Origin of the sequence: Amycolatopsis nalaikhensis (assembly GCF_030264295.1) — a bacterium.
In the GTDB taxonomy this organism is placed as follows: domain Bacteria; phylum Actinomycetota; class Actinomycetes; order Mycobacteriales; family Pseudonocardiaceae; genus Amycolatopsis; species Amycolatopsis nalaikhensis.
Genome location: NZ_CP127173.1, coordinates 9,196,244 through 9,250,968, shown reverse-complemented (window position 1 = coordinate 9,250,968; position 54,725 = coordinate 9,196,244). Strand labels below are relative to the sequence as shown.

Annotated in this window: 59 protein-coding genes and 1 pseudogene (2 of these 60 running past the window's edge); 25 read left to right on the top strand and 35 right to left on the bottom strand. The window is 72.2% G+C overall.

Translation table 11 applies throughout. The annotated features are described in order from the left end of the window. Positions 1-260, bottom strand: the 5' portion of a protein-coding gene (locus QP939_RS44915) for a TetR/AcrR family transcriptional regulator (protein ID WP_285452937.1). Its footprint begins 298 nt before the window's first position; only the first 260 of its 558 coding nucleotides appear in the window; it begins with the start codon at positions 258-260; its stop codon lies off the left edge, out of view. 122 nt (positions 261-382) lie between these two features. Between QP939_RS44915 and QP939_RS44910 the strand changes: the two genes are divergently transcribed. Then, entirely contained in the window at positions 383-1,087 is a 705-nt protein-coding gene (locus tag QP939_RS44910) for an alpha/beta fold hydrolase (RefSeq protein ID WP_285452936.1), read from the top strand. Between the two features lie 3 nt (positions 1,088-1,090). Here QP939_RS44910 and QP939_RS44905 read toward each other — a convergent pair whose 3' ends face one another. The 7 genes from QP939_RS44905 to QP939_RS44875 are packed head-to-tail and all read right to left on the bottom strand — an operon-like array spanning position 1,091 to position 7,737. After that, a complete protein-coding gene (locus QP939_RS44905; RefSeq protein WP_285452935.1) occupies positions 1,091-2,050 on the bottom strand; it encodes an NAD(P)H-dependent flavin oxidoreductase in 960 nt (319 codons plus the stop codon). Next, positions 2,047-3,624 (bottom strand): AMP-binding protein, encoded by a 1,578-nt coding sequence (locus QP939_RS44900; protein ID WP_285452934.1) that lies wholly within the window; start codon positions 3,622-3,624, stop codon positions 2,047-2,049. The genes QP939_RS44905 and QP939_RS44900 overlap by 4 nt, the downstream gene beginning before the upstream one ends. After that, the gene (locus QP939_RS44895; RefSeq protein ID WP_285452933.1) at positions 3,624-4,373 is read right to left on the bottom strand and encodes an enoyl-CoA hydratase/isomerase family protein; all 750 of its coding nucleotides are present in this window, start codon (positions 4,371-4,373) and stop codon (positions 3,624-3,626) included. The genes QP939_RS44900 and QP939_RS44895 overlap by 1 nt, the downstream gene beginning before the upstream one ends. Further along, positions 4,370-5,560 carry a CaiB/BaiF CoA transferase family protein gene (locus tag QP939_RS44890; RefSeq protein WP_285452932.1) on the bottom strand — a complete coding sequence of 397 codons (1,191 nt, stop codon included), beginning with the start codon at positions 5,558-5,560 and terminating at the stop codon, positions 4,370-4,372. The genes QP939_RS44895 and QP939_RS44890 overlap by 4 nt, the downstream gene beginning before the upstream one ends. After that, complete coding sequence (locus QP939_RS44885; protein ID WP_285452931.1) at positions 5,557-6,276, bottom strand: enoyl-CoA hydratase/isomerase family protein; 720 nt, start codon at positions 6,274-6,276, stop codon at positions 5,557-5,559. The genes QP939_RS44890 and QP939_RS44885 overlap by 4 nt, the downstream gene beginning before the upstream one ends. Next, positions 6,273-7,202: a hydroxymethylglutaryl-CoA lyase gene (locus tag QP939_RS44880; RefSeq protein WP_285452930.1), complete on the bottom strand. Its 930-nt coding sequence runs from the start codon at positions 7,200-7,202 to the stop codon at positions 6,273-6,275. Before QP939_RS44880 ends, QP939_RS44885 begins: the two co-directional genes overlap by 4 nt. 52 nt (positions 7,203-7,254) lie before the next feature. Further along, entirely contained in the window at positions 7,255-7,737 is a 483-nt protein-coding gene (locus tag QP939_RS44875; protein WP_285452929.1) for a MarR family winged helix-turn-helix transcriptional regulator, read from the bottom strand. Positions 7,738-7,837: 100 nt separating this feature from the next. On the opposite strand from QP939_RS44875, the gene QP939_RS44870 reads away from it, so the two are divergent. Beyond that, complete coding sequence (locus tag QP939_RS44870; protein ID WP_285452928.1) at positions 7,838-9,172, top strand: MFS transporter; 1,335 nt, start codon at positions 7,838-7,840, stop codon at positions 9,170-9,172. Positions 9,173-9,304: 132 nt separating this feature from the next. On the opposite strand, the gene QP939_RS44865 is transcribed toward QP939_RS44870, so the two are convergent. Next, complete coding sequence (locus tag QP939_RS44865) at positions 9,305-10,186, bottom strand: RNA polymerase sigma-70 factor (RefSeq protein WP_285452927.1); 882 nt, start codon at positions 10,184-10,186, stop codon at positions 9,305-9,307. A 138-nt stretch (positions 10,187-10,324) separates the two neighbouring features. Between QP939_RS44865 and QP939_RS44860 the strand changes: the two genes are divergently transcribed. Both QP939_RS44860 and QP939_RS44855 read left to right on the top strand, forming a co-directional pair. After that, on the top strand, positions 10,325-10,798 hold the full coding sequence (locus QP939_RS44860; protein WP_285452926.1) for a carboxymuconolactone decarboxylase family protein: 474 nt from the start codon (positions 10,325-10,327) through the stop codon (positions 10,796-10,798). A 57-nt stretch (positions 10,799-10,855) separates the two neighbouring features. Further along, positions 10,856-11,473, top strand: a complete 618-nt coding sequence (locus tag QP939_RS44855; RefSeq protein WP_285452925.1) for a class I SAM-dependent methyltransferase — start codon at positions 10,856-10,858, stop codon at positions 11,471-11,473. On the opposite strand, the gene QP939_RS44850 is transcribed toward QP939_RS44855, so the two are convergent. From QP939_RS44850 to QP939_RS44820, 7 genes are all read right to left on the bottom strand, one after another. After that, positions 11,466-12,155: an HAD family hydrolase gene (locus QP939_RS44850; protein ID WP_285452924.1), complete on the bottom strand. Its 690-nt coding sequence runs from the start codon at positions 12,153-12,155 to the stop codon at positions 11,466-11,468. The genes QP939_RS44855 and QP939_RS44850 overlap by 8 nt on opposite strands. Positions 12,156-12,328: 173 nt before the next feature. Continuing rightward, positions 12,329-12,541 (bottom strand): DUF2188 domain-containing protein, encoded by a 213-nt coding sequence (locus QP939_RS44845; RefSeq protein ID WP_285452923.1) that lies wholly within the window; start codon positions 12,539-12,541, stop codon positions 12,329-12,331. A 66-nt stretch (positions 12,542-12,607) separates the two neighbouring features. Next, positions 12,608-13,474 carry a 4-hydroxyphenyl-beta-ketoacyl-CoA hydrolase gene (couO, locus tag QP939_RS44840; RefSeq protein ID WP_285452922.1) on the bottom strand — a complete coding sequence of 289 codons (867 nt, stop codon included), beginning with the start codon at positions 13,472-13,474 and terminating at the stop codon, positions 12,608-12,610. A 13-nt stretch (positions 13,475-13,487) separates the two neighbouring features. Continuing rightward, complete coding sequence (locus tag QP939_RS44835; RefSeq protein ID WP_285452921.1) at positions 13,488-14,381, bottom strand: 3-hydroxyacyl-CoA dehydrogenase NAD-binding domain-containing protein; 894 nt, start codon at positions 14,379-14,381, stop codon at positions 13,488-13,490. Beyond that, positions 14,378-16,276 carry an acetoacetate--CoA ligase gene (locus tag QP939_RS44830; RefSeq protein ID WP_285452920.1) on the bottom strand — a complete coding sequence of 633 codons (1,899 nt, stop codon included), beginning with the start codon at positions 16,274-16,276 and terminating at the stop codon, positions 14,378-14,380. Before QP939_RS44830 ends, QP939_RS44835 begins: the two co-directional genes overlap by 4 nt. After that, positions 16,273-17,049: a crotonase/enoyl-CoA hydratase family protein gene (locus QP939_RS44825; RefSeq protein ID WP_285452919.1), complete on the bottom strand. Its 777-nt coding sequence runs from the start codon at positions 17,047-17,049 to the stop codon at positions 16,273-16,275. The genes QP939_RS44830 and QP939_RS44825 overlap by 4 nt, the downstream gene beginning before the upstream one ends. Continuing rightward, positions 17,046-18,614, bottom strand: coding sequence for an acyl-CoA synthetase (locus QP939_RS44820; RefSeq protein WP_285452918.1), 1,569 nt, complete (start codon positions 18,612-18,614; stop codon positions 17,046-17,048). The genes QP939_RS44825 and QP939_RS44820 overlap by 4 nt, the downstream gene beginning before the upstream one ends. A 309-nt stretch (positions 18,615-18,923) precedes the next feature. Here QP939_RS44820 and QP939_RS44815 point away from each other — a divergent pair, with 309 nt between their 5' ends. Beyond that, on the top strand, positions 18,924-19,349 hold the full coding sequence (locus QP939_RS44815; RefSeq protein ID WP_285452917.1) for an STAS domain-containing protein: 426 nt from the start codon (positions 18,924-18,926) through the stop codon (positions 19,347-19,349). 18 nt (positions 19,350-19,367) lie between these two features. Here QP939_RS44815 and QP939_RS44810 read toward each other — a convergent pair whose 3' ends face one another. Further along, entirely contained in the window at positions 19,368-20,288 is a 921-nt protein-coding gene (locus QP939_RS44810) for a sensor histidine kinase (RefSeq protein ID WP_285452916.1), read from the bottom strand. 84 nt (positions 20,289-20,372) lie between these two features. Between QP939_RS44810 and QP939_RS44805 the strand changes: the two genes are divergently transcribed. After that, positions 20,373-20,834: a DUF6098 family protein gene (locus QP939_RS44805; protein ID WP_285452915.1), complete on the top strand. Its 462-nt coding sequence runs from the start codon at positions 20,373-20,375 to the stop codon at positions 20,832-20,834. 169 nt (positions 20,835-21,003) lie between these two features. On the opposite strand, the gene QP939_RS44800 is transcribed toward QP939_RS44805, so the two are convergent. The 9 genes from QP939_RS44800 to QP939_RS44760 all read right to left on the bottom strand — a co-directional run bounded on the left by QP939_RS44800 (position 21,004) and on the right by QP939_RS44760 (position 31,819). Beyond that, complete coding sequence (locus QP939_RS44800) at positions 21,004-22,227, bottom strand: low temperature requirement protein A (RefSeq protein WP_285452914.1); 1,224 nt, start codon at positions 22,225-22,227, stop codon at positions 21,004-21,006. Positions 22,228-22,290: 63 nt separating this feature from the next. Then, a complete protein-coding gene (locus QP939_RS44795) occupies positions 22,291-24,675 on the bottom strand; it encodes a DUF7617 domain-containing protein (protein WP_285452913.1) in 2,385 nt (794 codons plus the stop codon). A 275-nt stretch (positions 24,676-24,950) separates the two neighbouring features. Next, positions 24,951-25,097, bottom strand: a complete 147-nt coding sequence (locus QP939_RS44790; protein WP_285452912.1) for a hypothetical protein — start codon at positions 25,095-25,097, stop codon at positions 24,951-24,953. A gap of 68 nt (positions 25,098-25,165) precedes the next feature. After that, positions 25,166-25,864 carry a GntR family transcriptional regulator gene (locus tag QP939_RS44785; protein WP_285452911.1) on the bottom strand — a complete coding sequence of 233 codons (699 nt, stop codon included), beginning with the start codon at positions 25,862-25,864 and terminating at the stop codon, positions 25,166-25,168. Positions 25,865-25,959: 95 nt separating this feature from the next. Continuing rightward, positions 25,960-27,453, bottom strand: coding sequence for a beta-N-acetylhexosaminidase (locus QP939_RS44780; RefSeq protein ID WP_285452910.1), 1,494 nt, complete (start codon positions 27,451-27,453; stop codon positions 25,960-25,962). After that, positions 27,453-28,271 carry a carbohydrate ABC transporter permease gene (locus tag QP939_RS44775; RefSeq protein ID WP_285452909.1) on the bottom strand — a complete coding sequence of 273 codons (819 nt, stop codon included), beginning with the start codon at positions 28,269-28,271 and terminating at the stop codon, positions 27,453-27,455. Before QP939_RS44775 ends, QP939_RS44780 begins: the two co-directional genes overlap by 1 nt. Then, on the bottom strand, positions 28,268-29,212 hold the full coding sequence (locus QP939_RS44770) for a carbohydrate ABC transporter permease (RefSeq protein ID WP_285452908.1): 945 nt from the start codon (positions 29,210-29,212) through the stop codon (positions 28,268-28,270). The genes QP939_RS44775 and QP939_RS44770 overlap by 4 nt, the downstream gene beginning before the upstream one ends. Positions 29,213-29,304: 92 nt before the next feature. Continuing rightward, positions 29,305-30,555, bottom strand: coding sequence for an extracellular solute-binding protein (locus QP939_RS44765; RefSeq protein ID WP_285452907.1), 1,251 nt, complete (start codon positions 30,553-30,555; stop codon positions 29,305-29,307). 94 nt (positions 30,556-30,649) lie between these two features. After that, on the bottom strand, positions 30,650-31,819 hold the full coding sequence (locus QP939_RS44760; protein WP_285452906.1) for a carbohydrate-binding protein: 1,170 nt from the start codon (positions 31,817-31,819) through the stop codon (positions 30,650-30,652). A 213-nt stretch (positions 31,820-32,032) separates the two neighbouring features. On the opposite strand from QP939_RS44760, the gene QP939_RS44755 reads away from it, so the two are divergent. Genes QP939_RS44755 through QP939_RS44745 form a run of 3 tightly spaced genes read left to right on the top strand, consistent with a single transcriptional unit; the run spans position 32,033 to position 34,456 of the window. After that, on the top strand, positions 32,033-32,404 hold the full coding sequence (locus tag QP939_RS44755; protein WP_331661329.1) for a YciI family protein: 372 nt from the start codon (positions 32,033-32,035) through the stop codon (positions 32,402-32,404). Then, entirely contained in the window at positions 32,397-33,617 is a 1,221-nt protein-coding gene (locus tag QP939_RS44750; protein ID WP_285452905.1) for an RNA polymerase sigma factor, read from the top strand. Before QP939_RS44755 ends, QP939_RS44750 begins: the two co-directional genes overlap by 8 nt. Next, on the top strand, positions 33,617-34,456 hold the full coding sequence (locus tag QP939_RS44745) for a carboxymuconolactone decarboxylase family protein (RefSeq protein WP_285452904.1): 840 nt from the start codon (positions 33,617-33,619) through the stop codon (positions 34,454-34,456). The genes QP939_RS44750 and QP939_RS44745 overlap by 1 nt, the downstream gene beginning before the upstream one ends. A gap of 1 nt (position 34,457) precedes the next feature. Here QP939_RS44745 and QP939_RS44740 read toward each other — a convergent pair whose 3' ends face one another. The 3 genes and pseudogenes from QP939_RS44740 to QP939_RS44730 all read right to left on the bottom strand — a co-directional run bounded on the left by QP939_RS44740 (position 34,458) and on the right by QP939_RS44730 (position 36,515). Further along, positions 34,458-34,835, bottom strand: a complete 378-nt coding sequence (locus QP939_RS44740; protein ID WP_285452903.1) for a VOC family protein — start codon at positions 34,833-34,835, stop codon at positions 34,458-34,460. Beyond that, positions 34,832-35,569 carry an arsenate reductase/protein-tyrosine-phosphatase family protein gene (locus tag QP939_RS44735; protein WP_285452902.1) on the bottom strand — a complete coding sequence of 246 codons (738 nt, stop codon included), beginning with the start codon at positions 35,567-35,569 and terminating at the stop codon, positions 34,832-34,834. The genes QP939_RS44740 and QP939_RS44735 overlap by 4 nt, the downstream gene beginning before the upstream one ends. 39 nt (positions 35,570-35,608) lie before the next feature. Continuing rightward, positions 35,609-36,515: pseudogene (locus tag QP939_RS44730) on the bottom strand (SDR family NAD(P)-dependent oxidoreductase). Between the two features lie 121 nt (positions 36,516-36,636). Here QP939_RS44730 and QP939_RS44725 point away from each other — a divergent pair. The 5 genes from QP939_RS44725 (at position 36,637) to QP939_RS44705 (ending at position 41,750) form a co-directional block, all read left to right on the top strand. Next, entirely contained in the window at positions 36,637-37,323 is a 687-nt protein-coding gene (locus tag QP939_RS44725) for a TetR/AcrR family transcriptional regulator (RefSeq protein WP_285452901.1), read from the top strand. A 118-nt stretch (positions 37,324-37,441) separates the two neighbouring features. Then, a complete protein-coding gene (locus QP939_RS44720; protein ID WP_285452900.1) occupies positions 37,442-38,470 on the top strand; it encodes an amidohydrolase family protein in 1,029 nt (342 codons plus the stop codon). Then, positions 38,467-39,387 carry an amidohydrolase family protein gene (locus QP939_RS44715; RefSeq protein WP_285452899.1) on the top strand — a complete coding sequence of 307 codons (921 nt, stop codon included), beginning with the start codon at positions 38,467-38,469 and terminating at the stop codon, positions 39,385-39,387. The genes QP939_RS44720 and QP939_RS44715 overlap by 4 nt, the downstream gene beginning before the upstream one ends. A gap of 28 nt (positions 39,388-39,415) precedes the next feature. Next, positions 39,416-40,771, top strand: coding sequence for an MFS transporter (locus QP939_RS44710; protein ID WP_285452898.1), 1,356 nt, complete (start codon positions 39,416-39,418; stop codon positions 40,769-40,771). A gap of 91 nt (positions 40,772-40,862) precedes the next feature. Continuing rightward, on the top strand, positions 40,863-41,750 hold the full coding sequence (locus QP939_RS44705) for a hypothetical protein (protein ID WP_285452897.1): 888 nt from the start codon (positions 40,863-40,865) through the stop codon (positions 41,748-41,750). Here the strand turns inward: QP939_RS44705 and QP939_RS44700 are convergent. Next, positions 41,747-42,130 carry a DUF6069 family protein gene (locus tag QP939_RS44700; RefSeq protein WP_285452896.1) on the bottom strand — a complete coding sequence of 128 codons (384 nt, stop codon included), beginning with the start codon at positions 42,128-42,130 and terminating at the stop codon, positions 41,747-41,749. The two genes, QP939_RS44705 and QP939_RS44700, sit on opposite strands and share 4 nt — an antisense overlap. Positions 42,131-42,178: 48 nt before the next feature. Here QP939_RS44700 and QP939_RS44695 point away from each other — a divergent pair, with 48 nt between their 5' ends. Further along, positions 42,179-42,685 (top strand): MarR family winged helix-turn-helix transcriptional regulator, encoded by a 507-nt coding sequence (locus tag QP939_RS44695; protein ID WP_285452895.1) that lies wholly within the window; start codon positions 42,179-42,181, stop codon positions 42,683-42,685. 49 nt (positions 42,686-42,734) lie between these two features. On the opposite strand, the gene QP939_RS44690 is transcribed toward QP939_RS44695, so the two are convergent. Then, on the bottom strand, positions 42,735-43,511 hold the full coding sequence (locus QP939_RS44690) for a DUF1932 domain-containing protein (protein ID WP_285452894.1): 777 nt from the start codon (positions 43,509-43,511) through the stop codon (positions 42,735-42,737). Between the two features lie 93 nt (positions 43,512-43,604). Between QP939_RS44690 and QP939_RS44685 the strand changes: the two genes are divergently transcribed. From QP939_RS44685 to QP939_RS44665, 5 genes are all read left to right on the top strand, one after another. Beyond that, complete coding sequence (locus tag QP939_RS44685) at positions 43,605-44,279, top strand: GntR family transcriptional regulator (RefSeq protein WP_285452893.1); 675 nt, start codon at positions 43,605-43,607, stop codon at positions 44,277-44,279. Positions 44,280-44,480: 201 nt separating this feature from the next. Beyond that, the gene (locus tag QP939_RS44680; protein ID WP_285452892.1) at positions 44,481-45,185 is read left to right on the top strand and encodes a 4-carboxy-4-hydroxy-2-oxoadipate aldolase/oxaloacetate decarboxylase; all 705 of its coding nucleotides are present in this window, start codon (positions 44,481-44,483) and stop codon (positions 45,183-45,185) included. Continuing rightward, entirely contained in the window at positions 45,182-46,246 is a 1,065-nt protein-coding gene (locus tag QP939_RS44675; protein ID WP_285452891.1) for a 4-oxalomesaconate tautomerase, read from the top strand. The genes QP939_RS44680 and QP939_RS44675 overlap by 4 nt, the downstream gene beginning before the upstream one ends. A 10-nt stretch (positions 46,247-46,256) precedes the next feature. Continuing rightward, positions 46,257-47,213, top strand: coding sequence for a VOC family protein (locus QP939_RS44670; protein WP_285452890.1), 957 nt, complete (start codon positions 46,257-46,259; stop codon positions 47,211-47,213). A gap of 47 nt (positions 47,214-47,260) precedes the next feature. Further along, positions 47,261-48,376, top strand: coding sequence for a DNA alkylation repair protein (locus tag QP939_RS44665; protein ID WP_285452889.1), 1,116 nt, complete (start codon positions 47,261-47,263; stop codon positions 48,374-48,376). A gap of 1 nt (position 48,377) precedes the next feature. On the opposite strand, the gene QP939_RS44660 is transcribed toward QP939_RS44665, so the two are convergent. Continuing rightward, complete coding sequence (locus tag QP939_RS44660) at positions 48,378-48,503, bottom strand: hypothetical protein (protein ID WP_285452888.1); 126 nt, start codon at positions 48,501-48,503, stop codon at positions 48,378-48,380. A 98-nt stretch (positions 48,504-48,601) separates the two neighbouring features. Between QP939_RS44660 and QP939_RS44655 the strand changes: the two genes are divergently transcribed. The 3 genes from QP939_RS44655 (at position 48,602) to QP939_RS44645 (ending at position 51,035) form a co-directional block, all read left to right on the top strand. Next, positions 48,602-49,192 (top strand): hypothetical protein, encoded by a 591-nt coding sequence (locus QP939_RS44655; RefSeq protein WP_285452887.1) that lies wholly within the window; start codon positions 48,602-48,604, stop codon positions 49,190-49,192. A 77-nt stretch (positions 49,193-49,269) separates the two neighbouring features. Then, positions 49,270-50,208, top strand: a complete 939-nt coding sequence (locus QP939_RS44650) for an SDR family NAD(P)-dependent oxidoreductase (protein WP_285452886.1) — start codon at positions 49,270-49,272, stop codon at positions 50,206-50,208. After that, a complete protein-coding gene (locus QP939_RS44645; RefSeq protein WP_285452885.1) occupies positions 50,205-51,035 on the top strand; it encodes an SDR family NAD(P)-dependent oxidoreductase in 831 nt (276 codons plus the stop codon). The genes QP939_RS44650 and QP939_RS44645 overlap by 4 nt, the downstream gene beginning before the upstream one ends. Positions 51,036-51,068: 33 nt before the next feature. On the opposite strand, the gene QP939_RS44640 is transcribed toward QP939_RS44645, so the two are convergent. Further along, on the bottom strand, positions 51,069-52,022 hold the full coding sequence (locus QP939_RS44640) for an NADP-dependent oxidoreductase (RefSeq protein WP_285459988.1): 954 nt from the start codon (positions 52,020-52,022) through the stop codon (positions 51,069-51,071). Between the two features lie 133 nt (positions 52,023-52,155). Here QP939_RS44640 and QP939_RS44635 point away from each other — a divergent pair, with 133 nt between their 5' ends. Beyond that, entirely contained in the window at positions 52,156-52,554 is a 399-nt protein-coding gene (locus tag QP939_RS44635; RefSeq protein WP_285452884.1) for a winged helix-turn-helix transcriptional regulator, read from the top strand. A 15-nt stretch (positions 52,555-52,569) separates the two neighbouring features. Here QP939_RS44635 and QP939_RS44630 read toward each other — a convergent pair whose 3' ends face one another. Continuing rightward, positions 52,570-53,463 carry an alpha/beta fold hydrolase gene (locus tag QP939_RS44630; protein ID WP_285452883.1) on the bottom strand — a complete coding sequence of 298 codons (894 nt, stop codon included), beginning with the start codon at positions 53,461-53,463 and terminating at the stop codon, positions 52,570-52,572. Positions 53,464-53,553: 90 nt separating this feature from the next. Here QP939_RS44630 and QP939_RS44625 point away from each other — a divergent pair, with 90 nt between their 5' ends. Continuing rightward, positions 53,554-54,009, top strand: coding sequence for a MarR family winged helix-turn-helix transcriptional regulator (locus tag QP939_RS44625; RefSeq protein ID WP_285452882.1), 456 nt, complete (start codon positions 53,554-53,556; stop codon positions 54,007-54,009). A 9-nt stretch (positions 54,010-54,018) separates the two neighbouring features. Here the strand turns inward: QP939_RS44625 and QP939_RS44620 are convergent, their stop codons facing one another. Next, a protein-coding gene (locus QP939_RS44620) for an aldo/keto reductase (protein WP_285452881.1) crosses the window boundary here: on the bottom strand, positions 54,019-54,725 show its 3' portion. Its footprint extends 334 nt past the window's final position; the window shows 707 of its 1,041 coding nt (coding positions 335-1,041); its start codon lies beyond the right edge, outside the window; the stop codon is at positions 54,019-54,021.

Below are 54,725 nucleotides of genomic sequence, written 5' to 3'. Positions count from 1 at the left end.
AACGTCGATACCAGTGCCTCGCGTGGGGGCTTGCCCGCGCGAGCCTCGTCGACCGCCTCGCGGATGCGGCGGCTCGTCTCCGTCAAGTACGCCGCGACCAGGTCGTCCTTCGTCGGGTAGTGCCGGTAGAACGTCGCCCGCGTCACCGACGCCTCGGACACCAGGCGCTCGACCCCGACCGCGTGGATGCCCTCCGCGTAGAACAACCGGGACGCCGTCGCCAGCAGGCGGTCCTTCGGGTGCACTTCGGCAGACTTCATCCACCCACCATAGAGAAAGACTGGTCGTTCTGCTAGATCGGCTTCATCACATTGCCACGGCCGTCGCGACCGACCAGAGTATGGAGACAGAAAGACTGATCGTTCTTCCAGAGGAGCCAGCCATGAGCAAGCCCACCATCGTCCTGGTCCACGGCGCTTTCGCGGACTCGTCCAGCTGGACCGGCGTCGTCGCGAAGCTGCGCGAGCAGGGCTACCCGGTCGTGGCGGTGGCGAACCCGCTCCGCGGCCTGGAGTCCGACGCGGCGTACGTCAAGGACGTCGTCAACGCCGTCGACGGCCCGGTCGTCCTGGCCGGCCACTCCTACGGCGGCGCCCTGATCACCCGCGCGGCCACCGAGACTCCGAACGTCCGCGCCCTCGTCTACATCGCCGCCTTCCAGCCGGAAGCGGGGGAGAGCGTCTTCGAGCTGTCCGGCCGCTACCCGGGCGCGAAGCTCGGCCCGGAGACGACGAACGTCCTCGTCCACGACGGCGCCCCCGAGCTGTCCATCAAGCCGGAGGACTTCGCCGAGGTCTTCGCCGCCGACGTCCCGGCCGAGACCGCCGCGACGCTCGCCGTCACCCAGCGGCCGGTCGCGCAGGAGGCGCTGGCCGCCCCGTTCGAGGGCACTCCGGCCTGGACGAAGCTGCCCTCGTGGACGCTCGTCGCCAACCAGGACAACGCCATCCCGGCCCAGGCCCAGGAGTTCATGGCCGAGCGCGCGTCCTCGACCGTGCGGCGCATCGACGCTTCGCACGCCGTCGCGGTGTCGCAGCCGGAGACCGTCGCGGAGGTCATCCTCGCGGCGGCGGCCGCCACCGAGTGACGCTCACGTGATCGGCGGGAGTCCGGCGCGCGCCGCCCGGTACTCCCGCACGATCCGGGCCACGATCTCGGCCGCGGGCAGCAGCGTGTCGACCAGCCCGGCCGACTGCCCCGCCTCGACCTTGCCCTCGACGACGTCGCCGTGCAGCGCGGCGTCACGCAGGGTCGAGGCCTGGAACGCCTTGCGCCGCAGCTCTTCCTCGGCGCCGGACGCCTCCAGGGACCGCATCCGCGCGGCGAAGTCGTTGTCCAGAACGCGGATGACGCCCAAGCCGTGGCCCACCGTGCGGGTGCCGTCCACCCCGGCGTCGAGCACCGCCTGCTTGTAGGCGTCGTGCACCGACGACTCCGTGCTGGCCAGGAACCGCGTGCCGAACTGCGCGGCTCCGGCGCCGAGCGCGAGCACCGCGGCCAGCCCGGCGCCGTCCGCGATGCCGCCCGAGGCCACCAACGGCACCGACGGCACCGCTCGCGCCACCGCCCGGACCAGCACGGACGTCGCCACCATCGCGGGCGGCGGGTGCCCGCCCGCCTCGGCGCCGACGACGACCAGGCCGTCGACCCCCGCCGCGACGGCCTTCTCCGCGTGCTCCACCCCGGCCACGACGTGCAGGCAGCGCGTCCCGACGTCGTGGAAACGGTCGAGGTAGCGCCGCGGCCCGCCCTGGGACGCCACCAGCACCGGCGGCCGGTGGCGCAGCAGCAGTTCGATCACCTCGTCCGCGCCCGCGCGGTACAGCGGCAGGTTGACCGCCCACGGCCGGTCCGTGCCGCCGGCCACTTCGGACAGTGTCCGGTCCAAATCGGACAGTCGCATCGGGCCCGCCGCCACCACGCCGAGGCCGCCCGCGTTCGAGACCGCCAGCGGCAGCGCGGAGCACGACGACGCCCACGACATCCCGGCCTGCACGATCGGCAGGTCGATCCCCAGCAGCCGGGTCACCGGCGTTTCGATGCGCGTCACGCCCGCTCCAGCAACGACCGGGCGTGCTCGGCCAGCCGGTTCTTCTGCACCTTCGAGCTGGCCGTCATGCCGATGCCTTCGAAGCCCTCGACGATCCGCAGGTGCCGCGGCACCTTGAAGCCCGCCATCCGCGCCTTCGCCCACCCCAGCAGCTCCTCCTCGGTGACGCCGGGCTCGGTGAGCACCACGAACGCGAACGGCACCTCGACCAGTCGCGCGTCCGGGACGCCGACGACGGCGGCCTGCCGCACCGACGGGTGCCGGTGCAGGGTGTCCTCGATGTCGGCCGGCGCGACGTTCTCGCCGCCGACGCGGATGATGTCCTTGGTGCGGCCGGTGAAGTGGAACCGCCCGGTCTCGTCGAGCAGGCCGACGTCGCCGGTGGCGAGCCAGCCGTCCGCGTCGATCGTCTCCGCCGTCTTCACCGGGTCGTCGAGGTAGCCGACCATCACGTTCCAGCCGCGCACGAGCACCGCGCCCGGTTCGCCCGGCTCGCAGTCGCGGTCGCCGTCGAAGGCGCGGATCCGCACCTCGACGCCGGGTTCGACGGCCATCGCGCCGGACGCGCGGATTTCCTCCGGCTCCCACCACGCCGATTGCGCGACGTTGGGCGACGCCTCGGAAAGCCCATACCCGGCAACGCATTCCCGGGCACCCAGCTCGTCGATGACCCGCCGGATCACTGTCGGCGACGCGGCCACCCACGCACCGCGGAGTGACAACCGGCGCTGCTTCAGGGACGGGTGGTTGAGCAGCAGCAACGCGATGGTGTCGTTGCCGGAGAAGTGCGTGCACCGCTCGACTTCCAGCAGCCGCAACGCTTCCTCCGGCTCGAACTTCGGCATCGTCACCAACGTCGTCGCGTGCTGGGCCGACGCGAGGACCGACAACGTGCTCCCGGCGACGTGGAAGAACGGCCGCGCCGAGTGGAACCGGTCGCCGGGGCGCAGTCCCATCCGCGCGCCGGAGAAGAACGCGTCCGCGCACATGCTGCGGTGGGTGAGCAGGACGCCCTTCGGCCGCGACGTCGTGCCGGACGTGTACTGCACCAGCAGGATGTCGTCCGGCGAACCCGTCGGAGGCGGTGGTTCGGCGGCGGACAGGAACTCCTCCCAGCGCGCCGCGAACGAAGGGACGTCGTCGCCGAGGACGACCACCGACTCGAGGTGGGGCAGCGACTCGACGCCGATTTCCCGCAGCATGGCCGCGAAGTCCACATTGAGCACGCGGGACGCGGCGAACAGCGTCCGCACGCGGGCGTGTTCGAGGGTGTAACGCACCTCGTCGGCGGTGAAGCGCGTGTTGACCGGCACCACGACCGCGCCCACCGCGCCGATCGCGTGGAACAGGGCCACCCAGTCCGGGCCGTTGCCGAGGCAGATCCCGACGCGGTCGCCGCGGCCGATCCCGGCGGCGGCGAGCCCGGCGCGGACGCGGGCGACCCGGTCCGCGAGTTCGCCGTAGGTGATGCGCTCGGACGCCGTGACGACGGCTTCGACGTCCGGCGCGAGCAGGGCCGCGCGGGCGAGGACCTCGTGCGTGGTGAGCGGGCACGCGGTGCGCAGGTCGGTCATCACGATTCTCCGTTCCCGGCGGTGAAGCGGGCGACGCCGTCGCGCCAGCCGCCGTCGGCGAGGCACTGTTCGATGGCCGCCAGCTCGATGCGGATCCCGCGGTCGAGGTCGGTCTCCGCGCCGAGGTCGACCGCGCGCTTGGTGAGCGCGATGGCCAGCGGCGGCGCCTTGGCGATGCTCGCGGCCGTCTCGTCCCCGGCGGCGCGCAGCTGGCCGGCCGGGACGACGCGCGTGACGACACCCAGGTCGGCGGCCTCGGCGGCGTCGAGCGCGCGGTTGGTGAACAGCAGCTCCTTGGCCCGGCGCTTGCCGATGACGCGCTGCAGCCGCTGGGTCGCGCCGACGGTACCCCAGTGCGGCTCGGGGAACCGGAACACGGTGCCCTCGGCGGCGATCGCGAAGTCGGCGGCCAGGGTGATCTCCCCGCCCGAGCCGACGACGGCGCCCTGCACCAGGGCCACGACGGGCACCCGGCACTGCTCGATCGCCGAGTACGCGGCGAAGGACGCGACCCGGCGGCGGCGCACCCAGGCGGCGTCCTTGCCGGTGCGCTCCTTGAGGTCGGCGCCCGCGCAGAACACCGGGCCGCGCCCGCTCAGCAGCACCACCCGGACGTCGTCGGCCAGCGACTCGAAGGCTTCGCGCAGCTGGTGGCACATCGGCAGGTCGAGGGCGTTGCGGGCCTCGGGCCGGGCCAGCTCGACGTGCGCGATCCCGCCGGTCACCTCGACGTGCACCCGCTCGGTCATCGGATCACCCCCGCGGCCCGCAGGCCCTCGATCTCGCCGGGGTCGAACCCCAGCTCCGCCAGGACGTCGTCGGTGTCGGCGCCGAGCAGCGGCGGCACACCCGGCGCCGGAGCGTCCCCGCCAGTCTCACGCAGCGGCGTCCGCAGCGCCGGGAACGTCCCTTCCGAAGGGTGGGTGAACTCGCCGACGACGCCGCGCGCGACGGCGTGCGGGTCGGCCAGCGCCTCGCGCACCGAACGGACGGCGCCCGCCGGGACGTCGGCCGCGCGCAGCTCCTTCACCAGTGCGTCCCGGTCGTGCTGCGCGATCGCCCCGCGCAGCGCCTTCATCACCCGGGCCCGCTGCTCGACGCGTCCGGAGTTGCCCCGCAGCGCGGGGTCCGCGGCCAGTTCGTCGAGCCCGAGGACCGTGCACAGGGGACCCCAGTGCTGGTCGCTGCCGCTGATGTGCAGCCATTCGCCGTCCCCGGCCTGGAACGCCGCCGAGGGCACCCGGCCGGGGTGCTCGGTGCCGGTCCGCACGGGGTCCTCGCCGAGGGCGAAGAGCCGGGCCGCGTTGAGCGCGTGCAGGCTCAATTGGACGTCCATCATGGACACGTCGAGGTGGCGGCCGCGCCCGGTCGCCGCGCGTCCGGCCAGCCCGGCGAGCACCGCGATCACCACCCACAGCCCGGAAGTCAGGTCCGCCACCGGAATCCCGGTCTTCGACGGCGGCCCGTCCGGCTCGCCGGTCATCGCCATCACGCCGGACAGCGCCTGGAAGACCGTGTCGTAGCCCTTGCGGTCGCGGTCCGGGCCGGTCTGCCCGAACCCGGTCGCCGACACGTAGACCAGCTCCGGGTGCCCCTCGGACAGGTCCGCGTAACCGAGGCCCATCCGGTCCATCGCGCCCGGCAGGAAGTTCTCGACGACGACGTCCGCGCGGGCCGCCAGCCGTCGCGCGACGGCTTGGCCGCGCGGGTCCTTGAGGTCCAGCGTCACGGACTTCTTGCCCCGGTTGAAGGCGAAGAAGTACGCGCTTTCGCCGTGCGGCAGGCGGGGTTCGAAGCCGCGGGTCTCGTCGCCGGAGGAGGGCCGTTCCACCTTGACGACGGTGGCGCCCAGCTCGGCCAGCACCTGCGTCGCCAGGGGAGCGGCGAGCACGCGGGAGAAGTCCAGCACGGTGGTCCCGGACAGCGGGCCGGTCATCCGCGGAACCCCCGCATCAGCGCGTTGACGTCCTGCCCGGCGCGCATCGCGGCGTCGGTCGGCAGGTCCGCGACCCGGTAGAAGAGGTCCTTCGCGGCGGCGATCGCCCGCGGCTCGACCTTCGCCCAGTGCTCGGCGATCTCCAGCGCGGCGGGCAGTACCTCGTCGGGTTCGACGACCCGGTTGACCAGGCCGTGCTCGAACGCTTCGGCCGCGGTGAGCAGGCGCCCGGTGCTGACGAGTTCGAAGGCGAGCTTGCGGCCCAGGTGGTGGACGAGCCCGGTCATCACCAGCGCCGGGACGATCGAGTGCTTCAGTTCGGGGTAGCCGAACTTGAGGTCGGTCCCGGCGACGACCATGTCGGCGCCGATCGCGAGCCCGGCGCCACCGCCCACCGCGGCGCCGCGGACGGCCGCCACCACGGGCACCCGCAGCTGCCGGGCCTGGACCTGCAGTTTGGCGGTCAGCGCGGCGCGCTCGAGAACGGCGTCGGCGTGGCCGGGGGTCAGCGACGAGAACTCGCCGAGGTCGGCGCCCGCGCAGAAGCCGCGGCCGGCGCCGGTGAGGACGACCGCCCGGACTTCGCGGTCGGCGTCGGCGGCCGCGAAGGCGTCGCTCAGGGCGTGGGTGAGGGCCGTGTCGAGGGCGTTGAGCTTTTCGGGCCGGTTCAGCGTCAGGACGCGGACGGCGCCGCGGTCCTCGGCGATGACGGTCACGGGGTCTCCTGGTTCGGGGTCGGGGTGAAACCGGCGCGGGCCACCATGCTGTGCAGCGGACGGCCGAGCGCTTCCTCGCAGGCCGCGGAGGCCTTGGCGAGCAGGTCGAGGTCGATGCCGGTGTCGACGCCCATCGCGTCGAACAGGCTGACCAGGTCTTCGGTGCAGACGTTGCCGGTGAGCCCGGCGCCGTAGCTGATGGCGGTGGGGTGGCCGCCGACGCCGCCCATCGCGGTGTCGAAGTTCCGGCAGCCGGCCTCCAGGGCCGCGACGGCGTTGGCGATGCCGGTGCCGCGCGTGTTGTGGAAGTGCGCGACGACCGGCACCCCGGAGTCCAGCCGCTGGACCAGCGCGCGGACCGACGGCGGGGTCGCGACGCCGGTGGTGTCGCCGAGGGTCACCAGGTCGGCGCCGAGGTCGGCGAAGCGGGCCACGTCCTCGGCGACGCGGCCGGGGTCGACCGCGCCCTCGAACGGGCAGCCGAAGGCGACGGAGACGACGCCGACCAGCTTGAACCGGCCCCCGGCCAGCGCGACCATCTCTTCGACGCGCTCCCACTGCCCGGCTCTCGACGTCCGCAGGTTGCGTTCGGTGTGGCTTTCCGTGGCCGAGACCAGCAGGCTCAGCTCTTCGGCGCCGTGCCCGGCGTCGAGGTCGGCCAGGGCGCGCCGCACCGCGCGCGGGTTCGGGCAGGTCGCCTTGAACGCCACGCCGGGGCGGCGCCGGACCTTCGCCAGCACGTCCGAGGCGTCCGAGAAGCCCGGCACCCGCTCGGGGTGGCTGTAGCTGGTCGCCTCGACGCGCCGGAAACCCGCGTCGGCGAAGGCGTCGAGCAGCGCGACCTTCGTCGCGGTCGGCACGAACTCCGGTTCGTGCTGCAGCCCGTCGCGGGCGAAGCACTCGCAGATCGTGACGGCGTCGGGCATCGGGCCACCTCCTGTTCGGTGGCTCCAGGTCTACCGTCGCGTGTTGATAAAGTCAACAATCGGGCTGGGCGCGTTCCCGTTCTTCGACGGCCAGCGCCAGGTCGGCCAGCTTCTCCAGCGCGCCGTGCAGGGTCGCGGTCTCCTCGGGGGTGAGCGCGGCCAGGAACTCCGCGTCACGCTCGTTGGCCGCGGCGATCAGACCCCGGTAGACGCGGGTTCCTTCGCTGGTCAGGGCCAGTTGGGAGGTGCGGCCCGACCCGGCCGTCCGGTCCACCAGGCCGCGCTCGGTGAGGCGGCTGACCACCCGGCTCATCTGCGCTTTGTCGAGCCCGGCGCGGCGGGCGAGGCGGTTGAGGGTCAGAGTGGGGTCGGCGGCGATGAGCGCGATCGCCCGCCATTCGCCGAGGCTGACGTCGAACTCCCGCCGGTAGCGCAGCGCGGCGCTGCGCGACATCGCCGACGACGTGCGGGAGAGCCGGTAGGAGAGGAGTCCGGAGATGGGCACCAGGTCGCGTCCGTCCGCGCGTTCCGCCATGCCGGTCATCGTAGCCGTTGCCGATCCGGTGTTGACAAACACAACACCGGATGCCGACACTGCTGCCGCACGCCCCGCCGGACGAAGGAGTCGAGTAGCCGTGGCCGAACACCCCGCCGTCACCGGACGGCCTCCCGCGGTCGCCGACCGCGCGTCGACCTACCGGACCATCGCGCTGCGCGTGATGCCGCTGCTGGTGGTCTGCTACGTGGTCAGCTTCATCGACCGCACCAACATCGGCATCGCGCAGCAGGGCCTCAAGCGCGACCTCGGGTTCGGCTCGGCGGTGTACGGCCTCGGCGTCACGCTGTTCTTCGTCGGGTTCATCCTGTTCGAGGTGCCGAGCAACGCCCTCCTGGCGCGGATCGGCGCGCGCAAGACGCTGATGCGCATCATGGCCACCTGGGGCGTGGTCACGATCGCGACGCTGTTCGTCCGCGACGAAACGACGTTCTACATCGCCCGGTTCCTGCTCGGCGTGGCCGAAGCGGGGTTCTTCCCCGGGGCGCTGTACCTGCTTTCGCGCTGGTTCCCGTCCGCCCGCCGCACGCGGATGACGGCGGTGTTCTTCATCGGCGTCCCGGTGTCCGGGGTGCTCGGCTCGGTGGTGTCGGGCTGGATCATGCACGCGCTCGGCGGCGCCGCCGGCCTGGCCGACTGGCAGTGGCTGTTCCTCATCGAGGGCATCCCGCCGATCCTGCTGGCGGTCGCGGTGGCGTTCTTCCTCGCGGACGAGCCGGAGCAGGCGAAGTGGCTGACCCCGGCGCAGAAGGAGCTGGTCCGCGCGGACCTGGAGGAAGATCGCCGTTCGAAGGGCGAGTCCCCGGTCCGGCACGGCGGGATGCTCTCGGCGTTGCGCGACCCGAAGGTCTGGATCCTCGGCTTGTGCGCGTGCGGCGCGTACACGCTCGCCAACGCGGTCTCGTACTGGACACCGCGGATCATCGCCGAGGCCGGGGTGGGCGACGTGCTGAACCTGGGGCTGTTCTCGGCGATCCCGCCCCTGCTCGGCATCGTGGTGATGCTGGTGGTCGGCCGCCATTCGGACCGCACGCTGGAGCGCCGCTGGCACGCGGCGCTGAGCTGGCTGGTGGCGGCGGTGGCGATGCTGGCGCTGGCGTTCTCGGGCGGAAGTGTCCTGGTGGTGGTGTTGCTGCTGGCCGTGATGGCGGCGGCGCACTACTCGGGGTTGACGGTGTTCTACTCGATTCCGTCGATCTACCTGAGCGACCGGGCGGCGGCCACCGGTATTGCCGTGGTGACGTCGATGGGGTCCTTCGCCGCGGCGGCTTCGCCTTCGTTGCTGGGTTTCATCCAGTCGGCGACCGGGAGTCTTTCGCTGGGGTTGGTGATCAGCTCGGGGATCGTGTTGCTCGCGGTGGTTGTTTTGCTGGTGGGTGTGAAGGCCGCCGATCTGAAGGAAAAGCACCACTGACGGGAATCGACGTGCTCACCGGTCGGTACGGCGAGTCGGCCAGGCTGAAGGGCCCTTTCCTCGCATCAGATGCGAGGAAAGGGCCCTTCATCGCATCAGATGAGACGAACGTCCCCTTCAGCTCGCCCGGTCTCAGCGCCGCAGGGACGTCTCCTCGTCGAGTCGGGACAGCTTCTCCGGGTTCCGCACCGCGTACAGGCCCGTGACCAGTCCGTCGTCGATGCGAAGAGCCAGGACCGTGTCGATCTCGCCGCCGCGGCGGAACAGCAACGCCGGGTAGCCGTTGACCTGGGCCGGTTCCAGTGCCCCGGAAGCGAAGTTGCCCAGCCCCGCCCGCAATAAGGCGGCGACGTCAACAGCACCCACCACCGGCGCGAGCACGGCCTCGACGACCCCGCCGCCGTCGCCGAGGAACACCACCTCCGGGGCCAGGACCGCCATCAGGTCCCGGAGGTCGCCCGTCTCCACCGCGTGGCGAAACGCCTCCAGCGCGTCGCGGGACGCCGACCGGGACACCGGCCCGCGCGGGCGGCGGGCCGCCACGTGGGAGCGGGCGCGGTGGGCGATCTGGCGGACCGCCGCCGGGGTCTTGCCCACCGCCTCCGCGATCTCGTCGTAGGCCAGGTCGAACACCTCGCGCAGCACGAACACCGCCCGCTCGGCCGGGGTCAGCGTCTCCAGCACCAGCAGCATCGCCATCGACACGCTGTCGGCCAGCTCGACGTCCTCGGCGACGTCCGGCGCCGTCAGCAGCGGCTCCGGCAGCCACGGCCCCACGTACGACTCCTTGCGGCGGCCCAGCGCGCGCAGCCGCATCAAGGCCTGGCGCGTCGTGATGCGGACCAGGTACGCGCGCTCGTCCCGCACGGCCGCGTGGTCGACGCCCACCCAGCGCAGCCACGTCTCCTGCAGCACGTCCTCGGCGTCGGCGGCCGAGCCGAGCAGCTGGTACGCCACCGTGAACAGCAGGTTGCGGTGTTCGACGAACGTTGCGGTGGCGGGGTCGGCGGCCATGGGTCCTCCTGCGGGCACGGGGCTTTCCCACCAGATGCCGACCGGGCCCGCGGTGTGACCGTGACGGTCGTCACTGTCACGGCCGGCGGGTGGTCCGGCATCTCGTGGTCGTCCCGGTTCCGAAGAGAGGACGAAACCATGGAACCCCGTTTCACCCTGACCGACAACGAGATCGGCGCCAAGTTCGCCAAGCGCTTCGGCACCGCGAGCCAGGCGATCGTCCAGTCGCCGCTGCCGGAGGTCACCCGGGAGCTGGTGTCGCTGCGCGTCAGCCAGATCAACGGGTGCGGCTGGTGCGTCGACGTCCACACGAAGGAGCTGGCCGCCGCCGGGGAGTCCGCCGTGCGGATCAACCTCGTCGCGGCCTGGCGCGAGGCCACCGTGTTCAACGAGGCCGAACAGGCCGCGCTGGCGCTGGCCGAAGAGGGCACCCGGATCGCCGACGCCCACCCCGGAGTCTCCGACGACACGTGGGCCCGGGTGCGCAAGCACTACGACGACGACCAGACCGCCGCGCTGGTCGCCCTCGTCGCCCAGATGAACTCGGCCAACCGGCTCGCCGTGATCGTGCACCAGAAGGGCGGCTCGTACGAGCCCGGCATGTTCGGCTGACCGGCGGACCGGCCCGCGAGCGCGCGCTCACGGGCCGGTCCGTGGTTCGCTGGGGACATGACGAAGGCGGACCGGTGGAACCGGTACTGGGACCGCAAGTCGGCGACCTACGACGCGGAGATGGGCTTCTGGGACCGCCGCCTCTTCGGCGACTCGCGCGAGTGGGCGTGCGGGCAGGCCACCGGCGACGTGCTCGAGGTCGCCGTCGGCACCGGCCTGAACCTGCCCTGGTACGCGGACGGCGTGACGCTCACGGGGCTCGACCTGAGCGACGGCATGCTGCGGCTCGCTCGCGACCGGGCCCGTGCGCTCGAGCGCCCGGTGACCCTGTGCCAGGGCAGCGCGCACGAGCTGCCGTTCGCGGCGGCGTCGTTCGACACCGTGGTGTGCACGTTCGGCCTGTGCGCCATCCCCGATCCCGCCCGCGCGGTGGCGGAGATGGCCCGCGTCCTGCGCCCCGGCGGGCGGCTGGTCCTGGTGGACCACGTGGCGAGCTCGGCGTGGCCGGTCCGCGGGATGCAGTGGCTGGTCGAGCTGGCGAGCGTCCCGCTGGCGGGCGAGCACTTCCGGCGCCGCCCGCTCAAGCTGGTGGAGGCGCTCGGGTTGCCGATCGAACGGCGGGAGCGGTTCAAGCTGGGCTTGGTGGAGCGGCTGGTGGCCCGCAAGGTCAGCTGAACAGTTCCGCCAAGGGGCTGTGTTCGAGGTCGGCCAGCAGCGCCGCGACGTCGTCGTAGGTCGCGATCGCGCCCGCGTCGGTCAGTTCGGCCGCACCGACCCCGCCGGACAGGACCGCGACGGTCCGCACTCCGGCCTTCGTGGCGGCCCGCACGTCCCAGACGGCGTCGCCGACGAAGAGCGTGTTCTCCGGCGTCGTCCCGGCCTTTTCGAGGGCGACCAGCACGGGTTCCGGATCCGGTTTCGTCGCTTCGACATCCGCCCCGGCGACGATGTCCGCGACGACGTCGTCGACATCGAGCACCTTGCGCAGGACGTCCAGCTCGTCGGGCCCGGCCGACGTCGCCAGGACCACGCGCACGCCCTTGGCGGCCAGGGCCCGGACCAGGTCGGGGGCGTGGTCGAACGGCCGCAGCAACTCGGCGGTCTCCAGGTAGTAGCGGGTGTGCCGCTCCTTCACGTCGTCGCCGACGCGCTCGGCGTCGTCGTCGCCGAGCAGGGTGCGCAGCAGCTTGCCGGACCCCTTGCCGATCGCCCGGTGCACGCGCCACGAGTCGACGTCGAGGCCGAGGTCGTGGAACGCGCGGCGCCAGGCGTGGACGTGCAGGTAGTTGGAGTCGACGAGCGTGCCGTCGACGTCGAACAGAACCGCGGTGGCGATGGTGCTCTCCTTTCCGTCCACTGTGGATTCAGGCGGCGGCTGGTTCGATCCTCTCACGGCGGAGGGCGCGGATCTCGGCGACGAGCACCGCGAGCCGACCTTCCGCGACCAGCGGCCGCGCCCCGGCGACAACCCGCCGGAAGACGACCGCGACGGGGACCGCGGTGGCATGAGGCCCGAATGACCTCGGCCGGTCAGGGGCGGGTCCGCCGGTAGTCACGCTCGGTCTCCACCTCGCCGTCCGCCTTGTGGACCACGTGCCCGACGTGCCGCTTCTTCGCGATCGAGCGGCCGGACAGCACCGCGTCCGTGCGGCGGGGCGATGTGTTGGACGCCCTGCTGCCCCCCTCGACCCGGTTCTTCCACAGCCCGTCCTCGAAATAGGTGTGCACGTCGCCCTCGGCCACGGTTGCCTGCCTCCTCCCGGAAAGGACCAGGCCCGACGGGTGCCCGTGCGCGGGCCGGGCAAACCTTTACGCGAGGCCGAGTACCCGGACGGCGTTGTCCTTGAGGATCAGCGGGCGCACCTCGTCCTTGAGGTCCAGCGCGGCGAAGTCGGCGAGCCAGCGGTCCGGGGTGATGACCGGGAAGTCGGAGCCGAACAGCACCTTCCGCTTGAGCAGCGAGTTCGCCGCGCGGACCAGTTGCGGCGGGAAGTACTTCGGCGACCAGCCCGACAGGTCGATGTACACGTTCGCCTTGTGCGTGGCCACCGAGATCGCTTCGTCCTGCCACGGCACCGACGGGTGCGCGAGGATGATCGTCAGGTCGGGAAAGTCGGCGGCGACGTCGTCGAGCAGCATCGGGTTCGAATAACGCAGCTTGATGCCGTGCCCGCCCGGCAGCCCGGCGCCGATCCCGGTCTGGCCCGTGTGGAACAGCGCCGGGACGCCCAGCTCCTGGATCGCCTCGTACAGCGGGTAGTGGCGGACGTCGTTCGGCTCGAACGCCTGCAGGCTCGGGTGGAACTTGAACCCGCGCACGCCGTGTTCGGTCACCAGCCGCCGGGCGCGGCGCACCGCCGCCTTCCCGGCGTGCGGGTCCACCGAGCCGAACGGGATGAGCACGTCCGCGTGCTCGGCGGCCGCGTCGGCGATCTCCTCGCTCGACAGCGCGGGGTGCCCGGTCGCGGCCGGCGCCTCGACCGTGAAGACGACGGCCGCCATCTTGCGGGCCCGGTAGTGCTCGGCGATCGCGGCCACCGTCGGCGTGCGGTCCTGGTCGGCGCGGAAGTACTTCGCCGACGCGTCCAGCAGTTCCTGGTCGAGCGCGAAACAGCCGTGGCCGTCTTGCTCCACGTGGGTGTGGACGTCGATGGCGGTCAGTGCGGAAAGGTCCACGGGTTCTCCAGGGTCAGGGCAGGTCGGGCTGCGCGGCCTTGGCGGCCAGCAGGCGGTCGAGGACGGCGTCGCGCGCAGCGACGAGCCGGGCGTCGTCGGTGCCGTCCAGTTCGGCGGCGACCCCGGCGCAGAGCGTTTCGGCCAGCTCCGGGGTCAGGTGGACGCGGCCGAGGTCGCGCCACCACTCTTCGGTGGGCGGGCCGAGGTGGGCCAGCACGTGCGCGAGCCCACCCGGCCCGCCGGAGAGGTGCTGGTTGAGGAACGGGCCGAGCACGGCCCAGCGCAGCCCGGGCCCGTACGCGATCGCGGTGTCGACGTCGGCGACCGTCGCGATCCCGCGCTCAACCAGCGAATACGCCTCCTGCCACAGCGCGGCCTGCAGCCGGTTCGCGATGTGGCCGGGCACCTCCCGCGTGAGCCGGATCGGGCGTTTGCCGACCGAGGTGTAGAACGCCACGGCCCGGTCGACGACCTCGGGCGCGGTGTCGCGGCCGGGCACGACCTCGACGAGCGGGATCAGGTGCGGCGGGTTGAACGGGTGCCCGACGACGACCCGCTCCGGGTGGCGCGGGCACCCGCGGGCGATCGCGCTCGGCAGCAGCCCGGACGAGCTGCTCGCCAGGACCACGTCCGGCCGCGCGGCTTCGTCGAGGACGGCGAACAGCGCGTGCTTGACGTCCTCGCGTTCCGGGCCGTTCTCCTGGACGAAGTCCGCGGCGGCGGCCGCTTCGCCCGCGTCCGCGACGAACCGCAGCCGATCGGTCGGCGTGCCTTCGAGCGCGCCGCGCAGCCGCTCCTCGGCGTCGGGCGCCGGATCGGTCGCGACGACGTCGAGGCCGCGGGCGAGGAACAGGGCGGCCCAGCTCGCCCCGATCACGCCGGTGCCGACGACCGCGACGGTGCTCATGCGCGTGCCCCGAAGTGGTCCAGCGCGGTGGGATCGGCCAGGACGTCGATGCCGACGACGTCCGCCGGCCGGGCGCCGAGCAGGAGTTTCTTCACGGGCAGCTCCAGTTTCTTCCCGGTGCGGTTGCGGGGGATCACCGGGACGGCGGTGATCGTGTCCGGCACGTGCCGCGGGGACAGCGCGCTCTTCAACGCCGCCGCGATCTTCTCGCGCAGCGGCGCGTCCAGGACGGCGTCGCGCAGGACGACGAACAGCCGCAGGTCGCCGTTGCCGCCAGCCGGGTCTTCGAGGTGCACGACCAGCGAGTCCTCGACTTCCGGCAGCTCCTCGACCACGGCGTAGAACTCGGCGGTGCCGAGCCGAACCCCGCCGCGGTTGAGGGTGGCGTCCGAGCGGCCGGCGATGACGCAGCCGCCCTCGGGGGTGAACCGGATCCAGTCGCCGTGGCGCCAGACGCCGGGGTAGGTCGAGAAGTACGTCTCGCGGTAGCGCTCGCCGGTGTCGTCGCCCCAGAACCCGACCGGCATCGACGGCATCGGCGCGGTGATCACCAGTTCGCCCAGCTCACCGACGACCTCGTGGCCGTGCTCGTCGAACGCCTTCGCGTCGACGCCGAGGCAGGGCCCGGAGATCTCGCCCGCCCGGACCGGCTGCAGCGGGCCGCCCTGGACGATCCCGCTGCACACGTCGGTGCCGCCGCTGCCGACGTTGAGCAGCACGTCCGGGCCGAAGACGTCGCGGACCCAGTGGTAGCCCTCGGCGGGCAGCGGGCTGCCCGCCGCCCCGAGCTGGCGCAGGGCCGAGAGGTCGAACTCCGCCGCCGGGTCGAGGCCCGCTTTCCGGCACGCCATCAGGAAACCCGGGCTCGCGCCCATCAGCGTCGCGCGGGTCTCCGCGGCGAGCCGCCACTGCCAGGCCAGGTCCGGGTGCAGCGGGTTGCCGTCGACCAGCACGATCGACGCGCCGGTGAGCAGCCCCGAGACGAGGGCGTTCCACATCATCCAGGCCGTGGTGGAGAACCACAGCATCCGGTCGCCGGGGCGCAGGTCCCAGCTCAGGCCGTGGTTCTTGAGGTGCTCCAGCAGGATCCCGCCGTGGCCGTGCACGATCGCCTTCGGCTTGCCGGTGGTGCCGGAGGAGAACAGCACGCACAACGGGTGCGCGAACCCGACCGGCTCGAACCCGGGCGCGCGCTCGGTCAGCAGGTCGGCCCAGGCGACGGTGTCCGGGAGGTCATGCTCGCCGTAGGGGACGTGGACGACGTGCTCGACGGTCGGCAGGCCCGCGCGGATCGCGGCGACCTCTTCGCGGCGGTCGACGTCCTTGGCGCCGTAGCGGTAGCCGGAGACGGTCAGCAGCACCCGCGGCTCGATCTGGCCGAACCGGTCGAGCACCGAGCGGGCCCCGAACTCCGGCGCGCACGACGCCCAGATCGCGCCGAGGCTCGCCACCGCGAGGTAGGCGACCACGGTTTCCGGGATGTTCGGCAGGTACGCCACGACGCGGTCGCCGCGGCCGACCCCGAGCCGCATGAGCCCGGCCCGCACCTGAGCCACCTGGTCGCGCAGCTGTCCCCAGGTCAGCTCGGTGCGCGGGCGGGTCTGCGCGTAGCCGATGACGGCGATCTCGTCGTCGGGCCGGTGGGACAGGGCGTGCTCGGCGTAGTTGAGGGTCGCGCCGGGGAACCACTCGGTGCCCGGCATCCGCCGGTCCGGGACGACCGCGCGGGCGGGGGAGTGGAAGCGCACGCCGAAGAAGTCCTTGATCGACGACCAGAAGCCGTCGAGGTCGGTCACCGACCAGCGGTGCAGTGCGGCATAGCCGTCGAACTCGCGGCCGCGCTCCCGGGCGAGCCAGTCCAGGTACCGGCCGATCTCGGTGCCCTCCGCGGTCATCGGCCGACCTTCCCCGCGCGCTTGTCCAGGAAAGCCTGCATCCGCTCCTTCGCTTCGGCACTGCCGCTGGCCACCGCGGCCATGAGGGCCTCCATCAGATAGCCCTCGGCCGGGTTCGCCTCGGCGATCCGGGGAAGGGCCTGCAGCACGGCGAAGTTCGTGATCGGCGAGTTCCCGGCGATCTTGCGGGCCAGGTCGACCGCATGCTCGAGACCGTCGTCGACGAGGTAGTGCGACAGCCCGGCGGCGTGGCCCTCGGCGGCGTCGAGGACGCGGCCGGTGAGCATCATGTCGGCCATCCGGTGCGCGCCGATCAGCCGCGGCACCCGCACCGACGCGCCGCCGCCGACGAACAGGCCGCGCTGGCCCTCGGGCAGCGCGTAGAACGCCGACGGCTCGGCGACGCGGATGTGCGCGGCGGCCGCCAGCTCCAGGCCGCCGCCGACGACCGCGCCCTTGAGCACGGCGACCACCGGGACCCGCCCGCGTTCGAGCCGCTCGAACGCGCGGTGCCACATCATCGAGTGCTCCAGGCCCTCGAACGCGTCGCGGTCGGTGAGCTCGGCCAGGTCGAGTCCGGCGGAGAAGTGGTCGCCGTCGGCGGCGAGCACGACGGCCTTCACCTCGCGGGGCGGCGCGCCGAAGAACGCCTCGAGGCCGAGGACGGTGGCGTCGTCGAGCGCGTTGCGCTTCTCCGGGCGCGAAAGCCGCAGCACGGCGATGTCGTCGCGCAGCTCGAGGCGCAGGGAGTGGGGCAGGAAAGCGGCGGTCATGCGGGTCCGTTCGAGAAGGTCGCGGTGGCGAGGGCGCGCAGTTCGACGCGCCGGATCTTGCCGGTGGCGTTGCGGGGCAGGGTTTCGGTGAACTGGACGTGTTTCGGGATCTTGTAGCGGGCGAGGTGGCGTTCCAGGTGGGCGCGGAAGGCGGCCGCGTCCAGCCGGGCACCGGGCCGCAGGACGACGAACGCGGCGCCGGCCTCGCCCCAGCGCTCGTCCGGCACGCCCACGACGGCGCACGAGTCGACCTCGTCGAGCCGGGCGGCGACGGCTTCGATCTCGGCGGGGTAGACGTTCTCCCCGCCGGAGATGATCAGGTCCTTGACCCGGTCGACGACGTGCGCCCAGCCGTCCTCCTCGACGCGGACGACGTCGCCGGTGCGGAACCACTCGTCCTCGACGAAGCTCGCGGCGCTTTCCTCGGGCCGGTCCCAGTAGCCGCCGAAGACGTGCGGGCCGCGCACCAGCAGCTCGGCGGGCTCCGCCCCGAGCGGGGCCGGGGCGAGGTCCGGCCCGAGCGCGGCGACGTCGGTGAAGAAGTGCGGCACCCCGGCGGCGACCGGGTGGTCCAGCGTGCCGTCGTGGGTGGCCATGGTGACCCCGGGCGCGGCTTCGGTCATGCCGTAGCCCTGAAGGAGTTTCACACCCCGGTCGAGCCACGCGCGGGCGACGCGCTCGGCCACCGGCGAGCCGCCGTAGAGCACGCAGGTCAGCGAGCTCAGGTCGGTGTCGTCCCAGGATTCGTGGCGGCACATCATCTCGAGCATCGTGGGCACCGCGGAGAAGCTGGTGATCCCGGCTTCGCCGATCCGGCCGAGGATCGCGCCGGGGTCGAACTTCGCGACCGGCTCGACGCTGCCGCCCTTGAACAGCGTCGGCAGGGTGATCTGGCCGAGGCCGACGCAGTGGAACAGCGGCGCGATGCACAGCGCCTTGTCCGTGCTCAGGACGTCGAGGTGGGCGAGCTGGTTGACCGTGTTCCAGGTGAGGTTGCCGTGGGTGAGGACCGCGGCCTTCGGCCGTCCGGTGGTGCCGGAGGTGTAGAGCAGCAGGCACGGATCTTCCAGCCGCACCGCGGTTTCCGGCGCCGGGCCGGCCGCGGCGAGCTCGGCTTCGAAGTCCAGCCCGTCGGCGGGGCACGACGCCGGGTTAGTCGCGACGACGTGCCGCAGCGTCTCCGGCAGGGGAGCGGCCGCCGCGAGGAGGTCGTCGGCGTCCGGGCTGTGTACGAGGACCGACGCACCGCTGTCCTCGAGCATGTACCGGATTTCCGCGCCGGAGAGCCGGTAGTTGAGGGGCACGAAGACGGCGCCGCGGCGGGCGGTGGCGAAGAGCGTCTCGAACACGCTGATGTCGTTGACGCCGAGGTAGGCGACGCGGTCGCCGGGGCGCACGCCGAGCCGGGTCAGCGCGCCGGCCAGCCGGTCGACGCGGTCCGCGAGCCCGGCGTGGGTGAGCGTGCGGCCGTCGCGCACGAGCGCGGGGCGGCCGGGGGAGATCCGGGCCCGCCGCGCGGGCCAGCTGCCCAGGCCGAAGTCGGCGGGGCCGGGGGATCGGGTCACGGCGGTTCGGCTCCTTCGCGCACGGGGTCTATATAAGGAAACCTGATATAGACCAGGATGCGCGAGGGTGCCGTCGCTGTCAAGAAAACCGCGGGGTCACCCGGAAGGGTGGTTTGACCGGCGAACGGGCGACCCTCGTGCGGACGTGCGGGGTTCGGCCGTTGGCGGGGTTGCGCCGTTTGGATCAAGGGCTACGCTGCGAAGTGCGGTTCAGCAGGAACGCCGCTTCCCCCACAGACTTTTGCCGGCGCTCGGGCGGGCCGGGTGAGGCCCGTTCGTCACAGCATCCGCGAACGAAGGCGTGTTCAGATGTTAGTCGTCCATCCCCCCGCGACGGCGATCCCCGTTACGCCGTCCGAGCGAGCGCACCGCAGCGCGTTCGACATCCAGGTGATCCGCCCGTACTTCGGCGCGGTCATGGTCCGGATCCGCGGTGCCCTCGACGAAGACAGCGCGCCCCAGCTCCGCTCCGCGCTGAGCACGTGGGCGCACCGGCGGTTCCCGGTCCTCGTGCTCGACGTGTCCGAGGTCGACTTCCTCGACGACGCCGGGCTGGCCGTGCTCGCCGACATCCAGGTCCGCACGGTCCGGGAGAACGCCACCCTCCGGATCGTCGCCGGCGAAAACCGCATCGTCCGCCGGGCCCTGTCGGCCAGCGGGCTCGACCACGCGCTGAACGTGAGCAGGTTGCCGTCCGGCTGGGAGCGCGCGACGGAGATCCCGGCGCAGGGCTGACCGCGTCGCCCGCCGCGATCAGGGCCGGAAGTACGCGCGGAACGTCGTGCCGTGCTCGCCGGTGTGCAGGCGCACGAGGTCCGCGAGGTGGTTGACGAGCAGCAGGCCGCGGCCGCGGTGCTGCAGCGGCGTCGCGGGGTGGCGCCCGGCCAGCGGGTCGGTGAGCGTGCCGTGGTCGTGGACCTCGCAGACGAACCCGGTTTCGTCGCACCAGAACCGGACCGTGCCGGACCCGCTGCCGTGTTCGACGCTGTTGGACAGCAGTTCGGTGACGACCACCTCGACGTCGGCGACCCGGTCGGGGGAGAGGCCCCCGGCGCGGGCGTGGACGTGAGCCAGCGCCCGGGCCGCGGCGAGGTCCGAGGTGTTCGGCAGCGCGAAGACGAAGCCCCGCTCCGGCACGTCCAGCGGCAGGTTGTAGCGCGCGACGACGTCCTCGGGCGCGTAGGCGGTGCTGGTGCGGCTCCCGGCGCCGTCGATCAGGACGGGGTGCGTGGCCTCGGCGTCGGCGAGGACGACCGGGTCGAGCGCCTTGACGTCGTAGGGGCAGAGGATCGTCGCGTCCCGGCCGGCGAAAGCGAGGTTGATGAGGGCTTCGTGCTGGACGCAGGCGGGGTATTCGACGTCCGACCGCGCGGCCCAGATCGGCTCGCCGATGATCCGCACCGGACGGCCGGGGTGCGCGTCGGCGAAGGCCCGCAGCACGCCGGGGATGATGCGCCCGGGGTTGCGCCCGGCTTCGGTCATGTCGAGCAGCTGCACGCGGTCGGCGTCCCCGCCGAGCTCCCGCCGCAGCAGGTCGAGGTTCGGCCCGGGCACGGCGACGGCCACCGGCTCCCCGGCGGCGAGGCCACTCCACACGAACGGCACGGTCCCGGCCAGGTACTCGGCGTCATCCGCGTAGAACAACGCCGGGTGCGTGAAGGGCTCGTCGCCCACTTCGGCTCCTTCCGCCGTCCGGCACTGCCCCCAGTATGCGTCGGGCGCCGGTTTAGGCGGCCGGCACCTGGGTAACGCGTGATCATGCCCGAACCGGACCTGCCCACAGTCGGGAATCTCGCCGCGTTGGCCCGCCTGTTCGAGACCGAGGGCGACGACGACCTGTGCGTCCGCTGGTCCCGGGGTCCGGAGGCGGACCTGGGCCAGGCCGAGTCCAGCCGCGACGGGCTGACCGGCATCGCCCTGCCGGGCCTGTCGGCGAACTCCCTGCGCCGCGAGCCGTGGTGGCGAGACCGGTCGGTCCGGCTGTGGCTGGCTCGGCGGTTGTACGACTACGAGCACCTGCGAGACCTGAGGGGACCGGGAGTCCGGCCGTGGGTGCTGCGCGGCCGCGAGATCGCCCGCGGCCCGGACAACGAGCCGCTGGTGGTGGACGCGGAACCGCTGGCGTGGGTGGCGGACGCGGTGCTGCACGAGGCCCGCAGCCTGGTCGACGAGCAGGGGTCCCGCGAGTGGGGGCCGATGGACCGGAGGGCGAGCCACTGAGTCGGCCGGGGTTCGCATGGCGGCGGGCGGCCGGTGCGGTGGCGGGGCAGAGTCGGCGCGGTGAGCACGGGCGGCTGAGTGCGGATGGCGAGGCGGCTGGCGGCGGGCACGGCGGCTGCGGGCGTCAACCCGGAGGCGGCCGAGCCGCGCGGGCCAAGCCCCTCGACCCTCAGCGCCTCTCGTCGGCAACCGGCCGCCGCCGGTCGGCGATCTCCCTGAGGAACGCCATCGGGTCGTCGCCCAAGCGGGCGAGTGTTCGGCGGCGGATCACCGCCGTCGCCGCCGCGCACAGCACCGCCCAGACCGCTATCACCGCCACCACCGCCGGGGCCTGCAGCACCTGGTCCAGGAACGCCAGGCACACCGTCGCCGCCAAGGTCGCGATCCGCGCCAAACCCACGTACCACCGCGGGGACCCGGCCGCGAAACTTCGCGTCCCCGCCAGGTACATCGTCAGGCCCGTCGTCGTGAACCACGCCGCCGCCTGGGGCGGGGACTCGTGCAGTGACAGGTTCACCCCCGCCGCCACCAGCAGGAGCGCGAACGCCGGGACCAGGTGGCCGCCCGCGTACAGCGAATACGCCAGCGCCGGGTTGCCGCCCGAAAAGTCCAGCATGCGCTCGTAGATCTCCGCCGCCGACGTGAAGTACACCCACCACAGCGCGCCCGCCAGCACCAGGCCGCCCGCCAGCGCCAGCCAGTACGCGAGGTCGTCGGCCGGACGCTCCAGCGCCGCCGTGCCCACCGTGATCACCAATTCGCCCAGCAGCAGGATCATGAACAACCCGAAGCGCTCAGCGAGGTGCGCCGAGTCGACCGCCAGGCTCGGGTCGCGCGGCGGTGCGAAAAACAGCCGCCAACGCTCGCCGCGGCGGGGTCGCTCACGCTCGCCGAGCAGCAGGAACCCGGCCTCCTGCAGCAGCGCGACAACCCAGAACGCCCACGTGTACGGCGCGACCGCCGACACGCCGAACAAGACCGCCGACGCCGCGTAGCCCCAGCTGATCCGGCGCTGGTCGAGCCCGGGCCGCGCGGGCCACCGGTGCGCGGCCGCGAGGATCAGCCGGACCCCGGCCATCGCCGCCGCGAACACCGCCGGGTGGCCCTCGAACACGTGGTGCGCCTGCGTCGCCGCGAGCGCGCACGGGAGCGTGCCCGCCAGCACGAACAGCCGGTCGACGACGCTGCCGTCGTCCCCGCGCCTGTTGTAGAGCACCGCGAAGCCGATCCACGTCCACCACAGCGTCGCGAACAGCCCCAGCGCGGCGGCGACGCGCGACCAGTGCGGCTCGGCCACCATCCCGTGCGCCACCTGGCCCACCGCGAACACGAAGACGAGGTCGAAGTACAGCTCGACCCACCCGACCCGCTTGCCGCCGTTCCCATCGCTCACGACGGGGATTCTGCCGCCTCCCCGCGGGGAACGCCGGAACGCTCCCCGCGGGGTGTCACCTCCTTAAAGGACACACAGCAGCGAACAGGCCTTCGCCGACGACCACGCCGAGTACGAATACGGTGTCCCGGCGGGGACGTTCACCGGCACGTACTTCACCTTCGCCTGGTTGGTGATCGGGAACAGGCTCAGCAACGCGTACGTCGAGCAGAAGACCTGCTTCGACTCCCCGGCGCCGAGGGTGAACGGACCCGTCTGGCACGACCGCTCCACGCTGTCCACCACGTGCGCCGACGTGATGCCCACCGGACCTTCGTTCGTCACCGTGATCCGCCAGTACGCGGTGGCGTTGAGCAGCCCGAGGAAGCCGACCCCGGCCTGTTTCGCCCACGGTCCCGCGCCGCCGGGGCCGCACTTCGCCGCCGAGGACGACGCGCAGATCTCCTTGTCCACCTTGACCTTCGGCGTGCAGGCGGCACCCGGCGCGACCGGAAGCGTCACCGTGTTCGAGGTGAACGAGCCCGTCGAGTCCGTGCCCGTCGCCGTGTTCGCCACCGACGTCACGGCGCAGTCCGTGGCGATCGTCGTGCGGAAGCACAGCTGCGGCGCGTCACCGGCGTAGTCCACCACCAGCGAGCCGCCGAAGCCGGCCGCGCTGTGCAGCACCAGCGTCGTCGTCACCGTGATCGACGGGTGCGCCGCAACGGACACGCCGGTGAGGTCGACCGAGCCGTCGGGCGCGAAGCCCGGCGTCGGCACCTCGACGCCGTCCTGGTCGACCACCGTGACACGCGACGCCGCGAAGTCGACGTTCGCCGGGTCGACGCCCGTCAGCCGCGCCGCTGTGTAGCCCTGGACGTGACTTCCGCCGTCGCAGTAGAAGTCACCCGGTTTCAGGGTCACCTGCCCGCCGGAGCGGACGCACGGGGTGGCGCCGGTGGCGGGGTCCATCGAGAACAGCACACCCGCGTCGCCGAGGCCGATCAGGCAGCCGGACGGCGGGTCGTACGCGTAGCCGTAGTCCCGCGTGTTGCCGCCCGCCGCCGCGGGGTGCGTGATCGGGTTCGGCAGCCCGGCGCACGGCGCGGCCGTCGCCCAGTCGTGGCACACCGTCGCACCCTGGTAGCCGCCGCTCCAGATCGCCAGGTAGCTGCGCAGGTGCCCGGTCGGGTCGGTGATGACCTCGGGGTTGAAGGTGATCACGCCCGGGGGCAACGCGGCCATGCCCGGCGGGGCCGCCAGGGCGGACCCGTCCAGCGCGTAGCACGTCGTGGTGTTCGTGCCGCCGGCCGTCGAGGAACACGCGCCGACCGGGGCGCCGCTCGTGTCGTAGGCGGTGTAGGCGTTGTAGGTGACGTTGCCCGCCGGACCCGTGGGCCGCGCGGTCGCCCACCCGGCGCACGGCGCGGCCGTCGCGGGGTCGAAGCAGCCGAGGTGGGGCTGCGCCCCGGACGTCGACGCGAACACCTTGCCCCCGGCCAAGGTCAGCGCGCCGTAGACGTACGGCTGGTTGGCCGACGGCAGGATCGGCGCGTACGGCTGGCCGCCGCAGGCGCTCTGGGTGGCGATGGTCCAGCAGACCACGGCGCCGGACGTGAGGACGCCGTAGAGGTTGCCGCCGCTTTCGACGAACCCGCCGACGCTGTTCACCGGCGGTGACCCGCCGAGCGCGGCCAGCGGCCAGTACCCGCAGTTGGCCGCGGCGGCCAGGTCGAGGCAGCCGACACCGGCCGACGTCGCCGTGACGGCGGGGTAGTAGACCTTCGCGGGCGCCGCGGGGTCGCGTACGTACTGCTCGACCATGGTGCTCGCGATGTCACCCGCGCCGAGGGTGCCGAGCGGGCCGGGCGCGGTGTTGAGCACCTTCGGCCACGGGCCGCCCGGGCAGCGCTGGCCGGTGGCGAGCTCGGTGCAGACGACCTTCGGCGAAGTGGTCCCCAGGTGGTGGAAGATGTTCCAGGCCTGCAGCACGCCAGCTGGGGTGCGGTGCAGCAGCGGGGAGAAGCCGTCGCCGCCGGTCGCGGTGGTGACCGCCTGCACGGGCGGGGTGAGGGCGCCGGAGAGCTGCGTCGCGTCCGGCCCGGCGGCGGGGTTCGTCGCGCGCACGGCGGTGACGCCGGAGGCCGGTTCGGTGCCGGTGAAGGTGCTGCCGTCGGTGGACCATTCGGGCGTCCAGCCGGGCGGGACGTGCAGCGAGCCGGGCTGGAACGCCTGGCCCGCGCCGACGGCGTCGGTGATGGTGGCGGCGCCGTTCGTGGTGGCGTGGTCTTCGTAGCCGACGACCCAGTTCGCGGTGGCACCGTGGTCGGCGGGCGATCCGGTGCCTTGCACGGACTTCGTCAGGGCGGACACCGCCGTCGGCGCGGGGTCGGCGACCGCGGGCGCCGGGACGGCGGTGGCCGCCACGAGCACCAGCGGCAGGAACGCACCGAGCGTGCGTCTTCGCATGGAAGATCCTCGATTCTTTCGGGGTGGAGGGTTCCGGGAATCGTTTTCCCGGCCGAAGGAAAAGCCTATGCGGCACCTGAGGTGCGGTGAAGCGCTCTCACTCGGGCGCCGAAAAGGCGAAACCAACAGCGCAGTTCGTGACCGTCACGCGATCAAGCACGCCTGGTTCCGGAAGCGCGTTTCCCGGGCTCGGTCACCTGGTTGCTCGTACGCGGTCACTCGTTCGGGTCATGAGTGGATGCTAAGAACCGCTATTTCCGGCGGCGGGTGAAGAATTATTTTCCGAATGCGATCACGGCAACGAGGGGAGTGAGCTGCACGACCTCGCCGACGGGCTCCGTTTGCAGCACGGCGCGAGCCGCCTCGGTGGCGCAGCCGCGCCCGCGCTGGAACACCTCGTAGGCGATTTCCGGCTCCGGCAAGGTCGAGCGGCCGACGATCAGCCCGCGATAGCCGATGAAGCCGCCATCGGCGCGTACGTCGCCACGGGTCAGCCGGACTCGGCGTCGAAGCGGAGCTTGGACGTGATGCGGTACCGGTCGCCGCGGTAGACCGAGCGGGTCAGTTCCACCGCGCGGCCCGTCGTGTCGCGCGTCAGCCGCTCGATGTGCAGGATCGGGGCGTACACCGGGATTTCCAGCAGCTCGGCCTGGTCCGGGTTGGTGACCGCCGGCTCGATCGTCTGCACCGCATCCTGCACAGCGATCCCGTAGCGCTCCCGCAGGAGCCGGTAGAAGTTGCCCCTTTCGAGGTCCGCCGGGGACAGCCCGGGGACCAGGTCCGCGGGCAGCGCCAGGCTCTCGATCGCGATCGGCTCGTCGTCGACGTACCGGACGCGCGTCACGCGCAGCACCGGCGCGCCCGGCTCGACCTCCAGCTCGCCGGCCAGCGACCGCGTCGCCGGGGAAACGGCGAACGCGACCACCCCGCTCGTCCAGTGCCCTTCCGCGGGCGGGACGGCGAGCCCGGTCGCCAGCTCCTGGGTGACCTTGCGAGGGCTGGTGAACGTGCCGCGGCCGCGCTGGCGCACCAGCAGCCCGGTGCGGGTCAGCTCGTCGATGGCCGCCCGGACGGTCGGGCGCGAGACGCCCAGCTCGGTCGCGAGGTCCCGTTCGGAGGCGAGCCCGGTGCCCGGGTCGGCGTTTTCGATCACCTTCAGCAGGTGCCGCCGGACCCGGTCGCGCTTCACGGTGGGCGGCCGGTCCGAAGGCTCGCCTGCTTCTTTTCGGGGGCTCCGGGTGGCGGAGCCCCCGGCCTGGGGCGAAGCCTCGGATGTCACAGCGGTCAAGGCACCGTCTTCCCGGGTACTTCGAGCGCGCCGGCGAACCGGACGCGCTCCTTCGGCAGGGCACCCAGCGCCCGCAGCCGGTCGAGGTGACCGGCCAGGCGCTGGTGGAACTCAGCATAACCGCGGCCCGGTGGCGACCACGCGCGCTCGGCCAGCGCGCACAGCCGCGGGAACGCCAGGTGCCGCACGTGGTCCGGCGTCGGCGCGTGCTCGGTCCACAGCTGGGCCTGCGTGCCGAGGACCCCGGGCCGGGTCCCGTCGGACACCGGCAGCCCGCCCGCCAGCGGGTCGAAGCGGTAGACGTCCTCGAGTGTCGTCACCTCCGCGCGCGGTGGCTCGTCGGGTGATTCGCTCTGCCGGTAGTCGAAGTAGGTCGACGTGTGCGGGGCCATGACGACCCGGTGGCCGCGGGCGACGGCGAGCGCACCGTCGGCGGCGTCGCGCCAGGCCGTGACGATCAGCTCCGGCGGCAGCCGTCCGGCGGCGTGGCCGGTTTCGTCCCAGCAGACCGCTTGGCGGCCCAGCTCGGTGACCATGCCGTGCAGTTCGCCGAGGAACCACGGGTGCAGCTCGGCCGGGTCGCGCAGGCCGAGCCGGGCCGCCCGCTCCCGGGCGAACGGGTTCGCCGCCCACTGCGTGGTGGGGCATTCGTCGCCGCCGATGTGCAGCTGTGGCGCGGGGAAGACGTCGGCGACCTGGGCGAGGACGTCGCGGCAGAACGCGAAGGCGCCGTCGTGGACGCCGAGGATGTCCGGGCTGATGCCCCACTCTGTCCACACCGGCAGCCGCACTTCCGGCCGGTTGCCCAGTTCGGGGTAGGCGGCCAGGGCCGCGCGCACGTGCCCGGGCAGGTCGATTTCCGGCACGATCCGCACGCCGCGCTCGGCCGCGAAGGCGACGAGCTCGCGCAGCTCCCGCCGGGTATAGAAGCCGCCGTGGGGCACGCCGTCGAAGACGCCGCTGCCCGCGGGCCCGACCATCGACTCGGCCCGCCACGCCCCGACCTCGGTCAGCCGGGGCCAGCCGTCGATCTCGATCCGCCAGCCCTGGTCGTCGGTGAGGTGCAGGTGCAGGACGTTGTACTTGTGCAGCGCCAGCAGGTCGACGAACTCGCGGAGGAACTCAAGGGGCAGGAAGTGCCGGGCGACGTCGAGCAGAACCCCGCGCCAGGGCAGCCGGGGCGCGTCGCGGACGTGCAGGCCCGGCAGCCGCGGGAGCAGCTGGCGGACGGTCTGCACCCCCGCGAGCAGCCCGGCCTCCGTGGACGCGGTGAGCGACGCGCCGTCCGGGGCGACGTCGAGCGTGTACTCCTCCGGCCCGAAGCCGGGCACCAGCGCGAGCCGGACGGCGGGTCCACTGTGGACCAGCGGCAGACCCGCGTACGCCGCGAGCAGCCGGGCCGGGCCGTGCGTGCCGGGGCCCGCCTGCACTCCGGCGGGCGTGCAGGAACCGGCGCGGCGCGTGAGCCGCGCGGGGTGGGGGACGATCATCAGCCCTTCACCGCGCCCGCGGTCATGCCTTCGACCAGGTGGCGCTGCACCAGCGCGAAGAAGACGACGACGGGCAGCGCGAACAGCGTCGAGGCGGCGATGAGCCCGCCGTAGTCGGTTCCCGTGCTGGTGCTGAACGACACCAGCCACACCGGCAGCGTGTAGCCCGAGCTGTCCTTCATGATCACGTAGGCGAACAGGAAGTCGTTCCACGCGGTGATGAAGGCGAACACGCTGGTCGCGATCAGCCCGGGCAGCACCAGCGGCAGCAGAACCGAGCGCATCACGCGCCCGCGCGTCGCGCCGTCGACCATGGCGGCTTCCTCCAGCTCGACCGGGATGCCGTGCAGGAACCCGCGCAACGTCCAGATCGTGAACGGCAGCACGAGCGCGACGTACGTGAGGATCAGCCCGAGCAGCGTGTCGAGCAGGTGCGCGCTCTTGAGGCCGAGGAACAGCGGGATGACCAGCGCGGGCACCGGCACCATCTGCAGCACGAGCACGCCGATGAGGAAGCTGCGGCGGCCGAAGAACCGGAACCGCGTCAACGCCGTCGCGGCGAGGAAGGCGACCACGATGGACAGGGCGACGACCGCGACGACGACCACCACGCTGTTGAGGAGGTCCTGGCCGAACCCCGGCTTGGCGAGCGCGTCGGCGAAATTGTCGAGCGTGACGTCGAAGGGCAGGAACTGCGGGGTGGGGCTGAGGATCTCGCCCGCGGGCTTGAACGCGGTGAGCACCATCCAGTAGACGGGGAAGATCCACACGAGGCAGAAGAGCGTGGCGACCGCGTTGCGGCCGAAGCGGCGGATCACAGGTCCTCCCCGGAGCGGACCAGGCGCCGCACGTAGACCGCGGTCAGCCCGACCAGCAGCACGACCGAGACGACGGCGATCGCCGCGCCCTGGCCGAAGTCGTTGCGGCTGAAGGCGCGGGTGAACGTCCAGATGCCGAGCGTCGTCGTGCCGCCGCCCGGGCCGCCCTGGGTGAGGATCCAGATCTGGTTGAAGACGGTGAAGTCCCAGATCACCGAGAGGATGGTGACCAGGCCGAGGATCGGCCGCAGGAACGGCAGGGTGATCGTGCGGTGCGCTCGCCACGGCCCGGCGCCGTCGAGGGCGGCGGCTTCGTAGTAGGACCGCGGGATCTGCGAGAGGCCGGCGTAGAGCGTGAGCGCGACGAACGGAACCGACTGCCACACGACCAGCAGCCAGACGAGCGTGAACGCCGACGCGGGCGACGTCGTCCAGTCGTGCTGGGTCAGGTCGCCGAAGCCGACCTGGGTCAGCAGCCAGTTGACGACGCCGTAGCCGGGCTGGAAGAGCCACTGCCAGACCAAAGTGGACGCGACGTTCGGCAACGCCCAGGCCGCGATCAGGCACAGCGTGACGGCCGTGCGCATGCCGCGGCCGAGGCGGCGCAGCAGGAGGGCGACGCCGAAGCCGATCACGAGAGTGCCGGTGACGAGCGCGGCGCAGAACCCGACGCTGCGGGCGAGCACCGGCAGCAGCTGGTCGTCACCGAGCACCGCGGCGTAGTTGTCCCAGCCCGCGAAGCCCGTCGTGCCGGTGAACAGCGACCGCAGGCCGTACTGCTGCAGCGAAATGACGACCAGCCGGACCAGCGGGTAGCCCAGCACGAGCCCGAGCAGCGCGGCCGCGGGCAGGAGCAGGCCGTACGGCACCCAGGAGCGACGGCGCCGCCGGGGCGCCGCGGTTCGTTCCGGGACGTGCGGCCGCGCTTTCACCAGCAACACGGGGACTCCTTCGCGAAAAGGGGCGGGGCGGCCCGGCGGGGACGGCGGTCGGCCGGGCCACCCCGCCGGTCAGTGGGCGTTGAGAGCCTCGGTCAGGTGCGCGTCGAACTCCTTCGCCGCGTCGGCGATCGGCCGTCGCCCGGTGGCGATGTCGGCGAAGAACGTGTTGATCGACTTGTCACTTTCGATGGTCGCCCAGCCGGGCGCGGCGGGCGTGGCGACGCTGGTCTTCGCCGCCGTGGCGAAGGCGGCGTTGAGCGGCGGCATGGCCGGCGTGATCTGATCGATGAGCTGGGTCGAGATCGGGTCCAGCCGTCGATCCCGGCGATGGCTTCCCGCTGCACGGCCGGGTCGGTCGCGGCCTTCAGGTAGGCGAGCGCGAGGTCCTGGTTGCGGCTCTTCGCGGCGACGGCCAGGTCGGACCCGCCGAGGAACACCGGCTGCGTCTTGCCCGGCGTGAGGCTGGGGAAGGGGAAGGTGCCCAGGCGGTCCTTCAGCTCCGGCTTGTTCTTGACCACGGTGTTGACGCTCGTGTCGAGGATGGCGCCCGCGCCGCCGGCGGAGAAGATCGCGGCCTGGTCGGGGGCCTTGGTGTCGACGTTGCGGGAGGCGGCGGAGGAGTAGGCGTTCTGGAAGTCCTTCCACGCCTGCAGACCCCGTTGCGCCTCGGGCCTTTCCAGCGCGCCGGTCCACTTCCCGTCCTGCTGCACCGCGATCTGGCCACCGGCGTCCCAGACGAACTGCAGGGCGCCGAACCAGTACCGGCCGGGGAAGTGGAAGGCCGAGTAGTCCGCGGCGGGGTGCTTTGCCTTGAGCTTGTCGAGGTCCTGGGTGAGCTCCTGGAACGTCTTGGGCGGCGCGGTGATCCCGGCGTCGGCCCAGACCTGCTTGTCGTAGATCACCGCGCGGTTGCCCGCGAACAGGGGCGCGCCGTAGAGGTGTCCGTCCACTGTGGCCGGCCCGGCGAGGCCGGGCAGCCAGGTTTGCCCGGCGGCGAGGGCGTCGCGGTGCGGGGTGAGGTCGGTCAGCGCCCCGTTGGCGGCGAAGAGCGGGACGTTGGTGTTGCCGATCTCGATGACGTCCGGCGTGGTGTCCTGGGCCAGCGCGGTGCTGATCTTGGTGTTGATGTTGTCCCATTCCTGGACCTGCACGGTGACCTTGGCGCCGGTGGCCTTCTCGAAGGCGGCGTTGATCGCCGCGGTGGCCTTGTCGCTGAGGTCGCCGTTCATGAGCCACACGGTGAGCGTCCCGCCTTGCTGCGCGGCGGGGGAGGGGGTGTCGGTACCGCAGCCGGCGGCGAGGCCGACGACGGCCAGCGCGGCGGCGAAAGTGCGTCTGCGCACGGAAACTCCTGGATGTAGTGGGGTGCGTCGTCGTGAGTGTTTAGGGCGGTTCTAACCGCCCTGAACACTCACGACGGGGCGTGCGGCAGACCGGTCAGCAGTGGCCGAGGTCGCGCCATTGGGCGGTGAGGCCGGGCTCGGAGCCCTGGGTCCACCAGTTCGCCTGCCACAGGTGCGCGTTGTGCTTCACCCGCTGGCCTTCGAGGTACACCGTGCCCCAGTCCCACGCCGCCGCCGTCGAACAGTCGGCGGGCTGGGACGGCGTGGTCGGGGTGGTGGGCGTGGTCGGGGTCGTGGGCGTCGTCGTCGCCGGGGGTGTGGTCGGCGTGGTGCAGCCGGTGACCGTGTCCACATGGGACGTTCCGGCCGACCGGTACTGCCCGGCCCGCGCGACGGCGTCGGACGGCGACACGACCTGGTTGCCCGCGTAGTACGTCCAGTCGACCTGTTCGGTGTAGACACTGTTGCCGCTCGTGTGCCCGGCCGTGTCGATGAACCACATGTTGTAGTTGATCGACATCGGCGTGCGCGGGTAGACCGGGTTGCCCTGCGCGTCGGTCGTGTGGTCGGCGGTCAGCACGCCGTCGATGTAGTACTTCACGTGCCCGCCCGACACCTGCGTGACGATGTCGTGCCAGCCCGCGAAGCTGCGGTTCTGCGCGGTCGACGTGCGCAGCCCGTCCCACGTCGGGTTGTTCCAGTACGTGTACCAGCTCGTCTGGTAGTCCGCCTGCGGCCCGCCCCAGCCGCCGTTCGGCAGGTACTCCGAGAAGTCCAGCTCGCTGTAGAGCGGGTCGCGGTCATAGCGCAACGGCGAAATCGTGAAGTACGTTTCGTTGACGTGGTCCCCGTCGGTGCCGCTGTCCGGCGCGTCGGTGAAGCGGACCCGGCTGGCGTACGTGCCTTCGAAGAACCGCAGCTGGTTCTGGTACATCTCCGAATGCGTCGTGCCCGCGGCGCTGCCGTCGGTGCTGGCGGCGAGCTGGGCGACGCGCTCGCCGTTGACGGTCGGGAAGCTGACGTTGCTGGTGAGCCAGCGCGCGCCGGCCACACCGGGGCTGCCGACGTCGTTGCGCGTGGTCCAGCCCGCGCCGCTGAAGGCGGAGTCGGTGGGGGAGGCGTAGTGGAAGTCGTCGAACAGCACGCCGCAGTCGGCCGCGGCGGCCGGGCTGGCGTCGGCCCCGCCGGAGAGGATCAGGGCCGCCGCGGCCACGGTCGCGACGCTCGTCAAGGCTGCTGTGGTGGTCCGGAGCTTGCGGGACATGGGTCTCCTCCTGGGGATCGGGGAGCGCCGATTGGTCTAGACGAATCGGGTGGCGAGGACTCTCCTCCTGACCATTGGTAAAGTCAAGGCAGCACCAGAACTTACCTTTGGTAATTTCCGACGGCCTGGTTTCGACGAGTCCCGCCCGGCCTGTCGAGTTACGGTCTTCCCGTTCGTCATCCTCTTCGACCGACGACGGACGAAGGAGCGCACGTGCTGTACATGCTGCTGATCTACAACTGCGAGCGGCCCGAACCGGGCGACCCCGGGTTCGAGGAGGCGCTCGCCGCGGTCAACGCGTTCGCCGACGAGTGCCGCCGGCGTGGCGTGTTCGTCTCCGGTCATCCGCTGCAGGGCGAGCACACCGCCACCACGGTCACCGTGCGGGAGGGCCGGACGCTCATCACCGACGGTCCGTTCGCCGAGACCCACGAGCACCTCGGCGGGGTGTACGTCTTCGACTGCCGCGACCTCGACGAGGCCCTCGAGCTGGCCGCGCTGTGCCCGATGGCCGCGCAGGGGTCGGTCGAGGTCCGCCCGGTCGCCGGGGTGGCCGGGCTCGACCACCGGGCCGCCCGTGGCTGAACCGGCGGCCGACGTCGTCGAGCGCGTCTACCGCGACGACCGCGCGCGGCTGCTCGCCGCCCTCGTGCGGGTGCTGGGCGACTTCGAACTGGCCGAGGACGCCCTGCAGGACGCCGTCGCGCGGGCGTTGCGCAGCTGGGCCGTCGTCCCGGACGACCCCGCGGCGTGGCTGCTGACCGCGGCGCGCAACAGCGCCGTCGACCGGATCCGCCGCGCCCGGACCGGGCGGGAGAAGCTCGCCCGGCTCGCGGCGGGCGAAAGCGGGGTGAGCACGATGCACCTGCCGGACGACCGGCTGGCCGAGGTCGGCGACGACCGGCTGAGCCTGCTCTTCACCTGCTGCCACCCAGCACTGGCCGAGGACGCCAGGGTCGCGCTGACCTTGCAGGCGGTGGCCGGGCTGACCGCGGCGCAGATCGCCCGGCTCTTCCTGGTCGCGGAGCCGGCGCTGGCGCAGCGGCTGGTGCGGGCCAAGCGCAAGATCCGCGACGCCGGCATCTCGCTGAGCGTCCCGCCGGACCACCTGCTGCCCGACCGGCTCTCGGGCGTCCTCGCGGTGATCTACCTGGTCTTCACCCGCGGTTACACGTCGCCGCCAGGCGGGGACGAGCTGCGCCGCGAGGCGATCCGGCTGGCGAAGCTGCTGGCGGCGCTGATGCCGGACGAGCCGGAGACGCTCGGCTTGGTCGCGTTGCTGCTGCTGCAGGACTCGCGCTCGGCGGCCCGCACCACCCCGGACGGCGACGTCGTCCTGCTCGAAGACCAGGACCGCACGCGCTGGGACCGGGCCGAGATCGCCGAAGCGCTCGGCGTGCTCGGCCGGGCGCTGCGCCGCGGGACGGTCGGGCAGTACCAGCTGCAAGCGGCCATCGCGGCCCAGCACGCCCAGGCGCGCACGGCCGCCGACACCGACTGGGTGCGGATCGCGGCGCTCTACGCGCAGCTGCGCACGATCGCGCCGTCGCCGGTGGTCGCCCTCAACCACGCCGTGGCCGTCGCGATGGCCGACGGTCCCGCGGCCGGGCTCGCCCTGCTCGAGGAGATCGACGGGCTCGACCGCTACCACCTCCGCCACGCCGCCCGCGCGGACCTGCTGCGCCGCCTCGGCCGCCCGGCCGAAGCCGCCGCGGCCTACCGGCGGGCGCTCGAGCTGGCCGAAGCACCCGCCGACCGCCGGTTCCTCACCCGCCGCCTGCACGAACTGGAGTCCTGATGCGACTGTCTGTTTTGGACCACGGTCACCGCCGGCGCGCCCGGGTTTTCCTGACCCTGACGAGCAAGGTGTCGCGCGTCGCGAGCCCCGACATCGTCAAGCTGCTGCTGTACCGGCCGGAGTTCCTGACCCGTCCGCTGCTGGACCGGACCGCGCCCGCGATGCGCGGCGCCTCGTACTGGACGGCCGGGGAACGCGAGTTCTTCGCGATGAGCACCGCCCGGGTGCACGAATGCCCGTTCTGCATCGTGACGCACGCGGAGCTGACGCGGATCGCGAGCGGCGGCGAACTGGACCCGGACCGTCCCGCGGACTTCCGGCCGGAAGTGCCGGCGGCACAAGGGTTTCTCGAAGAAGTGTCGCGGACGGGCACGGCCACGTCGGTGCCGGACCTGCCCGAGCGCGCGCTGACCGAGGCGCTCGAGGTCAACCTGGTGTGGAACATCGTCAACCGGCTGGCCAACGCGTTCGGCTTCGAGCTCCTCGACGGGCAGCTGGAAACGGGCACGCGCGCGCTGCACCGCGCCGGGTACCGGTTCCCCGGGTTCCTGCTCGGCGAAGACCGCGGCGACCTCCGGAAGAGCGTCTTCGAGCAGCCCGCGCACACGAGCCCGGAGCTTCGCCGGGCCGCCGCGACCGGCGAAGGCCTCGAAGAACCGTGGCGCGCCTACGTCGCCCTGGTCCGCGACGCGTCGTACCGGATCACCGACGACGACGTCCGGCGGCTCACCGCCGCGGGCCACAGCGAGGACGAGGTCTTCGAAGTCACCGTGGCCGCCGCGGTCGGCGCGGCGCTGCACGCCTTCGACAACGCCCGGGAAGCCGTGCGGCGGCGCTGAGTCAGCGGGCGGCGGGCTCGAACAGCTCGACCAGGTTGCCCGCCGGGTCGGCCACGAGGATCTGGCGCCCGCCGGGCCCCGAGACGACTTCGGTGCGGAAGGCCAGACCGGCGTCGGTCAGCCGCGCGATCTCGGCGTCCAGGTCGGCCACTTCGAAGTGGATGCGGTTGCGCCCGGCTTCGGCCGCGTCGGCCGGGGTGGCGCGGGCGCCGGAGCTGGCCGGGCCGGACAGCAGCAGCCGCAGCGGGCCGCGGACGACGTCGGCGAACGCGGGACCCGCGCTCATCCGGACCGTGAAGCCGAAGTGGGTGGTGTAGAAGTCGATCGCCGCCGGTACGTCGTCGACGACGTACCGGACGCTGGCGTACTGGTCGTTCACGGCTGGACCTCCTTGTCTTGAGCCGCGACGAGATCCGGCAGCAGGTGCCGGACGCGGGTGTCGATCTCCTGCGCGGTCCGCCGGAACTCGGCGTGGCCGGACGCGGGTTCGGGGATGCTCCAGTGGCGGCGCAGCGGGTGGTGCGAGAACTCCGGGCAGGCCTCGCGAGCCTTGTCGCACAAGGTGATCACGTGGTCGAACCGGCGCTCGGCGACCGCGTCGAGAGAGCGCGGCCGCTGCCCGGCGACGTCGATGCCGAACTCGTCGCCCAGCACCCGCACGGTGTCGGGGTGCAGAGCGGGCTTCGGCCGGGTACCCGCGCTGGTGGCCGTCACCTGCCCGCCGGTGCGCTGGCGCAGCAGGGCCTCGGCGATGGGGGAGCGGGCGCTGTTGCCGGTGCAGATGAACAGCACGGTGATGCCCCGGGCGGGCGGCGGCGGGGTATCGCGCCGCAGCGACGGGTGCAGGGCCGCGCCGGTATCGCCCAGCGCGGCCGCGCACCGGTCGAGATCGAGGTGGTAGTAGCTGTCCCGGCCGTCGAAGGTGCTGCGGGTGGCGCTGACCAGGCCGCCGTCGCGCAGCAGCCGCAGGTGGTAGGAGACGAGGTTCTGCGGCTCGCCGACGCGCGCCACCAGTTCACGCACCCGTAGGTCGGTACCGGCCAGCGCGGTGAGCAGCGCCCATCGCAGCGGATGGGCGGCCAGCAGGACGAACGCGGGCGGCTCGGGTGCCATGACCGGCAGATTACATCAAATGAGTTTGATGGACCAGCCTCAGACCGGGAACCCGACCCCGGTGAGCTCCTCCGAGACGGCCCACAGCCGCCGCTGGAGGGCGACGTCGTAGGACTGCGACGACGACGTCACGACCGCCGGGCGCCCGCGGGAGCCGCCGAGACCGTCGGGGCCGTAGTACTGGCCGCCGAGGGCCGCCGGATCGGTTGCCGCGCGCAGCGTCGGGAGCGCGCCCTGGGCTGAGCTTCTGGGTGAACAGCGGCGCGACCACGGAGAAGAGCCCGCGGAGGACGGCCGGGGCGTTGCGCATCAGTTCGGTGCGGGCCACGCCGGGGTGGGCCGCGATCGACGCGGTGGTGCCGTGCGGCGCGAGGCGGCGCTGCAGCTCGTAGGCGAACATCAGGTTGGCGAGCTTGGCCTGGCCGTAGGCGGCGACGCGGTCGTAGGACCGCTCCCACTGCAGGTCGTCGAAGTGGATCGCGGCGCGGATGCGGTGCGCGGTGCTCGCGACGGTCACCACCCGCGAGCCCGCGACCGGCAGCAGCAGGTCCAGCAGCCGGCCGGTGAGCGCGAAGTGGCCCAGGTGGTTGGTGCCGAACTGCAGCTCGAAGCCGTCGCGCGTGGTCTGCCGCGGCGGGTACATGACACCGGCGTTGTTGATCAGCAGGTCGATCTTCGGCAGCGTGTCGTGCAGCTGCGCGGAGACATCGCGGACGGAGGCGAGCGACGCCAGGTCCAGCTCCACCACGCTGACGTCGGCGCCGGGGCCGAACCGCGAAGCCGCTTGCTTGCCCTTTTCGACGTCGCGCACGGCCAGCACCACCGACGCCCCGTGGTCGGCGAGCGCCTTCGCGGTGTCGAAGCCGAGGCCGGTGTTGGCGCCGGTCACCACCGCCACGCGGCCGGTCTGGTCCGGGACGTCGCGGTCGGTCCAGTTCTTGCTCATGTCGGTTCCTCGCTGTGGACGGCCCTTGCGGACCGGCGGTCTGTTATGTCCTCGACGTTAAGGAACCATCGGTCTTTTGTCAAGAGACCGCCGGTCTGCACGGGTGGGTATCCTGTCCCGCATGACGTTTCAGCGGGCGCGCAGCCCGGAGCAGCGGGCGGAGCGCCGCCGCGCGATCCTCGACACCGCGCTGGCGATGCTCGACGAGATGCCGGTGGCCGAGGTGAGCCTCAACGAGCTCAGCCGCCGGGTCGGGCTGGCGAAGTCGAACGTGCTGCGCTACTTCGAATCCCGCGAGGCGGTGCTGCTCGAACTGCTCGAGCGCGCGTTGGACGACTGGCTGGCCGAGGTGGCGGAAGAGCTGGCGGCGGGCGTCGACCGAAGCCTCCCGGCCCGGGTGCGGGCCGACCGGTTCGCGGCGGTGGTGGCCGCTTCCCTGGCCCGGCGGCGGGTGCTGTGCGACCTCGTCGCCGCGCAGGCGGGCGTGCTGGAGCACAACGTTTCGGTGGACGTCGTGGTGCGCCACAAGCGAACCGCCCTCGCGGGGCTGCAGGCGATGGTGGGCCTGGTCGGCGAGTACGTGCCGGAGGTCGGCGAGGAGGCGAAGGGGGTGTGCCTCCTGGCGATGATCCTCGCGGGCGGCCTGTGGACCCACGCCCAGCCGTCGGCGAGCGTCCAAGCGGCGTACGAAGCCGACCCGGGCATCGCCGAGTTCCGGATGGATCTGGTGACGTCGCTGGAGTACGCCCTGGCGACGTTGATCGCGGGCGCCATGGCCCGGGCGGGGCAGGTCACCCCGCGTTCTTGACGGGTCACGCGGCCCCGGCCCTTCGGTCTCCCAGGTCCGCGGGCAAACTTCGTCGTAGATATTGTCAACAATTTCATCGACGATTAGAGTGCGTGCGGAAGACCCGAGAGGACCCACTTTGATCATCGACTGCCACGGCCACTACACGACCGCCCCGCCCGCGCTCGCGGACTGGCGCGATCGGCAGGTCGCCGCCCTGGAAGACGTCGGCGCCGCCGCCCCCGTGCGCGCCGACCTGCGGATCAGCGACGACGAGCTGCGCGAGAGCATCGAGCCGAACCAGCTGCGGCTGATGGACGAACGCGGTATCGACCTGACGATCTTCTCGCCGCGCGCGTCGTTCATGGCCCACCACGTCGGTGGCTTCGAAACCTCGGCCGAGTGGGCGGCGATCTGCAACGAGCTCTGCCACCGCGTCGCCACGCTGTACCCGGAGCGGTTCGCGCCCGCCGCGATGCTGCCGCAGTCGCCGGGAGTCGACCCGGCGACCTGCCTGCCGGAGCTGAAGCGATGCGTCGAGGAGTACGGCGCCGTCGCCCTGAACCTGAACCCCGACCCCAGCGGCGGCCACTGGACCGCGCCGCCGCTGACCGACCGGTCTTGGTACCCGATCTACGAGAAGATGGTCGAGTACGACATCCCGGCGATGGTGCACGTCAGCACCAGCGTCAACCCGGCGTTCCACACCACCGGCGCGCACTACCTCAACGCCGACACGACGGCGTTCATGCAGCTCGTGCAGGGCGACCTGTTCGCCGACTTCCCGACGTTGCGGCTGGTCATCCCGCACGGCGGCGGCGCGGTGCCCTACCACTGGGGCCGGTTCCGCGGCCTCGCGATGGCGCTGGGCAAGCCGGAGCTCGAAGAACACGTGCTGAACAACGTCTTCTTCGACACCTGCGTGTACCACCAGCCCGGCTCGGACCTGCTCTTCGACGTCATCCCGGCCCGCAACATCCTGTTCGCGTCGGAGATGATCGGCGCCGTCCGCAGCGTCGACCCGCGCACCGGCCAGTACTTCGACGACACCCGCCGGTACGCCGAGGCGGCGAAACTGTCCGAAGAGGACTGGGCGGCGATCCGGGAGCTCAACGCCCGCACCGTCTACCCGCGTCTGGACGCCCTCCTGAAGGGACAAGGGCGGTGATCGCGCGCTCGCCGAAGACGCCGGGCTGGCTGGACTGGTACGTGAACCCGTCCACACCGGACTTCCGGCTGCCGCCCGGCACGGTCGACGCGCACTGCCACGTGTTCGGCCCGCAGGCCGAGTTCCCCTTCGCGCCGGAGCGGAAGTACACGCCGTGCGACGCGAGCAAGGACCAGCTTTTCGCGCTGCGCGACCACTTGGGCGTTACGCGCAATGTGATCGTGCAGGCCACCTGCCACGGTGCCGACAACTCCGCCATGCTCGACGCCGTCCGGGCGGCGGGCGGCCGGGCGCGCGGCGTCGCGACCGTGCGGCCCGACATCGGCGAATCCCAGCTGCGTGAGCTCGACGCCGCGGGCGTGCGGGGCGTGCGGTTCAACTTCGTGAAACGGCTCGTCGACGCCTCGCCCAAAGAGGACCTGAGCACGATCGCGAAGAAGATCGCCCCGCTCGGCTGGCACGTCGTGCTCTACTTCGAGGCCGCGGACCTGCCGGAGCTGGAAGGGTTCTTCGACACCCTGCCGGTGCCGCTCGTGATCGACCACATGGGACGCCCCGACGTCACGAAACCCGTCGACGGCCCGGAGTTCGCCCGGTTCCTCGACTTCGCCGGCCGCAACGACGTCTGGGTCAAGGTGAGCTGCCCCGAGCGCCTCACCGTGACCGGGCCGCCGGCGCTCGACGGGCAGCGGCACGCCTACACCGACGTCGTGCCGTTCGCCCGGCGCGTGGTGGACGAGTTCCCCGACCGGGTGCTGTGGGGGACCGACTGGCCGCACCCGAACCTGAAGGACCACATGCCCGACGACGGGCTGCTGGTCGACTACGTGCCGCAGGTCGCCGCCACCGCGGAACTGCGGCGCAAGCTCCTCGTCGACAACCCGATGCGCCTCTACTGGCCCGGCGAAACCGCCTGAGCCACCCACTTCCCCCGAAGGGCATGCAATGCAGCACGCCAACGCGCTGAACCGGCTGAACCGCCTGCCGATCAGCCGGTTCCACAAGGTGACCCTGCTCGCCGTCTCGTTCGCCTACTTCTTCGAGTTCGCGGACATCAACAGCTTCGCCACCACCGCGCCCAAGCTGATCAAGCTGTGGGGCGTGACGGTCAACCAGGTCGCGTACGTGACCTCGTTGTCGTTCGTCGGGATGTTCTTCGGCTCGATCATCGCGAGCAAGCTCGCCGACCGCTGGGGCCGCAAGAACGCCCTGATGTGGACGACCGTCTGGTTCGGCGCGTTCTCCTTCGCCGCGGTGTTCTCGTGGGACATCGTGTCGCTGGGCGTGTTCCGCATCCTGACCTCGGCGGGGCTGTCGGCGATGACGGTCGTCGCGGTCATCTACGTCAACGAGCTGTACCCCGCGGCGAACCGCGGCAAGTACCAGGCCTACGCGATCGTGATCGGCATCTGCGGCACGCCGGTCACCAACCTGATCGCGAGCGCGGTGGTGCCGATCAACAGCTGGTCGTGGCGCCTGGTGTACCTGTGGGGTGCGCTCGGCGTGCTGCTCGTGCTGTTCACCCGCCAGCTCAAGGAGTCGCCGCGCTGGCACGAAAGCCGCGGCGAGCACGCCAAGGCGGACGCGGTGCTGCGCGAGATCGAGGAGCGCGTCGCGGCGGAGAAGGGCCCGCTGCCCGAGCCCGCGCCGCCGATCGACGAGGCCCCGGTGGCGAAGGCGCCGCTGCGGCTGCTGCTCAAGAAGAAGTACCTGCTGCCCACGTTGCTGCTGACGGTCCTGTGGGTGACCCAGACGATCGGGTTCTTCGGCTACTCGAGCTGGGCGCCGACGTTGCTGGCCAAGGAGGGCTTCAGCGTCGAGAAGTCGGTGTTCTACGTGGCGCTCACGACGGTCGGCGCGCCCCTCGGGTCGTACCTGGCGGCGCTGGTGACGGACCGCTTCGAGCGCAAGTGGTGCCTGGTCGCGTTCGGCACGGTCATCGCGCTGTGCGGCTTGTTCTACGGGCTGACGTTCAACCCGGTCCTGATCGTGGTGTTCGGCTTCCTGGTGAACCTGTTCGAGCGCGGCTACACGGCTCTGGGCTACGCGTACTCGCCGGAGCTGTTCGACACGCGCGGCCGGTCTTTGGGAACGGGCGTGTCGTACGGGTTGGGACGCTTGTCGAACGCGGCTGGGCCGCTGATCGTGGCCGCGCTGTACAACGGCAGCGGGTACCAGAGCGTGTTCCTCTTCATCGCCGGAACGTGGCTGGTGGGCGCGGTGGTGCTGGCGGTGTTCGGCCCCCGGACCCGCGCGGCACGGATGAGCCGGACCCCGGAGGTGAAGACGGCTGGGGTGTGAGGGGGCGGGCATGGCAGACTCGACGCGGCCGTAGCCGCCCGTGGGGAGGCGGCGCACCGTCGGGGGCGGTCAGCCGGAGAACGAGGACGCCATGACCCACCCGCCGCAGCCCGGCCAGCCGGGACAGCACCCCGCCTCGGGAGCTTTCCCCGGGCAGCAAGGACATCCGGCCGCCTCGGGCGGGTTCCCGGCCCAGTCTGGGCAGCCCGGCCCGGGTCAGCCCGGCCCGGGTCAGCACGGCCCGGGTCAGCCAGGCCACCCGGCATCCGGCGGCTTTCCGGCGCAGCCGGGCCACCCGGCGCCTTCGAGCGGATTCGCGGCGCAGCAGCCACTTTCCGGGCCGTCGGGTGGGTTTCCCGGGCAGCCCGACCCGGGCCAGCAGGGCTACTCGGCCGCCTCGGGTGGCTTCCCGGCGCAGCCGGGTTACCCGGCGCCCGGCGGTTTCCCCGCGCAGGCCGGGCAGCCGGGCTACCCGCCGCCTCCTGGCGGATTCCCCGGCCAGCCGTACGCCCCGGCGCCCTACCCGGCGCCGGGGTACGGGATGCAGCCCCCGAAGCCGAGCGGTGTCACCGCGATCATCGCCGGGGTGCTCGCCGTTCTCGGTGGGCTGCTCTACCTCGTCGGCCTCGTCGGCAGCGTCATCACCCTGGCGGATTTCGGCTTCGTCGACTGGATCTTCGTCGTCCCGCTGGTCAAAAACCTGCTGCTCGCCGCGCTCCTGCTGCCCGGCGGCATCCTGCTGTTCCTGCGCAAGCCCGCCGGCCGCATGCTCACGATCGTCGGCTGCGCGCTCGCCATCGTGCTGACCATCGCGTCCGTCGTGCTGAACGCCGTCGGGGTCTGGTACTTCGCCGCCGGTATCGGCGGCATCCACCTGGGCGGGGCCTTCGTCGGGTTGGTGATGGTGCTGGTCCCCGCCGGGGCGGCGCTGGTCCTCGCGCTCGTGAAGCCGACCGCGCGGTGGTGCGGCCGCGCCTAGTCCCGCGCCGGACGCATCGCCGTCACCACCGCCGACGTCACCACCAGGTGCATCAGCATCAGTCCGACGACGTTGGCCGCTGTCGCGCCCGCCGTCAGGAGCAGCAGGTCCGGCACCCACGTCAGGACGAGCACCGACGGCACCACCACCCGCAACGCCTTCGGGGCCCGGCGGGCGATCAGCGTCCAGCCGACCGTGCCCACCAGCACGCCCGCGACCGTCGCCGGCAGGTAGGCGACGGGGGACAGGCCGATCCCGAGGCCGCCCGCGTCGAGCAGTGAGGCGAGCAACGCGATTCCCGTGTTCACGGCCAAAGCGGCCAGTGCGGCCAAGCCGACGCGGAGGGCGACGGCCGAGGTCGGGGTGGCGGCGGTCGTCATCGCTCCTCCTTGGGTTGCGTGTTCAACCCAAACGGTAGGCTGGGTTGCGTGTTAAAGTCAACCGTGGACGAGCACGAAGAAGAGCCGGTCCGCTGGCTCGACGGCGACCAGCACCGGGCGTGGATCAACCTGGCCAAGGTCCTGCTGACCCTGCCCGGAGCACTCGAAAGCCAGCTCCTGCGCGACGCGGACCTGACGCTGCTCGGCTACATGATCCTCGCCCGCCTGTCCGCCGTCCCCGGGCAAACCCTGCGGATGAGCGAGATCGCGGAGATGGCGAACGGGTCGCTCCCGCGGATTTCGCACGCGGTCGCGCGGCTGGAGGACCGGGGCTGGGTGACGCGCCGGGTCTGCACCGGCCAGGGCCGCCGGTTCACCGCGGCCACCCTGACCGACGCCGGCCGCGCGCACCTCGAAGCTTCAGCTCCGGGACACGTCGCGACCGTGCGACGGCTGGTGGTCGAACCGCTGGGGGAGGACTTCGTGCGGCTCGGGGACGCTGTCGAGCGGATCGTCGAGGTCCTCGGCCTGCCGACGACGATCCTCAAGCCGTAGCGGCCGCCGTGATTCCCTTGCGTGGCAGCAAGGAGACCATTACGCGTCGTCAACCATCCTGGGAATCGGCCAGGTGCGCGAGCTGGTCCCGGGCCGCGCCCGCGACGTCGGCGCGCACACCCAGCTCGCCGAGCATCTCGGCGGCCGCCGCCATCTCCGCGGTCCGGCGGACGGCGTGCTTGTGCGAGCCGTCGACCAGCCTGTCCACTGTGGACGCACTCGCCGCCGTCAGCTCGTCGACGACGATCTTGCGCAGCCAGTCCTCGCAGCCCGCGGCTTTGGCCGCCGTGAGGGCCTCGACCACGGCGGCCGACATGCCTTTGAAGAACACGCTGCGCAGGAGCTTGCGTTCGGCGGCGAGCCCGGCGTCGCCCGGCATGACCTCGACGGCGGCGCCGAACGAGTTCAGCGCGGTGGCCATGGCCCCGGCGGCCGTGCCGGTGGCGAGCATCGGGACGCGCAGGCCGCGGCTCGGCACCGGCGCCATGATCGCGATGTCGGCGAACGGCACGCCGTGCTCGGCGGCGATGGCGGCCAGCTTGCGCTTGGTGCCGGGGGAGGCCGTGTTCAGGTCCGCCCAGACGGTGCCGTCGCGCAGGCCGGCGAGCCCGGCTTCGAGCGCGTCGACGGCGGCCGACGCGCTGTTCACGCTGAGCACGAGATCGGCGCCCTCGGCGGCTTCGGCTTCGGAGCCGGTGACGACCACGCCGTCGACCCCGGGAACGGCCGGGTCGTAGCCGCGCACGACAGCGCCGGCGGCGACCAGGTCGAGGGCGAGCGCGCTCCCGGCCTCGCCGAGGCCCAGTACCGCGATGGTTCCGGTCATAGCAGAATCCTCTCGACAAGCTACGATCGAGTACACGATGTGCTCGACAAAATTGTCAACAAACGGCGTCTTTTCTACCAACGGAGTCGGGGTATGACGGAGAGTGCTGCGGACCGGCAGCCGGGGGAGCGTTCCGTGGTGGCGGCCATCCGCGACGCCATCGTCCGTGGCGAGTTCGTGCCCAACCAGCGGCTGGTCGAGGCGGACCTGTCCGCCCAGTTCGCCGCGAGCCGCGCCACGGTGCGCGCCGCCCTGATCGAGCTGACGAACGAGGGCCTCGTCGAGCGCGTGCAGAACCGGGGCGCGCGGGTGCGGGCGGTGTCGCTGGAGGAGGCCGTCGAGATCTCCGAGGTCCGGATGATGCTCGAGTCCCTGTGCGCGGCGAAGGCGGCGGAGCGGATCAGCGACGCCGAGGTGGCCGAGCTGCGCGAACTGGGCGAGCAGATGCAGGCGGCGGTGGCGGGTGGGGACGTCGTCGGGTATTCGGGCCTCAACCAGCGGCTGCACCGGCGGGTCCGCGAGATCAGCGGCCAGCGCACGGCCGCGCAGGTCCTCGAGCGACTGCGCGGGCAGAGCGTCCGCCACCAGTTCCGCCTGGCGATGCGCCCGGGGCGGCCGCAGGTGTCGCTGCCGGAGCACCTGGCGATCATCGACGCGATCTGTTCGCACCAGCCGGAGGAGGCCGCGGCGGCCGCGCGGGTACACCTGGGGAGCGTGATCGAGGCCCTCAAGGCGGCCGACGCGGAGGTGTCTCCGCTCCACTCCTGACCGATCGCCCTGGCCCAAGCGCCCCAAGGCGGCCTTGGTTGCGTCTCACGCACCGAAGGCCGCCTTGGTTGCGTCTCACGCACCGAAGGCCGCCTTGGTTGCGTCAGACGCACCGAAGGCCACATTGGGGCGCTCCTCCGCCCGTGACTTGCCCGCCAAAATTGTTGACAATTTCGTCGACGGAACTCTACGGTGGACCGTATGAAGCCCGTCATCGTCACCGATCCCCCGCGCGCCGACCTCGAACAGGTCACGCGGCTGGCCGAATACGGCGTCGCCACCGTGCACGAGGCTCTCGGCCGCTCCGGGCTGCTCGGCCCGGACCTGCGGCCGATCCAGGACGGCGCGCGCGTCGGCGGAACCGCCGTCACCGCGTTGTGCTGGCCCGGGGACAACCTCATGATCCACGCCGCCGTCGAGCAGTGCCGCGAAGGCGACGTCCTGGTCGTCGCCACCACTTCGCCGTGCCGCGACGGGCTCTTCGGGGAACTCTTCGCCACCGCGCTGCGGCGCCGCGGCGTGCGCGGCCTGGTCATCAACACCGGCGTCCGCGACGTCGCCGACCTGCGTGAGCTCGGCTTCCCCGTGTGGTCGGCCGCGGTCAGCGCGCAGGGCACGGTCAAGGCCACCGCCGGCGCGGTGAACGTGCCCGTCGTCATCGGCGGGCAGGTCATCCGGCCCGGCGACGCCATCCTCGCCGACGACGACGGCGTCATGCGCGTGCGCCGCGAAGATGTCCAAACCGGACTGGAGGCGTCGCAGGCGCGGCTGGAAAAGGAAGCCGCCGCGCGGGAAGCCTTCGCCAACGGCCAGCTGGGCCTCGACCGCTACGGGCTGCGCGAAAAGCTCGAAGCCCTCGGCGTCCGGTACCTGACCGCCGAGGAGTACGAGAAGGAGCAGGCATGACCGGCGTGCGCTGCATGCTCATGCGCGGCGGGACTTCGAAGGGCGCGTACTTCCTCGCCGAGGACCTGCCCGCCGACCCGGCCGCCCGCGACGACCTGCTGCTGCGGATCATGGGCACCCCGGACCCGCGCCAGATCGACGGGATCGGCGGCGCGCACCTCGTCACCAGCAAGGTCGCGATCGTCTCCGCGGCGACCGAGCCCGGCCACGACGTCGACTACCTCTTCCTGCAGCTCGGCGTGGACCAGCCGACCGTCTCCGACCGCCAGACCTGCGGCAACCTGCTCGCCGGCGTCGGGCAGTTCGCCGTCGAGCGCGGGCTGGTGCCCGCCGGGCCCGAGCGCACCACCGTCCGCGTGCGGCTGCTCAACACCGGCACCATCGCCGTCGCGACCTTCGCCACCCCCGGCGGCGAAGTCGACTACAGCGGCGGCACGGCCATCTCCGGCGTGCCCGGCACGGCCGCCCCGGTCGAGCTGGACTTCACCGAGACCGAAGGGTCCGTGTGCGGCAGCCTGCTGCCCACCGGCCACGTCCGCGACGACGTCGGCGGCATCGAAGTGTCCTGTGTGGACAACGGGATGCCGGTCGTCGTGGCGCGCGCGGCGGACCTCGGCATCACCGGCTACGAACCGGCCGACGTCCTGGCCGCCGACTCCGCCCTCACCGAGCGGATCGACGCGCTGCGCACCGAAGCCGGGAAGTTGATGGGGCTCGGCGACGTCAGCGCCAGTTCGGTACCCAAGACCACGCTGGTCGCGGCGCCCCGCGACGGCGGCGCGATCTGCACCCGCACGTTCATCCCGGTCAAGCCGCACCCGTCGATCGGCGTGCTCGGCGGCGTCAGCGTGGTGACGGCGCTGCTGCTCGACGGCGCGGTGGGCAGCGAGCTGCTCGTCGCCCCGCCTGCGGGGGAGCCGGTCGAAATCGAGCACGCCAGCGGGAAGCTCGCCGTCGGCATCGAGTTCGACACCACGACCACCCCGCCCCGGGTCCGCCGTTCGACGGTGATCCGCACGGCGCGGAAGCTGTTCGACGGCACCGTGTTCCCCCGGCAGTGAGGAGCCGACTGTGCCCGAGCCCTCGCCCCGACATGAGATCGCGCACCTCGGGTACGTCGAGCTGTTCACCCCGGAACCGGAGAAGAGCCTGGACTTCTTCGTCCGCGTGCTCGGCCTGACCGAGAACGGCACCGACGGCGACTCGGTGTACCTGCGCACCTGGGACGACTACGAGCACCACAGCCTCAAGCTCACGGCGACGAAGACGTCCGGGGTCGGGCGGACGGCGCTGCGAGCGTCCAGTGAGGACGCGTTGAAGCGGCGGGTGGTCGCGCTCGAGCAGCGCGGCCTCGGTGTCGGCTGGGTCGACGGCGGCACCGGGATCGGCCCGTCCTACCTGTTCCGCGACCCGGACGGCCACGAGTTCGAGCTCTACTGGGAAACCGAGCGCTACGACCCGCCCGAGCACCTGCGGCCGGCGCTGAAGAACCAGGCGCAGGCCTACCCGGGGCGCGGGGTCGGCGTCCGCCGCCTCGACCACGTCAACTACCTGGCGCGGGACGCGGAGGCGAACGGCCGGTTCGTCTGCGACGCGCTCGGCGGCCGCGTCACCGAACAGATCCGGCTCGACAGCGGCGCCATTTCCGGGCAGTGGACGCACTTCGCGCAGAAGTCCTACGACCTCGTCTACACCAACGACTGGACGAAGTCGAGCGGGCGCCTGCGCCACATCGCGTTCGCCGCGGACACGCGCGAGGACATCCTGCGCGCCGCCGACATCGCGCTCGACAACGGCGTCCACATCGAAACCGGGCCGCACAAGCACGCGATCCAGCAGACGTTCTTCCTCTACGTCTACGAGCCCGGCGGCAACCGCATCGAACTGTGCAACCCGACCGCGCGACTGATCTTCGCGCCCGACTGGGAGCCGGTCACGTGGACCGAAGCCGAGCGGGCCAAGGGGCAGGCGTGGGGGCTGAAGACGATCGAGTCGTTCCACACGCACGGGACCCCGCCGGTGGACTGAGCCCGCGTGGCAGGATCAGCGGGCCAGCGCTCGCCCGGGAGGTCGCCATGCCGTTCGCCGACGAACTGATCGGCGCCCCGGCCGTCCGGGATCTCGCCGCCGCTCTCCGTTTGACGGTCCCGAAATCGCGGGTCGCCGCCGCGGAAGCCGCGCTCGCGCCGTTGTCGCTTCGGGAACGCAGCGACCTCCTGCGGGACGCGCTGCTCGCCGACCTGCCGGGCGACTACGCGTCCTTCGCGGCGACGATCCGCGCCGCGGCCGCCCGCGCGCCCTCCTTCACCGGCTGGCTGATCTGGCCGGTCACCAGCGCCGTCGCGGTCAAGGCCGTCGACGAGGGCACGGCGGCGGCGTTCGACGACGCGCTCGCCCTGCTGGCCGAGCTCACCCCGCGCCTGACGGCCGAGTTCGCCCTGCGCACCTTGCTCAACCACGACCTCGACCGCGCGCTGGCGGCGATCGAGGGCTGGACCCGGTCGGACAGCCACGACGTGCGGCGGCTCGCGTCGGAGGGAACCCGGCCGATGCTGCCGTGGGCGGTGCGCGTGCCGCGCGTCCTGGCCGAGCCGCGAGCGACCCTGCCGATCCTGAACGCGTTGTACCGCGACGAAAGCGAGTACGTGCGGCGGTCCGTCGCCAACCACCTCAACGACCTCAGCCGCCGTGAACCGGAGCTGGCCGTGGCGACCGCGTCAGCCTGGCTGGCCGAGCCGGGCGATGACCCGGTGGCCACCGGGAAACTCGTGCGGCACGCGCTGCGCACGCTCGTCAAGCAAGGCCATCCCGAAGCGCTCGGCTTGCTCGGGTTCGCGCCCACGCGCGTCGAAGTGACCGGGCCGCGCCTCGCGTCGGACACCGTGGCGATCGGCGGGAGCCTGCGGTTCACCGCGACGGTGCACAACCCCGACCCGGACCCCGCGCGGCTCGCGATCGACTACGTCGTCCACCACCGCAAGGCCAACGGCACCTTGACCGGCAAGACGTTCAAGCTCACCACGCGCGTGCTGGCGCCGGGGGAGAGCTTCGAGCTGAGCCGGGAGCACTCGTTCCGGGTGATCACCACCCGGCGCTACCACCCGGGACCGCACGCGCTGGAGCTGCAGGTCAACGGCGTCCGCTCCGGCCGCGCGGAGTTCGTCCTCGAGGCCGGAGCGGACGAGCGCTGACTTACTGGCAGGCTTCGCAGTCCGGGTCGTCGATGCGGCAGGCGGCGCCGTCGGTGAGCTCGAAGTCGAAGTCGTCGAGCGCCGGCACGACGGGTGCGGTCTCCTCGGGCGTGGCGGTGGCGGACATGGCCCTCCTCGGGTCGAACGGTTCCTGTTCCTGTGTAGCGCCCAAGATCGCCGGGCATTCCGTGACGCGCGGCACACTCGCCGTGGTAGCTTCCCGGCATGCGCCTCGCGTTCGCGGTTCTCGCGTCCCTGCTGGTGTTTTCCCTGGTCACCCCGGGTGCCGACGCGGCACCACGGCCGGGCTGCGAGTGCCCGACGCCGTCGATCGACCGGCTGCAGCAGTGGCTCGCCAGCGGTGAAGGCACCACCGTCCCGCCCACCGGGAACCTTCTTGTCCGCGAAGGGAACCGGTACACGGCGAAGGTCAGCTTCCTGAACGCCGAGTGGCACGTGGTCGTGGTGTGGCTGGGCAACCAGTTCGAAGCGCAGGCTGACCTGTCGCGTTCGGCGGGGTTCTGGCTGACCTACCGCGCGAGCGACGATCTCTACGTCCAGCTGCGCCCGGCGTCGCACTGGAGCGGCGGCGACAAGTGGCTGACGCTCGTGCCGTCGACGGGTGGCAAGGTCGTGACGAAGTTCTTCAGCTTCGCGCCCCGGGCGTGGACGTCGCTGCCGGAGCTGGGCACGCCGGCGTACTCGTTCGCGTCGGCGCTGCGGGAGGCGCGGGGTTTGGTGTTCGTCGGCAAGACCCCGAACGAGCTCGCGTTCAGCGGGCTGCGCATCGCGGGGTACCGGCCGCCCTGCCTTTGAGCGTCATGACGTGAGCGCATACCCGGTGTGCTGAACTTTCGCTGTTCGCATGGCCGGATCGGTCATAGCGTGAAGTCGTGAACCTGATCGAAACCCCTTACGGATTCAGCAGCACCGCGGCCGAGGTGGCGGAAGGCGCCGACCTGACCGGACGGCGCGCGGTGGTGACGGGCGCGTCCTCCGGGCTCGGCGTCGAGACGGCGCGTGCCCTGGCCTCGACCGGCGCCGAAGTCACCCTGGCCGTCCGCGATGTGGCGGCGGGCGAACGTGTTGGCCGGGACATCACCGCGACGACCGGCAGCACCTCACTGCGGGTCGCGCCGCTGGACCTCAGCGACCCGGACTCGGTCGCCGCCTTCACCGCGGCGTGGGACGGCCCGCTGCACGTCCTGGTCGCCAACGCCGGGGTGATGGCCACGCCCGAGCAGTACACCGCGCAGGGCTGGGAGCTGCAGTTCGCCACCAACCACCTCGGGCACTTCGCCCTCGCCACCGGCCTGCGCGACGCGCTGGCCGCCGACGGCGCGGCCCGGATCGTGCTGGTCAGCTCGAGCGGGCACCAGCTGTCGCCGGTGGTTTTCGACGACGTCGGCTTCGCCTTCCGGGCGTATGACCCGTGGCTCGCCTACGGCCAGTCCAAGACCGCCAACGTGCTCTTCGCCGTGGAAGCGACGCGGCGGTGGGCCGGGGACGGCATCACCGCGAACGCCCTCATGCCCGGCGCGATCTTCACGAACCTGCAGCGCCACACCGGCGGCCGCGGCTCCGGCACGATCCCGCCCGAGCTGATGAAGACCCCGGAGCAGGGCGCGGCGACGTCGGTGCTGCTCGCGACCTCACCCCTGCTCGAGGGCATCGGCGGCCGCTACTTCGCCGACTGCAACGAAAGCGAGACGATCGACCGCCGGGGCGCCGCGGGGCCCCTGCAGGGTGTCGCCCGCTACGCGCTCGACCCCGAAGGCGCCGAGCGTCTCTGGACCCTCTCCGAAACCCTGCTCGCCAAAGGAATCGCATGACCCCGAAAGTCGCCCTCGTCACCGGCGCCACCCAAGGCCTCGGGCTCGCCCTCGTCGAAGGACTGGCGCAACAGCTGTCCACTGAGGACACCGTGTATCTGACCGGCCGCGACGCCGAACGCGTCGCGCAGGCCGTCGACGCTTTGCCCGGCGGCGGCGCTCGGGTGCGCGGCGAGGTCCTCGACGTCGCCGATCCGCACGGGTCGGCGCGGCTGGCCGAGCGGCTGGCGGACCGGCACGGCGGCGTCGACGTCGTGTTCGGCAACGCGGTGATGCGAGTCGGTCCGGACGACGACCCGCGCGCGATCGTCGAGGAGTACGCCGAGGTCAACAACTTCGGCACCACGCGGCTCCTGCGTGCGTTCACCCCGCTGCTGCGCGACGGCGGCCGGTTCCTCGTGGTCGCCAGTTCGTTCGGCACGCTGCGGCACCTGGCGCCCGCCTTGCACGACCGGTTCGACGGGCTGTCCTCTTTGGACGAGGTGGACAAGCAGGTGGCAGCGTGGCGCGACGCGGTGAAGGACGGCACCGCCCGCGCCGGCGACTGGCCGGGATTCGTCAACATCCCGTCCAAGATCGGCCAGGTCGCGGCGGTGCGCGCCCTCGCGGCGCAGCGCCGCGACGACGACCTGGCGCGCGGAATCCTGCTCGCGGCCGTCTGTCCCGGGATGATGAACACGCCGACGTCGGCGATGTGGTGGGACGTGAGCGACGCGCCGAGCCCGGCCCAGGCGGCGGAGACGGTGCTGGAGCTGGTGTCCCGGCCGGTCGACCCGGGTCAGTACGGCGAGCTGATCCGCGACGGAGCCGTCCTGCCCTGGAAGTGACCTCAGTTCGGGCGGCCCTCACCGGCGTAGCCGTCAGGACGCCACGCGCAGGACGAGCTTGCCGCGCGTGCGGTTGGACTCGCCGCGGGTGTGCGCCGCGGCGACCTGGTCGAGCGGGAACACCTCCTCGACCTCCACCGCCACCTCGCCGGAGTCGAGGAGGGCGCCGATGGTGGTGAGCGCGGGGCCATCCGGCTCGACCAGGAACGGCGACACGCGCACGCCCTTCGCCTCGGCCGCGGCGGCCAGTTCGGGTGACACCCCCGCCGGGACGGCGACCAGGAGCCCGCCCGGGCGCAGCACGTCCAGGGACCGCGTGCTCGTGTGGTCGTGGACGTCGCCGACCAGGTCGATCACGACGTCGACGTCGGAGGCCGCGTCCTCGAACCGGACGGCGGTGTAGTCGATGAGCTCGTCCACGCCGAGCTTGGTGAGCCAGTCGTGGCTGCGGGCCCGGGCGGTGCCGAGCACGTGGGCGCCGAGGTGCTTGGCGAACTGGACTGCCAGGTGCCCGACACCACCGGCGGCGGCGTGGATCAGCACGCGCTGCCCGGCCTGGACGTGCGCGGTGTCGACGAGCGCCTGCCACGCGGTGAGGGCGGCGAGCGGCACGGCGGCGGCCTGCTCGTGGCTGAGGCTCGCGGGCTTGCGGGCGAACTGCCGGGCCGGCGCGGTGACGTATTCGGCGTAACCCCCGGCCGCCCGCGGGAACCAGGGCATGCCGTAGACCTCGTCGCCTTCCCGCAGGGTCGTGACGCCGAAGCCGACCTTCTCCACGACGCCGGAGACGTCCCAGCCGAGGATGAAAGGCGGCTCGCCGAGCACGCCCGCCATGCCCGCGCCCGCCCGGGTCTTCCAGTCCACCGGGTTGATACCGGCCGCGTGCACCTTCACCCGGACCTCGGTCGGCAGCGGTTCGGGGCGGGGCACTCGCTGAACCGAAAGCACGTCGGGACCGCCGAGGGTGTGCTGGACGACGGCGCGCATCGAGGTGTCGGACACTGGTTCTCTCCCTGGTTCCGTGATCTTTCCGGTGGCACCGGCAACGTATCCGCAGGGATATAGTTACCCGCAAGGGCTAGAACTTCCCATCGGGAAGTATCGAGGTGAGAGGCTTGCGATGACCACTGTGTGCCTGACCGGACAGCACGCCGACCACGACGTCTACGCGGCGCAGTGCCCGTGCCGGGCGATGCTGGACCTGCTGGCGAACAAGTGGTCCGCGCTGGCGATCGGCGCGCTCGAAGAAGGCCCGCGGCGCTTCGGCGAGCTCCAGCGGCATCTGCAGGGAGTGAGCCCGAAGGTGCTGACCCAGACGTTGCGGCGCCTGGAGGAGTTCGGCCTGGTCGACCGCACGGTCTATCCCGCGGTGCCCCTGCACGTCGAGTACTCGCTCACCGAGCTCGGCCACAGCGCGGCCGTGCCGTTGCGCATGCTGCGCAGCTGGGTCGAGGACAACATCGACGGCGCCGCCCGCGCGGCGGCCTCCTGTGCGGGCGAGACCGCTTCGAACCGCTGACCGCGTGCGGCTCTATCAGGCGGGCGCCGCGTTGTCGGCCTTCGCGTAGAAGTCGAGGGCCGTGTCGGCGAACCGGCCGGGTGCCTCCATCGCCACGTAGTGACCGATGCCGTCGAGGTGCGCGGCGGTCACGTTCGGGGTCACCTGGCGGAAGGTCGACGGCGTGAAATCGCCCGATCCGCCGCCCACGGCGAGCACGGGCAGTGCCGGTGACCAGGTCGCGGCGAGGTCCCGGATCTCGTCGCCCTCGGCGAGCATCGACCGGTAGAGCCCGGTCGCGCCGCGGAAGGCATCCGGGCGGGCGTAGGTGCGGACGAGTTCGTCGACGTCGTCGCCGGCGAACGCCTCCGCGGTCGCGCTGAGGGACGGGATCGCGTACTCGGCGATGAACGGGCGTTCCCGGCCGGACAGCAGCATCTCGGGAATGCCCGCCGCGACGAGCACGCCGATGTGCCAGCCGTCGCCCCGCGTGACGTCGGCCAGCGCCTCCAGCCCGAACCCCGGCAGGCCGGTCTCGACCGCGGTGTAGCTGCGAACCAGGTCCGGGCGCGTGGCCGCGACGCGGAACGTGGTGGGGCCGCTGATGTCCTGGCCGGTGAGGTGTACGGGCCCGAGGTCGAGGTGTTCGATCAGCCCGATCAGGTCGGCCGCCGCCGTGGCGCTGCTGTGCTCGGTGCCCGCGGTCGCGGAATCACCGAACCCGCGCAGGTCGGCCGCGATCACGCGGTGGTGCGCACTGAACAGGGGAATCACCCGGTGGAAGACCCACCAGGTCTCCGGGAAACCGTGGACGAGCAGCACGGGGGAGCCCGCGCTGCCCGCGGTCACGTAGTGCAGCTCGGTGCCGTTGACCCGGGCGTGGTGGTGCTCGGCGCCGGGGATGGTCGCGCCGGCGGGGGTGGGTGTCATCGACTTCCTCCACGTTAGACAAGTTACTTGTCCAACGTAGGTGTTGGACAAGTAACTTGTCCATAGCGCTCGCGGCCGTATGATCCCGGCATGGAACGGTCTTCGGGGGCGGATCTGGCGCTCCTGCTGCTGCGCGGCTTCCGCGCGATGGTGGACGACGTCAGCGCGGAGCTGGAGAACCGCGGCCATCCCGGAGTCCGGCCCGCCGACGAGTTCGCGCTGCGGGCGATCAGCGAAGGGGTGGACACCGCCTCCGCCCTCGGCAGGCGGCTGTCGATCACCAAGCAGGCCGCGGCCCAGCGGATCGCCATCCTCGAACGGCTCGGTTACGTCGAGCGCGAGGAGCACCCGGCCGACGCGCGCCGCAAGCGGCTCCGGATCACGACGCGCGGGGCGGAGATGATGGCGCTCGGCGGCCGGTTGCTCGACGAGATCCGCGACCGGTGGGCCGCCGAAATCGGCCGTCGCCCGCTGGCGGAGCTGGAGGCGTACCTGACCAAGCTCACCGCGGGGGTGCCCGTCCCGGCCGACGACGTCGCGGACTGAGCGGTCTGTTCACCGTCCGCGCGCTGCCCGGGTTCCGGCGGGGCGGCGGCGAAGCTCCTTTCCCAGTGCGGGCGGCACGTAGGCCACGTCGATCGGCCCGACATCGGTTCCCGGCGGCACGATCTCGTCGATGCGGTCGAGCACGCCGTCGTCGATGAACGTGTCGGCTCCGGCGAGCAGGTCGTCGAGCTGTTCCGGCGTGCGCGGGCCGATGATCGCCGAGGTGACCGCGGGGTGCGCGGTCACGAACCCCAGTGCGAGGTGGGGCAGCGACACCCCGGCGTCGTCGGCGACCTGGGCGAGCGCTTCGACGGCGTCGAGTTTGCGTTCGTCGGTCATGTGCCGCCGCGCCCAGTGCAGCCTGCCTGCCGACGCCGTTTCCCCGTTGCCCTTGCGGAGACGCCCCGCCAGCAGGCCCATCGCCAGTGGGCTCCACACCAGGACACCCAGCCCGTAGCGTTCGCAGACCGGCAGGATCTCGCGTTCGATCCCGCGGTTGAGGATCGAGTAGTGCGGCTGTTCGGAGCGGAACCGGGCCAACCCGCACCGCCGCGCCACCCACTGGGCTTCGACGATGTCCGACGCGGGCAGGTTGGAATGGCCGATCGCGCGCACCTTGCCCGCGCGCAGCAGGTCGGTCAGCGCGCCAAGGGTTTCCTCGATATCCGTGCCGGGTTCGGGGTGGTGGGCCTGGTACAGATCGATGTGGTCGACGC

Excerpts from the sequence above, each read along its gene's own strand:
- QP939_RS44890 (WP_285452932.1), bottom strand. The coding sequence starts at position 5,560 with ATGACCGGCCCGCTGTCCGGGACCACCGTGCTGGACTTCTCCCGCGTG.
- QP939_RS44880 (WP_285452930.1), bottom strand. The coding sequence starts at position 7,202 with ATGCCCGACGCCGTCACGATCTGCGAGTGCTTCGCCCGCGACGGGCTG.
- QP939_RS44690 (WP_285452894.1), bottom strand. The coding sequence starts at position 43,511 with ATGACCGGAACCATCGCGGTACTGGGCCTCGGCGAGGCCGGGAGCGCG.
- QP939_RS44745 (WP_285452904.1), top strand. The coding sequence starts at position 33,617 with ATGCGACTGTCTGTTTTGGACCACGGTCACCGCCGGCGCGCCCGGGTT.
- QP939_RS44640 (WP_285459988.1), bottom strand. The coding sequence starts at position 52,022 with ATGCGCGCCGTCGTCCAGCACACCCTCGGCGGTCCCGACGTGCTTTCG.
- QP939_RS44645 (WP_285452885.1), top strand. The coding sequence starts at position 50,205 with ATGACCCCGAAAGTCGCCCTCGTCACCGGCGCCACCCAAGGCCTCGGG.
- QP939_RS44660 (WP_285452888.1), bottom strand. The coding sequence starts at position 48,503 with ATGTCCGCCACCGCCACGCCCGAGGAGACCGCACCCGTCGTGCCGGCG.
- QP939_RS44835 (WP_285452921.1), bottom strand. The coding sequence starts at position 14,381 with ATGAGCACCGTCGCGGTCGTCGGCACCGGCGTGATCGGGGCGAGCTGG.
- QP939_RS44705 (WP_285452897.1), top strand. The coding sequence starts at position 40,863 with ATGACCCACCCGCCGCAGCCCGGCCAGCCGGGACAGCACCCCGCCTCG.
- QP939_RS44815 (WP_285452917.1), top strand. The coding sequence starts at position 18,924 with ATGTTAGTCGTCCATCCCCCCGCGACGGCGATCCCCGTTACGCCGTCC.
- QP939_RS44710 (WP_285452898.1), top strand. The coding sequence starts at position 39,416 with ATGCAGCACGCCAACGCGCTGAACCGGCTGAACCGCCTGCCGATCAGC.
- QP939_RS44795 (WP_285452913.1), bottom strand. The coding sequence starts at position 24,675 with ATGCGAAGACGCACGCTCGGTGCGTTCCTGCCGCTGGTGCTCGTGGCG.
- QP939_RS44680 (WP_285452892.1), top strand. The coding sequence starts at position 44,481 with ATGAAGCCCGTCATCGTCACCGATCCCCCGCGCGCCGACCTCGAACAG.
- QP939_RS44780 (WP_285452910.1), bottom strand. The coding sequence starts at position 27,453 with ATGATCGTCCCCCACCCCGCGCGGCTCACGCGCCGCGCCGGTTCCTGC.
- QP939_RS44635 (WP_285452884.1), top strand. The coding sequence starts at position 52,156 with ATGACCACTGTGTGCCTGACCGGACAGCACGCCGACCACGACGTCTAC.
- QP939_RS44860 (WP_285452926.1), top strand. The coding sequence starts at position 10,325 with ATGGAACCCCGTTTCACCCTGACCGACAACGAGATCGGCGCCAAGTTC.
- QP939_RS44805 (WP_285452915.1), top strand. The coding sequence starts at position 20,373 with ATGCCCGAACCGGACCTGCCCACAGTCGGGAATCTCGCCGCGTTGGCC.
- QP939_RS44865 (WP_285452927.1), bottom strand. The coding sequence starts at position 10,186 with ATGGCCGCCGACCCCGCCACCGCAACGTTCGTCGAACACCGCAACCTG.
- QP939_RS44875 (WP_285452929.1), bottom strand. The coding sequence starts at position 7,737 with ATGGCGGAACGCGCGGACGGACGCGACCTGGTGCCCATCTCCGGACTC.
- QP939_RS44665 (WP_285452889.1), top strand. The coding sequence starts at position 47,261 with ATGCCGTTCGCCGACGAACTGATCGGCGCCCCGGCCGTCCGGGATCTC.
- QP939_RS44900 (WP_285452934.1), bottom strand. The coding sequence starts at position 3,624 with ATGACCGACCTGCGCACCGCGTGCCCGCTCACCACGCACGAGGTCCTC.
- QP939_RS44625 (WP_285452882.1), top strand. The coding sequence starts at position 53,554 with ATGGAACGGTCTTCGGGGGCGGATCTGGCGCTCCTGCTGCTGCGCGGC.
- QP939_RS44760 (WP_285452906.1), bottom strand. The coding sequence starts at position 31,819 with ATGTCCCGCAAGCTCCGGACCACCACAGCAGCCTTGACGAGCGTCGCG.
- QP939_RS44895 (WP_285452933.1), bottom strand. The coding sequence starts at position 4,373 with ATGACCGAGCGGGTGCACGTCGAGGTGACCGGCGGGATCGCGCACGTC.
- QP939_RS44685 (WP_285452893.1), top strand. The coding sequence starts at position 43,605 with ATGACGGAGAGTGCTGCGGACCGGCAGCCGGGGGAGCGTTCCGTGGTG.
- QP939_RS44725 (WP_285452901.1), top strand. The coding sequence starts at position 36,637 with ATGACGTTTCAGCGGGCGCGCAGCCCGGAGCAGCGGGCGGAGCGCCGC.
- QP939_RS44700 (WP_285452896.1), bottom strand. The coding sequence starts at position 42,130 with ATGACGACCGCCGCCACCCCGACCTCGGCCGTCGCCCTCCGCGTCGGC.
- QP939_RS44655 (WP_285452887.1), top strand. The coding sequence starts at position 48,602 with ATGCGCCTCGCGTTCGCGGTTCTCGCGTCCCTGCTGGTGTTTTCCCTG.
- QP939_RS44735 (WP_285452902.1), bottom strand. The coding sequence starts at position 35,569 with ATGGCACCCGAGCCGCCCGCGTTCGTCCTGCTGGCCGCCCATCCGCTG.
- QP939_RS44630 (WP_285452883.1), bottom strand. The coding sequence starts at position 53,463 with ATGACACCCACCCCCGCCGGCGCGACCATCCCCGGCGCCGAGCACCAC.
- QP939_RS44855 (WP_285452925.1), top strand. The coding sequence starts at position 10,856 with ATGACGAAGGCGGACCGGTGGAACCGGTACTGGGACCGCAAGTCGGCG.
- QP939_RS44825 (WP_285452919.1), bottom strand. The coding sequence starts at position 17,049 with ATGACCGCCGCTTTCCTGCCCCACTCCCTGCGCCTCGAGCTGCGCGAC.
- QP939_RS44830 (WP_285452920.1), bottom strand. The coding sequence starts at position 16,276 with ATGACCGCGGAGGGCACCGAGATCGGCCGGTACCTGGACTGGCTCGCC.
- QP939_RS44675 (WP_285452891.1), top strand. The coding sequence starts at position 45,182 with ATGACCGGCGTGCGCTGCATGCTCATGCGCGGCGGGACTTCGAAGGGC.
- QP939_RS44910 (WP_285452936.1), top strand. The coding sequence starts at position 383 with ATGAGCAAGCCCACCATCGTCCTGGTCCACGGCGCTTTCGCGGACTCG.